This window comes from Brevibacillus fluminis (genome assembly GCF_003710825.1).
GTDB lineage: Bacteria > Bacillota > Bacilli > Brevibacillales > Brevibacillaceae > Brevibacillus_D > Brevibacillus_D fluminis.
The window spans coordinates 1-57671 of sequence record NZ_RHHQ01000028.1 but is presented as its reverse complement, the minus strand read 5'-3'; the positions used below and the strand labels follow the sequence as shown (position 1 = coordinate 57671).

Sequence of the window (57671 nt, the reverse complement as noted above, 5' to 3'; positions counted from 1 at the left end):
CTGGTAGAGGACTATTTGCAAAAAAGCAGCTACGATCTCTACATTCTAGATTGGATGATGCCGAAGAAAAGCGGGCTGGAAATCTGCGAAGAGCTTCGCAAACGGAAAGACACCACGCCCGTTCTGATGCTGACAGCGCGAGACTCTGTATCCGATCGGGTGAAGGGCTTAAACACGGGGGCTGACGATTATTTGGTCAAGCCCTTTGCGTTTGAAGAGCTGTTCGCCCGCGTTAACGCGTTAGGCCGCCGAACCAATCTCGCTGTTTTTCAGGATGAAATTTACACCTTCGGCGATTTGACGGTCAACACGCAAACACATGAAGTGAGGCGCGGCGATGTGCCCCTCTCCCTCACCAAGAAGGAATTCCAGCTCATCCTGCTTTTTATCCGTCACGCCGAGCAGACCCTCTCCCGCGACCAAATCCTCGATCAAGTGTGGGGAGTCGATTCCGCCATCACACCGAATGCGATCGATGCCGCCATCAAGCTGCTCCGTAAAAAAGTGGACCATGGGTTCGAGCATAAACTGATCCACAGCATCCGTGGGATTGGCTATCGTCTGTCCAACAGCCAGGAAAACAGCCATGTTTGAAAAGACGCGAAGGAAGCTGACGCTATTTTACGGGGGAATCGCAGCTCTACTGCTCCTCGTCATGGTCTTTTTCTTTTACTTTTCCCTCTCATTCGTCATCACGGCAAACGTGAAAGCCAGCTTGCAATCCTTGACGGCCAAAATCGGGCATGAATCGCGGGAGCATCACTTCTTTGACTGGGAGCCGGACAAACCGCCTCCGCCTCCGGACAAAGGAAAAGGCCGTAAAGGGCGGGTGGACTGGGACTTTTTGCAACCGACTCAGTTCGCTTTCGTACGGGGACCCGCGGGAGGACCACCCATTACTTCATTGGGAGAGTCCCAGGTTCAGTTGGCGCAAAAAGTCAATGATTTCGTCAGCCAGCAACCACTTGAGCCAGGCGAAATGGAACAAATCCAGATTACAGTAGACAGCACGACCAAGACGTACGCCATTTTCCGAGCGCAGATTGACGGGATGGACCCCTCCGACGCGATCGTTTATTTCGGTGCTGATATCACCTCTATGGATCAGCTGCTCGACCAAATGCAGTTGCTGCTCACCATCACGGCCGTTCTTCTGCTCGGATTGGGAACAGCCGCCGGTTATTTTTTTGCCGGCCGCGCCATGGTTCCCATCACCCAAGCCTACAAGCGCCAGAAGGAATTTACGGCGGACGCTTCACATGAGCTGCGGACCCCACTGAGCGTCATGCTCTCCTCTACGGAAATTTTGGCGGAGAAAAAGGAGAGCTTGCCACCCTTTCACCAAACGGTATTAACCGGCATGATGGACGAAATCACCCGCATGATCCGCATGGTAGAAAATTTACTTTCCTTAGCGCGTAGCGAAACCGATGCAGCAGAGCTTCCCCATGACGAGCAGGAGCACTTTGACGTGGGCCAAATGGCGTGGGAAGTCTGTACGCAAATGCACGGCAGCGCCGCCCAAAAAGGCGTGCAGCTCACGCTCGCGGATGAGAAGACGACGCTTGTCCCTTTGCCTTTTCACGGAAACAAGGACCAGATCCGCCAGCTGCTCTATATCCTAATCGATAACGCAATCAAGTACACCGATTCAGGCGGATTCATCACCGTTTCAGTCACCGCGGTGAAATACAAAAAAATCAAAATCGTGGTCAAAGATACCGGCTGTGGCATCCCGGAAGAAGATCTCCCTTTTATTTTCGAACGGTTTTATCGAATCGACAAAGGACGGTCGCGCGCAACCGGCGGAACCGGTCTCGGCTTGTCCATCGCGGCGCAAATCGTCGCGAAGCATAAAGGAAAAATTTCCGTGGAAAGCAAGCTCCAAAAAGGGACGACCTTTACCGTCTTATTGAAAGATCATTGAAACCCATATAAAAGGAGAAGGCAGCGTAATCCACACGCTTCCCGCTCCTTTTATACTGCATGCCACGTCATGACTCCACCATCGTCCCCCCATTTACATGCAAAACCTGTCCGGTTACATAGCTCGAATCATCCGAGGCCAAATACACGTACGTCGGCGCCAGCTCAAACGGCTGTCCGGCTCGTTTCATCGGCGTGTCAGTTCCGAATGTGCTGACGCGTTCCGCCGAAAAGCTGGATACGATCAGTGGCGTCCAGATCGGACCGGGCGCGACGGCGTTTACCCTGATCCCCTGCTCGACCAGGTTAAGTGACAACGAGCGCGTAAACGAGACGATCGCGCCTTTCGTCGAAGAATAGTCGATCAGCGTTTTTTCTCCAGCATAGGCGGTGACTGACGCCGTATTGATGATGGAACTGCCTTGGCATAAATGCGGGAGCGCCGCTTTGGTCATATAGAAGAACGAAAAAATATTGGTCCGGTACGTATCTTCCAGCTGCTGCGCCGAGATGTCGAGAATGCTTTGCTGCGGAAATTGTACGCCAATGTTATTGACCAGCACATCCAGCTTCCCAAACGTCCCGATCGTCTGGCTGACGACATCGGCCGATGTCCGCTCGATGCGCAGATCGCATTTGATCGGCAGACACTCGCGCCCCAGCTGCTGCACGCGCTGCCTTGTCTCCTCCGCATCCTCCGTCTCGTACAAATAAGGGATGACGACATTCGCCCCTTCCTTTGCGAATGCGATTGCCACCGCACGCCCGATGCCGCTGTCCCCCCCGGTGATGATCGCCACTTTATCCTTCAGCTTTTGTGAGCCGAGATATGACGGATTTTCCGAAATCGGCCTCGGGACCATCAAATATTCAAGCCCCGGTTGCCGATCCTGATGCTGCGGCGGGAAGGAGATAGGGACCACGTCACACTCGGTTTTATAGGAATAGTAAGGGTACCCAGGAATCATGTGAACCTCCTACAAATGGATTCTTGCCTACCTGCCCAATTTATGCCGCTGTTCTCTGTCCGGTTACTGCGACACCATCACTCCCATGCCTTTTCTGCTATAATGTTTCGATAGAAGTCCCCCTATCACAGCAAAGGGAAAAGGTGAACGAAAAATGCACGCATTTTCCAGATTGATCAAATGCAAACCCCCGATTCCGTAATTAGCATGTTCCGCTGATTGAGATTTTCCATTGATAGGGGGACTTGCTGTGAACCAAAAAATCTCAACACCATCCTTGTTCTTACTCATGATCCTCGTTGGTTTCCCGCAAATCAGCGAAACGATTTATACACCGTCCTTACCGGATATTGCCGGGCATCTGCATGCCAGCAATCGTGCGCTACAATTGACGCTTAGCATCTACTTCCTTGGTTTCGCCGCAGGCGTTTTTTGCTGGGGACGGCTATCCGACTCGATCGGGCGGCGCCCTGCCATGCTTTGGGGAATTTTCACGTACGGGATCGGATGCCTTGGCTGCTTCCTCTCCCCTTCGGTGGAATGGCTTTTCGTGAGCCGATTCATCCAAGCCTTCGGCGCCAGCACCGGTTCTGTCGTGACGCAAACCATCTTGCGGGAAAGCCTTGAGCCTGCCAAGCGCCACGGCGTGTTTGCACAAATTTCAGCCGCTCTGGCCTTCACTCCCGCAATCGGCCCCTTGCTCGGGGGCTGGGTCGATCAATGGTTTGGCTACAGAGCTGTTTTCTTCACGCTCGTTGTGATGAGCGTGGCTATTTTCATCGGCACCTATGCTTCCTTGCCTGAAACGCGCGTATCCGCAGATGCAAGGATTAGCACCCTCCCTGTCGCGAGACGTATGATAGCGGACAGGCGGATCTGGGCGTTCGCTCTTTTAATCGGGACAACAAACGGCATGTTGTTCAGCTACTATGCCGAAGCCCCGTTCATTTTCATTGAATTTTTCCAGATGACACCGGGGCTGTTTGGTTTTACGGGCATTTTCGTCGCACTGTCTACTGTGTGCGGGGCCATGCTTTCGAAAAAGCTCGTCAACAAGTTCAACGCAGAAAAAATCATCCTGATCGGCTCGTTGGTAACCACATTCGGAGCGGCATTCCTGACGGTTGTTTCGCTGTTTGGCAAAAGCCCATCCATCCTCTGCCTGTCGTTCTTGATTGTTGCGATTTTCTCGCTTCTGTTGGGAATTGGCATTGCGCTCCCCCACTGCCTGAGTCTGGCACTCGCAAGCTACAGCGATGTGCTCGGAACGGCAGGCGCGATTTTCGGATTGGGCTACTACGTTATCATCAGCCTGATCACTAGCGGCATGAGCTACCTTCATAATGGTTCACTTGTCACAATGCCCGCCTATTTCCTTGTTTTGGCGATCCTTCTGTCATGGATCAGCCAAACCATGGTCGCGGGACGCAGCGTTAACAAAGCTTCTTCTCAATAACGTATCACCTACAAAAAAACAGGCAGTCCCACATGCAGGGGCTGCCTGTTTTCCTATTGTGCTGCTACGGGAGCTCGACTTCTGCTTCCTGTTCAAAGCCAGAGTACAAGACGACCCGCACGGTTACGGTTTGCTCTTTGATATTTTTCAGTGAGATCACAAATTGCTGATCATCCACCTTGCCGGCAAACTGCTCGCCATCCTTGGTGACGGCCTCCACTTTTGCCACAAGCGACGGGTCGAGCAAATCACCTGAGATGGTGTACTCGCCCTTTCGCTTTTCCGTCACCTCGATCGATTCCGGATCAAACGTCTTCAGCGGAATTGTGACGATCTGTGTTTTGCCCCCCGCCTTTCTCGACTTGATGACGACGTCAATCTGATCAGGGATCTCGCCCTTCCAAGTCATCGCGCGATCCAGACTAAAGCTGCGGTCTTTCCCGATCGTCGCGCTGTATGTTTTGGTGCCCAGCTTCACCTGAACGGTGACGCTCTCCTTGGTCAAAAGCGTTCCTGCCGCCGTCAGCCTGTAACGCGTGCTTCCTTTGGCAGGTGGCGTGAATGCAGCCTTCACTGCCGCTTCATCCACGAACTTGACCGGAATCACCTTGACCAAAATGTTAACTTTCTTGCCTTTGTAGGACGCAGTGACAATTGTGTTGCCTTCTGCTTCCGCTTTGATTTCGCCATCTGTTACGGTGGCGATTTCTTCATCATCACTGGACCAGACGATTCCATCCTTGATTTCTTTCACCGTCTCGTAGCCATAGAACGCCTTGATAGCGACGCTCTCTGACTCTCCTTCACCTAGTACAAGCATTTGCGGCTCTGCGAGCAATTCTTGAATCTTGCCAGCTTTTACCGTCACTCTGCTGGTCGCACTGATTTTGCCGTCAGGCGTGGAGACGGTGATGGTGGTCGTTCCAACGGACAGCGGCACGATTGTGCCAGTGTCGTCAACCGTAGCGACCTCTTGTTTGGAGGACGTCCAGACAAGACCTTTCGTTGAAGCATGGGCTGGCTCGACGCTCACATTCAGCTGAACTGGACGATCTCCTTCTTTCAGGGAGATGCTACGCTTATCGAGCTGGATGTCCGTAATCGGCGCATCGCCTTGACTGATGCTGATCGAATACGTTTTTGTCGTGCCGTCTTGTGCGGTTACGACGATCTGCACGTCTGCACCGCCATCTTTAATCGCTATCGTCGCGCTCGTTCCGCTTGCCACCGATTTGCCATTCACCGTAATCGCTGCTGCCCAATGAGAGGCGATCGGTGTTACGATAATTCGATTCACATCGCTGTCCACCTCGACACTGTACGATGTTTGGTCTGCGTGGAAATCAGGTTTGAGCGTGCCGCCCGAGATGGACAAGCCGCGCAAATCGGCATCGTTGCTGCCCGGCGGGATTACAATGACCGGTGCGATTTTCAGGGTCAGGGTAGCCGCATCGTTCGAATAGCCGCTGTCGTCGCTTCCCTTCCATGTAAAGCTGGTCGTTCCACTCGTCCTAGGCGTGAAGGTCAGCTTGCGCAAGTCGGTCGCATCGATCTCGTCGTGAACGCTTACTGCCGTTCCATCCAGCTTCAGCGTTCCGCCTGTCGGCAGCGAGTCGATTTGGACTTTTTGCAAAGCGTCTCCGTCCACATCTTTGAAATGGGTCGTGAAGTCATTAGCCGCAAACGTCATGACATTGCCTTCCGAGCCGTTTTTGCTGCTATCGCTCACCGTCGGCAGGTCGTTGACAGTGGCAATTTCAATAGACATCTCTGCCGCTTTCGTGGCGTAATCGGCGCCGTCATACCCTTTCCACGTGAAGCCGGTCGTTCCATTCCAGTCCGCATCTGGAGCGAACGTCAACTCATCCAGCTCATTCACATCGATTTGCTGGTCCACAGTGACAGGCGCATGGTTCAACATCAATGTGCCGTGGTTTGGCAGAGAAACGATTTTTACCTTTTGCAGGCTGTCATTTTCCGCGTCATGATAAACGCCGGTAAAATCAGCTTGCGCAAAAGCAACCGCTGTGTCTTCTACACCATGTTTGCTGCTGTCATCCATTGTTGGCGGATCGTTGACCGCAGCAATGTTCACGAACACATTTGCCGTCGATACGGAGTAGTCATTGCCGTCGTGCGCTTTCCACGCAAAGCTCGTGCTGCCGCTCCATTCGGCACCTGGCACAAAGTGCAGCTTGCTGATCTCCGCCGCCGCAATGTCCTGATTCTCACTCACAGCCACTCCGTCGAGTGTCAATGTGCCGTGTGCAGGCAGCGTGACGATCTGGATTTTGCTCAGATGATCGCCGTCATCGTCTGTAAAGTGAGCGGTGAAGTCGTTTGGCGCAAACGCCATTTCCTCATCTTCATTGCCATTCATAGTAACGTCACTCACTGCCGGAGGATCGTTTTCCGGCGCAATGGTTAAGTCCATCGTCGCTGCATCGGTCGAATACCCTTTGCCGTCCGAGGCCTTCCATGTGAAGCTGTCCGCTCCGTTCCAATTGGCCTGCGGCGTATAGCCGAGTGCCCCCAGGTCGATTGCCGCGATAACCTGCCCTGCTGAAACCGGGTTGCCGTTCAGGTTCAGAACACCATAGGCCGGCAAGCTTTCAATTTTCACTTGGCTCAAACCATCGCCATCGACATCTGTGAAATTGTCACTGAAATCGGTAGCAGCAAACGCTAAAACATGATCTTCCTGTCCAGCTACACTGCTGTTTTTCACAGTCGGCATATCCTCAACCGGCGCGAAGACAAACGTGAATGTCGCCAGCGCAGAATACGAGTTGCCGTCGTAGCCTTTCCACGTAAAGCTGGTGCTGCCGTTCCAGTCGGCGTCTGGCACAAAGCTGAGCTTATCCAAGTCGGCCACTGTCAGTTCATCGTTCGCATTGATTGCATGTCCATCGACTTTCAACGCACCATGCACTGGCAAGCTTACGATCTGCACTTTCGCCAACGGTTCGTTCTCGACATCATGATACTGTAGCGTAAAGTCGGAAGACCCTAACGCCAGTGCCGTATCTTCCGTGCCATTTTTGCTGCTGTCCGTCACGGTCGGTGCATCGTTGACATCGGAAATGGTCAGCTTGAGCACAGCCTCATTGAGAGAATACCCTGTGCCGTCATGGCCTTTCCACGTAAAGATTGTGCTTCCGCTCCAGTTGGCATCGGGCACAAAGACTAGCGTGTCCAGATCCGCTGCGGCAATCTCTTGTCCGGCTGTCACCGGAGTCGCTCCGAGCTGCAAGCGGCCGTTTGACGGCAACGTGACAATCTGGATTTTGCTCAAGCTGTCTTGATCGATGTCGCTGAAGTGCCCGCTGAAATCGGTCAGGGCAAAGGTGACATTCGTATCCTCATCGCCTGTCTTGCTGCTGTTGGTCACAGTCGGCAAGTCGTTCGCAGGCGAGAGCACGATGGTAAGCTTCGCTGCTGTAGCTGACTCTCCTTTTCCATCGTTCGCTTTCCAAGTGAAGCTGGTCTCACCGTTCCAGTCTTTATCCGGTACAAAGTACAGATTCACGAGATCGGAGTCTGCCAGCACCTGATCCACGGCGACATCCGTTCCATTCAGCTGCAGCGTTCCGTGATCCGGTAAGCTAATGACCTGGATGGCCTGCAGGCTGTCTCCGTCCGCATCGGCAAAATGAGGAGCAAGCACGGAGTGTGACAATGCCAACGGTTGGTCTTCCACACCATTGACGATGCCATTTGTCACCGTAGGCAAATCCTCCACCGCACCGATCGTCAGTGTAAACGTCGCTGCCGCTGCCGAATACGCCTGGCCGTCATAGCCTTTCCATGTGAAGCCGGTGCTGCCATTCCAGTCCGCATCCGGGACAAAGGCGAGCTGCCCCAGCTGATTGGCCGCGATGCTCTGGTTGGCGCTAACCACTACCCCATTCAAATTCAGCGTGCCATGTGCTGGCAAACTGACGATTTGAATGCTAGCCAGCGCTTCCTTCTCCACATCAAGGTACTGTTGTTCAAAATCGTCTTTTGTAAATGGCAATTCCGTATCTTCCGTGCCGTTTTTCGCGCTGTTGCTTACCGTCGGCGGGTCATTGACCGCACCGATTTCCAGCTTGAGTGTTGCGGCAGCTTGTGAATAGTCGGTGCCATCAAAGCCTTTCCACGTAAAGCTTGCCGTTCCAAACCAATTCGCAACAGGGACAAATTGCAGCTTGTCCAGTGCGTTTGCCGCAATATCCTGGTTTGCTGAAACCGCTGAGCCATTCAGCATCAATGTGCCCGCCTCAACATCAGGCAAACTCACGATTTTGATGCCTGCCAACGCATTCCCGTCGACATCCGCAAACTGCGGCGCAAAGTCTGTCACATCAAACGCCACAGCGGTATCTTCCGTACCGTTCTTCGTGCTGTCCGTCACGGTTGGAAGATCATTGACGGCGACAATCGTCAGTGTAAACGTCGCTGCATTGGCGGAGTAAAACGTCCCGTCGTTCCCTTTCCACGTAAAGGTCGCTGTCCCGTTCCAGTTAGCCACAGGCTCGAAAACGAGTTGGCCCAAGTCCGCTGCATCGATTTCCTGATTGGCCGCAACTGCCGTACCGTTCAGCTTCAACACGCCTGCTGACGCATTGGGCAAGCTCGTCACCTGCACCTTTTTCAGGCTGTCGTTTTCTGGATCAGCATAGGCGGCAGTGAAATCAGCTGCCCCGATTGACAACGGATTGTCCTCTGAGCCACTTTTGCTGCTGTTGCTGACCGTAGGCGCTTCCGCTACATTTGTCACCTGAATGGTGAAAATCTTGTCATAGCTTGCTCCGCCGGAATCGGTCACGCGAATTTGAATGCTGTAGCTGTTCTTTGTTTCATAATCAAAAACGGCATTCGATTTCAGCTGATTTCCTGCGATCGTAAAGCTTGCATTGTCGCCAAAACCGCTCACCAGCGAATACGTGAATACCGTAGAATCCGCATCTGTCGCTGAAAGCGTTCCGATCAAAGTGCCGACGCCCGCATTTTCGGGGAGGCTGGTCTTGTCGAGCCCGATATCCGTCGGAGGCGCATTCGGAATGGCTCTCGTCACGGTCAGCGTATAGTCTGTTTGCTTAGAACCGTCCTGTGACGTCACCCTTATCTGGATGTTGTTTGCTCCAGGATTCAGGGGCACATTGCTGCTCGCCGTTCCACCCGTCACAGCCGCATTGTTGCCGTTGACTGTGATCGTAGCATCCGAATCGGCTGGCGTCAGCGTCACCGTGATTTGATCAACCGCTGTATCGACGCTTGCCGTATAGGTTTTCGTCGCCTGAGCGAATGCAGGTGTCAATGTTCCGGCGCTAAGCGTCAAATTGGACAAGTCGCTCATGCTCGACTGCGTTCGGATCACGCCGCCGTCGCCGACGACGACAAAGCGGCTTTGCTCCGGCGCGTATCGCACTGCGTACAGGTCTTGAGCGGTGTTGGATTGCTCGGTCGGTGCCCATGATACACCATCTGCCGAGGTGATCAGGGTGCCCCCTGCGCCGACCGCAGCGAATTTGTTGTTGCCATAATCGACTGAATACAGCATTGAGCTATTCGTCGTCGTTGATGACCACGCGTTGCCATCCATCGATGTGTACGCTTTTCCATCTCCTACGGCGACGAACTTTCCATTGCCGAAGGTCACGCTATTGATAGTAGAGCTGCCGGAATATGCCTTGGACCACGACTGCCCATCCGTCGACGTGTAAATGCAGCCGGACGAGCTGACCGTCACGAATTTTCCATTTGCATAAACCACTGCCGTAAAGAAATTGCCGATTTCCCCGCTTAATTGCTGAGTGCTCCATGAAAATTTATTGCTTGAGGTGAGGATTGTGCCTTTATCCCCGACAGCGACGTATTTACCGCCCCCGTACGCGATCCCCCACAGGTAATTGTCAAAATCGGTTTTCAATGCGGTCCAGCCGGTGTCAGACGCTGCTGTTCCTGCTGGGGATTGGTAAATTTTGCCGCTTCCGACCAGAATCCAGTTTCCCCCGTCGTAGACGGCATCGGCCCATTCATTAAAGCCACCAGTATGGTAGAGGGTCCAATGCTTTCCGTCCCCGGAAGAGGCGATTGTATCGGAAACACCGAGCGCAAGCCATTCGCCTGCTCCGTAGCGGACGCCTTGCAGCATATTGCTCGTAGTGGAGGACGGACTCAACCATGTCGGAGCAGCAGACGCCGCTTGAGCCTTTTGGCCCACGAAGCCCGGTTGAAAAAGAAATGTAATCAAAGAAAAAATCAAAAAATAGCGATACAACAGGGGAAGGTTACTCGACCTTCGCAAATGAAATCCCTCCATTTTGTTAACAGCCTTCATCGATATCGGTGTAAATCAAACATCGGTAAAATCGCTACCCTCTCGACGGAAAAATCCCCTGTGTGGCAATGATGAAGGAAAGGCCCAAATACGGCTGCATGTTGTTGTGCGGTTGGCTTCCTCCTACGGTCGGCAGCGCCGAATAATTCATCTGCGCATTGCTGGAAGAAGCGTACAACGGCGTTTGCGTCTTGTTGAATTTCCCCTGTACCGGCGGTTGTGCCCACACCGCCCCCTGCGGATTGTTGGTGTTCCCGATCTGTCCAGATCCATTCGCGATATGGGTATGCGCAGGCATCTGTGTGCTTGTCAGCGTAACCGTTCTCGTCCCGCCTTGTTCCCCTTGCGTATAGTCACTCAATCCCGGGCCTTGCCCATGATGAATCGGAGCTCGTCCTATCAAGTTCGGCAAAGCGAATGTCGTTCTCCCATCGCCACCATACATGGTCCCGAGAAGGGAAAATAGCGCGGTATTTTGTGCAATGGACATCAGTTGTCCATTGCAGAACGCCCAGCCAGTCGGAGCAAAGCTTCCTCCAAAGATGCGAATTTCACCGATAAATGGATCCATTAGACTGACTCCTCCTTAAGGACGACTTGGAAAAGCGCCTTGCAAGGCGATGATAAAATTGATCGTCAAAAACGGCTGCATGTTGAGATGGGCTTGACTCCCCCCAACGGTCGAAACGGCAGCTGAATGCATTTGTGCAAGTGGATACGGCAACGGATTCGTAGCGGGGCTGTAGCAATTTTCCTGAGCGGCCCAGACATTGTTCGAAGGCGTTATTCCATTCGCGGAAGCAGATGATGCCTTCACTTGGTGAGTATGAACCGGCATTTCTTGCGTGGTAAGCGTGTGAGCTACCTCTCCCCCCGCTTCGCCCAAGATGATCTGCCCAGCGCTTCCCGATCCCCAATGCATGGGTACCCGTCCGCGTAGATCCGGTAAGGCAAACGTGGTCATCCCATTTCCTCCATAAGTGGTGCCTAAGAGAGAAAACAGCGCCTGATTCTGGTTGATTGACAGTAGCTGGCCGTTGCACAAAGCCCAGCCTTTTTGCACAACATTTGAAGAAAACATGCGAATCTCGCCTATAAAAGGTTCTCCCATTTGATTCACTCCTTTCTGTTAGTCATCGAACCAATTGCTCGATCAGGTACTACTCGGGTACACCCCGTAAAGCGAGATAATGAAATTAACCGAAAGATACGGCATCATATTCTCATGTGGCTGGCTGCCCCCCACCGGATCGATCGCTGACGTGTTCATTGGTTGCAGATTCGTTGTATCCGTTTGGTAGGCAGAGAGCGGCAGTGTCGCCCATAAGCTGCCGGCTGGCGTATTTTGCCCGGCTTTCGTCGAGGCGATCGGCATATGCGTGTGCGCCGGAATCTGGTTTACCGTCAGCGTAACGGTTTCTACTCCTCCAGTTTCCCCGAGCGTATAGTTGCCGCCGGCGCCATTACCACTATGAATCGGCACTCTCCCCCGCAAGTCAGGCAGGGCGAACGTGCTTTGCCCATCCCCACCATACGTGGTTCCAATCAGGCTGTATAACGTCTGGTACTGCGAAATCGGCAGAAGCTGCCCTTCGCACATCATCCAATCAACAGGAGCAAAATTCCCCCCAAACATGCGAATTTCACCAACATACGGTTGACTCATCTTTTTTCCCCTCCGTTTGCTAGAATGTCAACATCATGTCTCGAAATCTACTTTCATTCGCTGCTAGAAATCCGCTTACCCCCTACCACACCATCCAGGCATAGACCTCATCCCCGCCCGTGACGACAAAGCCAAGCCTTTCATAGAGCCGTTTGGCCGGATTGATTTGCAGCACGCTCAAAAACAGGGGCTTGTCCTCCCGCATTGCCTCCTGTTGCAGCTCTTGCAGCAATCGCGTTCCAATCCCCCTTTTTTGAAAGGCCGGCAAAATGATGAGATCAACCAGCCGAATCTGTTGTTCGTTTCGATAAGTCGTAATTTTCCCAATTTTGTTATCGTCTTCCAAAACGATCTGATGATCGGCACCTGGGAATTGCTGCTCGTACGATTGCCGCTGCGCATTCCACTGCATGCGCAAAAACATGTCGCGAGTCGCTTCATCCATTCCCCACGCTGCCAATTCCTCGGCGCGTGACCCCTCATAAAGTTGGTACAGAAAGGCTTCATCCGCTTGGCTGACAGGTTTTGTATGTATCATTTCGATCCCTTCTCAATTGGACATGCAATACATGCGTACTGGTATGTATTGCTAGTTTAGAGAGTCTGCCGTAATACGTCAATCATCCAAATGGGGTATATCGTCACTTCAGAAAAATATGGTATAACATATTGTAGGTTTATTGAACGATCACTTGACGTTCCATTCGAAAGGAGTTTACAAAATGTTCCAAAAAGTTAGTAGACGCTCATTCCTGAAAACGAGTATGTTTGCTACGTTAACAGGTTTGCTCTGGGGAGATGTGACGGATACGCTCATCGGTACCGGTCACGCCCAAGCTGCCACCACCCCAACTCCTGTCAATCGGACGGATGTCATCGTGATCGGCGCTGGCATTGCCGGTTTGGCAGCGGCGCACGCGCTGCAGGCAGCAGGACATAAAGTCGTCGTCTTGGAGGCACGCGACCGAATCGGCGGCCGCATCTGGACAAACCATGATCTCGGTGTCCCTCTCGAACTGGGCGCATCATGGATACACGGAATCGATTACCGCAGTCCGATTCGCTTTTTGGCGCAAAAATATGAGATGCTGCATACAGACGGAGCAAGCACCCTCTCCGGTTTTGAACAAGTGTACGCGGACATCGCCAAAGGTTTGGACATCCACCTCAACCAGGTTGTCTATCAAATCCATTACAACGATAGAGGCGTCGCCATCGGTACACACAATGGCATTTATCAGGCACAACACGCTGTCGTCACGCTTCCTCTCGGTGTTCTGCAAAGCGGCCAAGTTGCCTTTCATCCCGAGTTGCCGGAGCGAAAGCAGCAAGCGATCAGCCGATTGGATGCAGGCAACCTCAATAAAGTCTACCTGCGCTTCCCGCATGTTTTTTGGGACCAATCGCAAAGCGCCATCTCCCTGGACAGCTCTGCTCAGCATCTCAGCGAGTTTCTGAGCTTGTACAAATATACGAAGCAGCCGGTTCTGCTTGGCTCTTACTCGTCCGCTCCAGGCGATGAGATCGAAGCATGGACCGATCAACAGATCGTTGACCACGCGATGCAGTCGCTCCGCAAGCAATACGGGGCACAAATCCCTCAACCCATAGACGCAAAAATCACTCGCTGGGCATCCGATCCTTATTCTCGCGGCTCCTACACGGCATACACCGGTGCCTCGACGCCGGATGACATGGATATCGTTGCGGAAACGGTGGCGAATCGCCTCTTCTTTGCGGGGGAAGCCACCAACCGAGCGGACTATGCGAGCGTCCACGGCGCCTATCTGTCAGGCGTGCGTGAAGCAGAAAAAATCATGAGTCTGGCATAACGAAAGCCCCTTTCGTCCCATTTGGGATGAGGGGCTTTTTGTTTTTCTCAGCAATCATGATTGACAAAGTGCAAGTGAGCCCATAATATTGAGATCGATAATTATTATCAATGATAATGATTATCAAAATCGTTAATGGGGGTAATTAAAAATCATGAAACTCAAAAAGACGATGGGGAAGCTTCACCTATGGCTGAGCCTCATTGCCGGCACATTCATTTGCTTGATCGCTTTGAGCGGCAGCGCACTTGTGTTTAAAGACGAGATTAACCGGATGCTGAACGCCGATTTGTACAAGGCGACGCCAGGCCCTGCCGTTTCCTATCAGGCTGCCTTGCAAAGCGTGCTTGCTGCCTATCCGAAGGCGGAAATCTCGCGCATCTACAGTCCAAACGAAATGAGCTCGGAAGGCATCTACACGTTTTCCATCAAAGCTGACAAGAAATCGCTGATGGTCTACGTCGATCCTGGCACAAGCAACATCCTCGGGACTCAATCGTCCGCTGATACGCTGACCGGTTGGCTGTCTGATTTCCATGAAAACCTACTGCTGAAAGATTACAACGGGAGAACGATTGTCGGGATTATCGCCATTTTCTTCTTTCTTATTTTACTGACCGGCATGTTCATCTGGTTCCCGGGCCTCAAAAACTGGGTGCGCGGCTTCGTCATCCGCCGTACGACCAATCAATACGTGCGTCATTTTGACTTGCACCGCGTCTTCGGTATCTCTTGGGTACCGTTTCTGCTGGTTGTCTCGCTGACTGGCTTCCTATTCCCGTTTGGCAAAGACATTTTGGGCGCCTTCAATCTGAAGACGAGTACATCGCCGTCTGACAAGGTTCTCGTCGCCAAACCACTCCCTGCCGGCTACATACCGCTCGACGACATGATTGCGTCGATCAAAAAAGAAATGCCTGACGCGACGATCACCCAAATCCGGATGCCGAAAAAGGCCGAAGAAGGCAAAAAAGAAGGCGTCATCGAGTTCCGCCTTTCTCATCAGTACGATCCTTCCGCTTCCAGTATCGGTAACGCACGGGCATGGGTCGAACCGTATAGCGGAAAGGTGCTCGCTATCACCGACTCCGTGAAAGATACGAGCTTTGCTTCCATCTACCAAACATGGCTCTTCCCACTGCACACCGGACGAATTGGAGGACTTGTAACGCAAATTCTATACGCTATCGGCGGACTCGTTCCGACTTTGCTGATGGTTACCGGCCTGGTCATGATGCGTCTTAAGCAGGCCAAGAAAAAGAAAAGCGCAGCTTCACCTGCCGCTCGCAAAACAGCGCAGCCTGAAAGTCTGCCGCAAGCTCAATAACACGCGCAAAGCCCCCCTCTGTCACCGAAACGCTCGTGACATGACGGAGGCTTTTTTCATTGCGGAACAGGCTCGTCTACCGATCGCTGTACAACCTGCAACGGCAAAAACCAATTTCCGCTGATCACCAGACGAATCGTTTGAGCGACACTGCTCGGCCGCAGCGACGTGACGACCACCCCTCGCATTTTCACCGAGAGCCTGCGGTAGCTGAGCGCAAGAAACGGTGAGAGGACAATGATTTTCGCCTGCTGCCACCGCTGCATCACCGCTTCTAGCACATTCGTATCCTCACAACCTGCGCCGTCGAACAAAACGACACTGGGCTCGTTCTCTTCCAGATCCAGACTTCGTTGCAACAGCTGCTCATAGGAAGCTTGTTTCATGATGATGTCTGTCTCTCTTTGCAACAAGGCGCGCATTCCATCGATGAAAAGTTTTTGATCGCTTACGACCAGCACTATGACCGTTTCCAGACAAGCAATCTCCTTGTAGCGCACCGCGGAAACAAGATAAGAGCGTGCGCGAGATACCGAACGTTCCATGGACACCATCATCTCCCTTGCTTCCTATTGACCCGGTTGCCCCTCCTTCACCAATGCGGACAAATTCACCATCAGCCGCTCCAGCACGCGGAATTGCGTCACAATCTCGTCGATTTGCTTCTGCTGCTCCTCGGCGCTGGCGACGACCTCTTCCACCGATGCCGCAGCCTCTTCCGTAATACCCGCCACAGAAGTGATGTCTTTTAGAATCGCGTGGGAGTTGCCTTGAATGGTTTTTACCAGCTCTTCTACTTCCACGCTTTGCTTCCGGACGCTTTCCGTTGTCTCCGAGATCAGCCCGAAAATCGATTCCGTCTTCGTCGCAACCTGCAGTCCTTCGCGGATTTCCGATTGCCCGTCGATGATTTTGTCTGAGACGATGTTGGTTTTGACCTGGATTTCTTCCAATATGTTTGTGATTTCCTTCGTCGACTTCCGCGAATGATCCGCCAGACTGCGGATTTCTTCCGCGACGACGGCAAAGCTTTTGCCATGCACACCTGCGCGCGCTGATTCAATTGCGGCGTTTAAAGCCAGCAGATTGGTTTGCTGGCTGATGGTGGTGATCGTTTGCAAAATATCATTGATCGAGCGGTTTTTCTCGCGTAGCTCATTCATGAGCAAAACGGTTTCATGTACCAGCACATCCACCTTAGTCATTTGTTGGGACAGAGTCGCGACATGCTGGCTCCCTTCCACCGTCATGTTCGCGGTGCTTTGCGAGAGCCGTTTGGTATTTTCGGAAGCCTGGGAGACGACCTGGATCCCTTCATCGATCGCTTCAATCGAATCGCGCACCTCATTGACATTGTTCGATTGCGCCTCAATCCCGGCGGCGATTTCCTGGAACGCTTGGAAAAGCTCCTTGGAAATGTGTCCCGTCGTCGTGACATTTTGCTTCAAGGCACCGCGGAACTGGTCAAGCTCAGCCGCCGTAAGATTCACATTTTGCAGAACACTCTCGGTCTGTCGCTTGGCCGCTTGGGCATTGTCCGCCGATTGCTCCGACTCTTTCCGAAGCCTTTCGCCGATCTTGTTTTGCACGAGCAAAAGCACGATGACGAGCACCAGCATTTCATTGTAAATGAACAGCTCTTTCGGATCATGCGGCTGGAACATTCCCGGAAGCGTCACATAGTCGACGTTCACCAAACCGAGATTGATCAAGCCTGACACGATGATAAGACGTGAATCCAGATAAAGGGACAATAAGGCCAAACTGTAATAAATCATGGTGTGGGCAGAAGGCTCCGGGTGCGTGATGCCCACCAAATAAGTCAGCGCGCCCAGCGCGAGCGCGAAAATGTATTTGGTCTGGGAAACAAGCCACCTTTTGAACACCAGCAGGGCCAAAAGCAGGATCGTGCCGCCACCGATCGAGGCAACCAGCAGATTGAGCGACGCTTCCAAACCTGAGAAATAATTGCCGACGATCCCTGACAAAACGGTGGCAGCATACAGCGTCAACAAAAGCTTGTTTCTTTCATACAACGTATGCTTCATGTGCATCTCCTCTCGGATGGTGGGTATCGAATCAATTTCTATTGTATTTCGCGCGGTTTACAGCATCCTTACACTTTCAGACCATTTTCTTACACGCTATAATGACACTACAATCCTTCTTCATGATGCGTGGTGACCCTCAAGCGATGAACATCCTGGAATCCAAACTGAACATCCCTGAATTACCGCCTGTCCTGAATCGGGACAGCCTGTTCGCGCAGCTCGATCGTTCGTTGGGGCGCTCGCTGATCTGTATCACTGGCGGTAGCGGATACGGCAAAACAACGCTGCTCGCCAGCTATGTCCGCACAAAAGAATTGCCCACCTTGTGGTATCAGCTCACATCTGAAGACAATGAGTCCGGGCCTTTTCTCCAATACGTTTTGGCAGGATTGCAGAAGGTTGCAGCTCATGCCGAGATTGCAACTCAGCCGACGAATGACCGTCCGGACGCGATGCTCGATGATCTACTAAAGGCGCTTGCGTCGTGGGCTTCTCCCCTGGCGATCGTGCTCGATGACTACCATTTCATCGATTCGTGCGACGAAATCAAAGATATCATCATGAAGCTGATTCGCTTCTCCTCTCCACACGTCACAATCATGATCAGCAGCAGAGTCCGGCCCTCTCTTCCCCTTTTGAAATTGAAAGTGCAAAACCGGCTGCTGGAAATCTCGATGGATCAACTTGCGTTTTCCCGCGAAGAGGTCGGTGCCTATTTCACAACGGTGTGCGGCATGAGCCTAATGGAGCACGAGCTCGATCTGCTTCTGCAAAAAACAAGCGGGTGGGCTGTCTTGCTGCCGTTGATCCATGAAGTGATTCGCGAAAAAAGCTACGAGGAACGCAAACAGCTTTGGCGCGGAATCTCTCCGCCCGAAGAAGTGTTTGAATATGTCGGTGGAGAAGTCATCCGTTCACTCCCGAATGCCACGCAGGAATTTTTGCTCAAGGCAAGTCTGCTGCAGGAGCTTGACCCCGAGGTGCTGCTCCACTACATCGAGAGCGCCAATACCGGCCCGATCATCGGCACGCTTTTGAAAGACCATCTGTTCGTCTATAAAACACCGGCGGGAACCTACCAGTTCTATCCCATCGTCCGTGCCTATCTCTATGAGAGGCTGCTCAAGCAATACGGGAAAAAGGCCGTCTGCGACCTTCACGCTCAAGTGGCGCAAGTGTATGAGAAGAAGAATCAGTATTTTCATGCATTTTCCCACTATATCTCCGGCCGATGTTTCGCGCTCGCGGCACAGCTTTTACGGAAAATGACCGAGCTGTATACCCCGGAGCGATTTTTACTGCTCCTTAACGGCTCGATCGATACGCTCTGCCCGACATTTCCAACCGTCACGTTCAATCTCTTTTTTTGCCGCTGCATCCCGATCCCCATCTTGCGTACGTTCATCGGGCCACTCGAGGATAGCATCACGGCGCTTTCACAAGGCAGCCTGTCCGCCCCGCTGACCTATTTGCAAAACCGTCTTGGACTGATCTTGTTTTACAGCGGAGAGATGGAGAAAGCAAAGCGGCATTTTCGCGATTCGCTGGATGGCAGCGAGAAGCTGCATGACCAGGACCTGGTGTCTCTCAATTACTCCTGTTTGGCACAGTGCTGCCGGTTCACCGGCGATTTCGCCCATGGCCTGAAGTATGCGCGACTGGCGCTGACCAACTCGGAAGAATACGGGGCCTTCAACAATTTGACGCACACGTTTTGGGTGATGGCCGAGCTGTTTTTGGAACAACAGGAATTTGACAAAGCCGAACGCCTCTTGGAAGAAATGGTGCGGTTTTCGGAGGAATACGAGGATGTAGGCGCACGGGTCTACCCGTTGATCTCCATCGGCAAATTATACCGGCTGCAAGGAAACTACGAGCACGCCCGTGCATGGATGATGCAAGGCTTGGAGCAGGCGCAGAAATCAAGCCTCGACACTGATTTGGGCTGGGCGCTAATGGAGCTCGGCCTCACCCATCTGGCGGAAGCCGATTACCCCGAAGCGGAAGCTTGCATGCAAAAAGCAGCTGCACATTTCCGCAATTACGGCCACTTTCAGCAAATCACGGCCGACCATCTGGCAGAGATCACCGCGCTTAGGCGAAAAGCCGAACGACCTGCTGAGCCATTTCTGCCGGGAGCGGGAGTGATAGCGAGCGACGCCCTTACCGTGCACGTCCTTGGCAGCTTCCAGATGAAGCTCGGAGACAAACCAATTTCGTTACAGCGGAAAGCAAGCTTGCGGCTGTTTCAATATTTGCTCATCCATTACGGCAAAAAGGTTCCCCAGGATCTCCTGCTGGAGGAGCTGTTCACGGACGGTGATTACCAATCGAAAAAAAACCGCTTTTTCGTGTCGCTCTCGACACTGCGAAAAGCGCTGGAGCCGAACTCGCAATCGGGCAGAGAATCACGGTATATCCTGCAGGCCAAGGACTCCTATTATTTGAATATGGAGGAGATCGACCTTGACCTGGCTCGCTTTTCCCAGCTGATCACACAGCACGGGGCGACCGGTGAAGAGCGTCTACAAAAGCTGCAGCAGGCAGCGGCCTTGTACCACGGCGATCTGCTCGCCGAATTTCCATACGAATCGTTTATCGAACCCGCGCGCGAACGGCTCAAGCACAGCTACCTGCAAGTCCTGCTGGAACTAGCCGAGCACCACTGGAAGCAGATGCAGTTTACCGCGGGTATCGATTATTTTGAGCGAATGCTGGCGTGCGATCCGTATGCGGAGCAGATTCACTATCGCTATATCTCCCTGCTGCTGCACGCAGGGTTCGTCAAAAATGCGCGGAGCGCTGCACGTAAGCTGGAAAAAAACCTTGGCGAAGATTGGTCACTCGCGGCCAAAGCTAAGGTAGAAGCGATCTTTCGGGAGCATAGCGGATGAAAGAAAAAATAATGGCAGGCAACACGCTAGAACGATGACCTAGCTTGTTGCCTGCCGTTTTTGATTGAATGATGAAGACTACCTGCAGACCGCGCCGAACGGATACGACTTCAGCTCTTCCATTAAGGCGAGGCGGGATGTGTGCGTTATGGGGTTTGGAAAAGCAAGTACTTATAATAGGCAAAAAACTCGCGGAACAGTGAGTACAAGTCTCTCCATTCGAAATAGTCGGCATGCGCGGAATAAACCGGATCGATTCCTGCCTGATGAAAGGCAAGCTTCGTACGACTGATATGATAGAACTGGGTAATCACCGTGGCAGATTGGAGATGCAAGTCTTTCATGATGGCGTGCGTGTTCTGTGCCGTCATGAACGTATTCAATCCCTGGCTGTCCACAATGATGGCCTCCTCCGGCAAGCCTTTCTGCACCAAATACTGCTTCATGACCTTCGCCTCATCAAACCCCTCCACCCCGACTCCTCCACTAACAATCACGCGCGCGAAGTATCCTTCCTTGTACAGCTCTACTGCTTTTTCCAAGCGGGATCGCAATCGATCCGACGGTCTGCCGTCCGTCTCCACTTTGTTTCCTAAAACGACGCCCACGTCAGCTACCTGCTTCTTATCAAGCAAGCCGTCGATCGTGATGATGACCAGATGGAGAGAAAACCACAGCAGCAATCCCAATATAATTCGTTTCATCAAACGTTTCATTGCACTCTCCTACCAGTGGCGTTTATTACGTATTCTACTATTTTTTTACTCTATTGGAGCAATGCGATACTTACGTTCAATATACTCTCAACGTTTTTAATAAAAATACATTTGCCGATAACTAAACTTTTTTACACACAGTTAAAAATTGTTTGTTAATTTTCTTTTTCATTCGCGCTATAATGGCAAACGTATCACTATGAGAGACATCATTGGGGGTTGTCAAAAAATATGAGTTTTTTCAGAAAAAAGTCTATTGAGACGATGTTGGCGCAGGCTACCAACCACGATACCTCCTTACGTAAAAGCATGGGTGCATTTGATTTGACCATGCTGGGGATCGGGGCGATCGTGGGAACCGGGATCTTTGTTCTCACCGGTGTTGCGGCTGCTGAGCATGCCGGACCTGCATTGGTCATTTCCTTCATCCTCGCTGCTCTTGCATGCGTTTTCGCAGCGCTTTGCTACGCCGAGTTCGCTTCTACCGTTCCGGTGTCGGGTAGCGCATATACGTACAGCTATGCTGCTTTTGGCGAAATCTTTGCGTGGATTCTAGGCTGGGATTTGATTCTAGAGTATGGGCTTGCCTCCGCAGCGGTTGCGAGCGGGTGGTCCGGTTACGCGCAAGGGCTTTTGGCCGGATTCGGCATCCACTTGCCCGTCGCTTTGACTGGCGCCTACGATGCGGCAAAAGGAACGTTCGTCGACTTGCCTGCTGTGCTGATCGTTTTCGTTATGACGATCTTGCTGTCCAAAGGGATTCGTGAGTCAACGCGCTTCAATAATATAATGGTTATCATCAAAATTATTGTCGTTCTGCTTTTCCTGGCTGTCGGCGTTTGGTACGTCAAGCCGTCCAACTGGACTCCGTTCATGCCATTCGGCTTCTCCGGTGTCGTTACCGGCGCTGCCACCGTCTTTTTCGCTTTCATCGGTTTCGATGCCGTGTCTACTGCTGCAGAGGAAGTGAAGAATCCGCAGCGCGACATGCCGATCGGAATCATTTCTTCTCTGGCGATTTGCACCATCCTGTATATTGCGGTTTCTCTGGTCTTGACCGGAATTGTCCCTTACACGCATTTGAGCGTATCGAATCCGGTCGCTTTTGCCCTCTCCTTTGTTCATCAAGACTGGGCAGCCGGTTTGATTTCACTTGGCGCGATCTGCGGGATTACCACCGTACTGCTCGTCATGATGTTTGGTCAAACTCGTTTGTTCTTTGCGATCAGCCGTGACGGTTTGCTGCCTTCACGCTTTGCACGCGTCAACAGCAAAACAAAGACACCGATGCACAGCACGATTACGGTCGGGATTTTCGTTGCCCTGTTCAGTGGCTTTGTTCCGCTAGACAAGCTGGCGAACCTGACTAACATCGGTACACTGTTCGCCTTTATCGTCGTTTCGATCGGCGTGGTGGTGCTGCGCAAAACAAATCCGGACTTGCCGCGCTCCTTCCGCGTACCACTGGTGCCGCTGCTGCCGATTTTGTCCGTGCTGTTCTGCGGTTATCTGATTTTGAATCTCCCGGCATTCACGTGGGTTGGCTTTTTTGTCTGGCTGGTGATCGGCATCGTGATCTACTTTGCGTACAGCTCCCGCCACAGCCATCTGCGGGCGAATCAAAACGTCAAGCTTGACCAATAATCGTTGTAAAGAAGGACCGTCAGCATCTCGCTGTCGGTCCTTCTTTTTTCATCTTACACGCTGAATCTACCAATTGCGATTTGGAGAATTTTCGCTTGTGCGCCAACGATAGGTTGCGCCGTATTGTTCGTGTACGCCTTCCTGATTGGCCCCGACTACCTCCAACTCAAAAATACCTTCCCCTTGCGCCGCGATGATATCTGCCACCAACCCACTGCCAGTCGGACTACAAAACAAGAGGTTTCCCCCCGGCAGGTGCACAGTCTGGCAAACCGCCTGCATGCTCTCGTCGATGAACGGTTCGCCACAAGTCAAGCCAAACCAACCGCTCCACTGCTGTACATGGGAAGCGAGTTCAGCTACGGCGATTTTGACCGCGCCAAGCGCAAGCGGTCCCAGCTCGTGCGGGGCAATTGCCCCACGCTCCGTCAGATCAGCACGCCGCTCCTCGTCCCCTTCCCCCCACTGGATGAAAAAAGGCAGGCGCAACGACGATTCGTGGTGACTGACAAACAGCATCGACCACGACAGCCGCTTGCCATCCGGGCGCACGCGGCTACCAGGAAAAGGGCCTGATACGTTGAGGCCGCGCTTTTGCAGCATGTCGGCTGTCTGGACGATATCGTCCGTCCGGATTGCCACGCGGACGAATCCTTCCTGCTGAGGCAGACGCAGGGCGCAATCATGGACAAGCAGATTTTCGCGTTCCGCCTCGGTCAGCGTCCGGTCATACACGCCCAAAAACTCAATGTAACTTAGATCGAAATAGCAAAGCGAATTGTACGTCCCCCAATGGGTATGACGCCCGCCTTCAATTGCGTGAAACCCTTTCTCCCGCAAATCTGCCGCCGCTTGCAGCGGGTCGTTGACAAGATGAACGATATGATCAAAGGTGAATCCCATTCAGCCACCTCCATCAGTGATGGGCAGCAAAGCCGCCGGTTTCCTACTAGTTTCCTTTTTACTAGCCAAAACCCTCTATCGATTTGCAGCTTCGCTGGTTGCTTTGGTTTCATAGGACCGGGGCAGCTCTTCTTTACGACGGTCGGCGATCGTGCAGCCAGTCGATCCCTTCAACTTTTCCTACCGAAGCCATCTGAACCGAGAGATGCTCACTGCCATCGATTCCGAGATACTCGTTCATCTCTTTATCAAACCAATGACCGATCGAGCAGACGCCAAGTCCCAAGCCGTTTGCCGCGACATGGAGATTTTGCGCGACATAGCCTGCCTCCCACAAAATATAGCGATACGCGCGTTCCTTGTATTTTTGTCTCGTCCGTTCGACGACTGCTGTCCAGACAAAATTGACGGCAGCCCGACGAGCCATTTCCTGTTTTTCCGTAAACAAATACGCGATTTCGGACACATCCTCCAGCTTCAGCCCCTCCAGGCACCATTCCTCAACATCAAGATGGTACAGCCCTTTTTCCACGCCCTCCACATTGTTGATGAACAGATACGTTTCGATCGGATACAAGGCTCCGGCCGAAGAAGTCGTGCGAAGCTGGTAGTCGCCCATGTCAGCCGTGATGCCCTGGGTGCCCCACAGCAAAATGTTCAGCTCATTTAACGTGAGCGGTTGATTGAGAAAGTTGCGTCGCACCCGGCGGTTTTGTACTAGCTCCCACATATCAGGTGATGCTGGAAAGTCAGGTTTGCCAAGTGGAATGCGCAGCTTGGCCTCCGGGTACCGCAAATAAGTCGGAACGCGCTTGGAAAAGTCAAACTTGGCTGCCCAGCCCTCCTCCAAATCGCCGATCGCATAGGATGTTGCCTGCAGATAATCGTTGCAAATTTTTTGCCAATCCGGATGCATGTTCTCTCTCCTCCTGTTTTCACGGTTTGAAGCCGTTGACAGAACCAAGTATACGAACTGTGATATAATCAGTAAAACGACGTTTCGTGATACTATTGATTAGTTTTTACTAATGCAAGGAGGGGAAGGATGACACACACCCAGCTGCATGTGTTTATTACGGTGGCGGAAACGCGGAATTTCACGAGGGCCGCGGAAGCTTTGGGATTCACCCAATCGGCCGTTTCCCAGATGATTCGCTCGCTGGAGGATGAGCTTGGTATTACACTGTTCAGTCGGAGTCGGAGCGGCATTGCCATCACCAGCATCGGCGAGCGGATGCTGCAGCATGCGCGGGAAATTTTGCGCATCACCAGCTGCATGAAGGAAGAAGCCGACGCTTATCAAGGTATCGAAACAGGCACCTTGCGCATCGGCTCCATTCATAGCGTATCGAATCGGATCTTGCCCGGATTGATCGGCTCTTTCCGCAAACGGTACCCGCAGGTGGAGATCGTCCTGTTTGAGGGCGAGCATGCCGAGGTGAACCATTGGCTCGCCGGTTCGGTCGTGGATGTCGGCTTTACGATCCATCCGGAAAAAGACGTGCACGTCTTTCCACTCGTCCGCGATGAAATGTTGGTTGTCGTTCCCGACGATCATCCGCTTCGCACGGAAGCTGCCCTTTCTTTCGAGCAGATTGCCGACAAATGCTTCATCATGCTGAAAGATGATTGCATGAAAAAGCTGCTCCATGAGAACGGGATCGTCCCTGTCAGCACCTTTGAAGTACGCGATGCGGGCACCATCCTCGCCATGGTGCAGGAATGGGTGGGCGTGACGATTTTGCCGGAGCTGTACATGCCGGATCGTTTGCCAAAAGTCGCCCCGATTCCGCTCCGCCCCGCAATCTCCCGAGAGCTGGTCATGGCCGTCCGCGATTTGCAGACCGTCTCCCCCATGACCGCCGAATTTATTTTGCATGCGCAAAGCGTATTTGCCGCCAAAGAGAAAAGTAACCACGCGACTGTCGCCCGATCGACCGCAGACTGATCGGGCGATTTTTCATGTGCGCAGCATGACGATCAAAGCCAAGCTGGCCATCGTGAAGCACAGCGGGACGTAGATCATTGAATCGTATTTGGCAAAAAGCGAGGTCTTGTATCGTTTTGAAATGCCGATAAAGCGAAAGTCGCCGATTACCCGGATATAGAGCGCAACCACCATCGCCCAGCAAATCCAGGTTGGAATCCAAGCTGGAAGGGCCACCTCGAGCACATGAGCCTGGACAAGCAGCAAAAACGCGCCAACCCATGCCAAAAGCGCAACGATCGCCGTGCCGATTTTACCCGGCTTGAACAGCGGTTGGCCGTTCTTGGTCGGGATCACCTGCTTTGTCCCGGTCTTGCCGCCAAAACACCAATACACATGCATGATTCCAATCACCGTCAACAGACCGCTGACGATCCACGCGAAAAACAGCGTCATCCGGTTCATCCCCTCTCCGCGTTTAGAAGCTGCGCATAAATCAGCTCCACTTGCTGCATCGTCTCCAACTCCGTCACCTCCGTGTATTTGTTGCGTTCCAGCCAGCCCAAATAGCAGTGGTAGATGAGCTCCGCCTTCTCGCGGGAAGTGCGTTCGCAGTATCCTTTCGCCTGCAGCAAGGCCGCCATGTAATCCATCCGCTTCTGCTCGATCGCTTGCAGAACACGTCCATAAGCCGCTTCCCGCTGACCCAATCGCCTGATGTAAAACATGAAGTCGTTTCCCGACTTATCGGCGAACATGGCCGCAAGCAGCGCGCGGATTTTTTGCTCGGCGTTCGCGTTGTTCTCCACGCTTTCAATCACGAGCTCTGTCGCCTGCCGCTGCCAGTAGCCGATGATCTTCCCAATGAAGCTCTCCCGATTTTTGAAATACCAGTAAAAGCTGCTCTTGCTGCAGGCAAGCTGCTTGGCCATTTTTTCGATCACGAGCGCTTCTTCCCCGCCTGTCGAGAAGTACGCAACGCCAAGCCGGACCCATTCTTCTTCAGTTGCAATAATTTTGGGCATGCTTGTTCCTTTCCCCTTACTTAATTCTTTTGTACGCTTACGTACAGAAAATAACACAGGTATCCATATTTTGTAAAGAAAAAGCCAGCCATCTCCATCAAGAAGATTGACTGGCTTTTTCGATTCCCTTCCACCTTGCTGCCCACTTTTCCATTTCGCGCAATGCTGTCTGAAAATCCATGCCTTTGTCCGTCAAGGAATACTCCACCGTCACCGGCACGGTCGGAAACACTTCGCGGCGGACGATGCCTGTTTTCTCCAAATGGCGCAATGTATCCGTCAGCGATTGCGTCTTGACGATCGCGACATTACGGAGAAGCTGCTTGAATCGCTGCGGCCCTTTTGACAGCTCAGCGATGACCATGAAGCTCCACTTAGCCCCAAGTATTTGCAGCACCTCGCAAATGTTCGAGTGGTTCTCGCCGTCTTTTTCCCATTCCACTTCATTTTCCATCCTCTTCACTCCTTTACTTACTTTTTGTTAGTTAGTCAAAATAAACGGATAATATCAAAATGAATTGTCTTCTTACTTAAATATAGCAGCTTTATTATAATCCAAATTACAGCAGGTGTCCTCTCGGTTCGCCACCGTGGGAGGCCGCCACTCCACTCGAAAGGGATGACCATTGTGAATCGTCTTTTCATTTACCTCCTGACCACTGGCGTTTTTTTAACGGCAACCTCGGAGCTGATCATCGCCGGGATCCTCACCGCTATTGCGGATGACTTGCACATTTCACTCGGCGCTGCTGGCCAGCTGATCACTTCTTACTCGCTCGCGTTCGCCATCGGCACTCCGATCGTCGTCACGCTTACTTCCCGCATCGGGCAAAAACGCGTTCTCACGGGGGCACTGATCGTGTTCATCGCAGGAAGCCTCGTCGCCTTTGCAAGTGCGCACTATTGGCTTTTGCTGCTTTCGCGTCTCATTCTCGGCGTGAGCTCAGGAGTGTTCCTCGTCGTTACCTTTAGCTCTGTGGCCAAACTGGTCCCCACAGAAAAAACCGGAAGCGCCATCGGGACCGTTATCCTTGGATTCAGCAGCGCCATGATTGTCGGCGTGCCGATCGGCATCGCGATTACGGCATCTTTCTCCTGGCAGACGATCTTTCTGCTCCTCGCGCTGTTTAGCCTGTTGATTTTGTTCACCTTGATTCGCTATTTGCCTGACATTGAAGGGGATGCTCCCGTTTCATTCCGCCAGCAAATCCGGCTGCTTGGCAATCCCATCATCATCGGCGGCCTCTTTCTCACCTTTTTCCGTGAGACCGGTACCTCGATCATGTATACGTATCTGACTCCATTTTTGCAGACGATTCTGCATTTGAAAACAGCGGAAATCGGAATGACGATTCTTGCGCTCGGTGTCTTTGGAGTCATCGGTTCCCGGTTGGGCGGATCGCTGGTCGATAAATGGGGGGCAAGCCGCTTGATTTTTGCCGGTTTGGCTGTTCATGCCGCCTCGGTCTCGCTGCTCCCCGCCTTTACCGCTTCTGTCGCCATTGATCTCGCATTGATCGCCGTTATGGTGTTTGCCATGTTTGCGACCGCACCTGCGATTCAGACGTTTTACATTCAGCTGGCCCCGCAGTCAGCCAATCTCCTCCTCGGCATCAACACCTCCGTCGTGCATGTAGGATTGGCGGTTGGCGCGGGGATGGGCGGACTCTTGGCGAATGAGACCTCGACCGTGCTGTATAATCCGTGGCTGGCCGGAATGTTAGTGGCACTTGGCTTTGCAGCGGCTGTCGGGACGGTATCCATCCGTAAAAAAGCGGCATTGGCCTCACAAGCAAGGAGTTGATCGGGGAAAACATCGGCACACAGCAAAAAAAGCCACCGTTGCGTGGCTTTTCTCATCTATCAACCATTCGAATACCGCTGAAACCAAATCTTATAGAAATCCAACCATCCGAACGCGTTCAAGGTAACCCCGCGAACCGATTTATGGAAACATGTATTGCTCTTTTTATGGAGCAAAATCAGAATCGAGTTCGACTCCTTGATCTGCTCCTCCAGCATGTCGAACTTGCGCTGGCGTTCGCTCGCATCCGGTTCCCGCCTGATCGCTTGCACCGTCTCCTTGACGAAAGCGGCAAAATACTCATCAAATGCCGCCAGCAAATAATTCGGCTGTACGTACAGCTCCAGCTCCGTGATTTCATCATGGTTGAAAATGTAGCCGAACAGCCGACAGTCAAACTGCATTTCCACGGATTGGTCGTTCACGCCGGGAATGATATTTTCAATGACGACCTCCAGATTCACTCCGTACGAAGCGCATCGGTCCTTGATCCACGCGGCTTCCGCTTCATGAAATGAATTGGAGGTCATGTGCACGATTTCTCCGCCGTACCCACTCTCCTCAAGCAGTGCTTTGATCTCCTCTGGACTCGCCTTTGCCTGATCCACCTGATTCGGCAATTGAGAATGGAAGCCACTCGCGGGAATGCGCATGTCTGACCGCAAATCTGCAACCAGTTGCTGCCGATCCAGCATCAGATTGAGCGCCTGCCGGAACTTAGGATGGTTTTGCGGGCCGGTTTTCCACTGGTTGAAAACCAGCAAACTGCAGCAAGAGTACAGCGTCTCGATGTCACACCAATCCGTTTCCGCGCTTATATCAGGCTCCTGCTGCTGACCGGTTGTATCGCCGTCTGATGCCATGACGGATGTCCAATCCGGCTCTTTTAAGCAGCCTTCCTCCATGTCGGGGAAAATGAGGATTTCCACACGGTCGAGATGCGGCCTCCCCCGAAAGTGAAGCGGAAAAGCTTCGAGAATGCAGACCCCCTCGTTGAATCGCACCAGCCGAAACGGTCCTGTCCCCACCGGATTACTGGCAAACTCATCAGCCTGCTGCCGAACAACCTCCTCGGGGAGAATGCTGGCATACACCGTGCTCAACGCATGGAGAAACAAATAATCGGACTCACGCAGCCGAATGCGCACCGTCACATGGTCGATCGCCTCAAGCTCTTCGATCCCTTGAAACAGCCACCCGGATTGCGACAAAGCAGGATTTTGCCGAAACCGATCGAGCGAAAAGACAACATCGCGGGCCGTGAGCTCCCTGCCGTGGTGAAACATGATGCCTTTGCGCAAATGAAAGATCCACTCCCTGGCCTGTTGCTGACTCTCCCAGGCATGGGCGAGGCACGGGGTGATTGTCCGCGTCGCTTTGTCATATTCGACCAAGGTATTAAAAATTTGTGCGGCGATATGGGAATCAAACGAGTAATAAAGCTGTGCGGGGTCGAGGGTCAAAATCGTGCGGTACACCGGGAGCCGCAACGTATCTTGCAGTCGATCCGAGACCGTTTTGGTGGTAAAGCCCATCCCTTCCGATAGCCAGCTCATCACATGTTCCTTGACGCTCGCCCCTCCGAAACGGCTCATCAGCTCCATCGCATCTTTGACATCGCCCCGCTCCATCCGTTCCTTCACCTCGTCCTGAAGGATGCCGTCGGAGTCGATGCATAGCGTCAGTACCGAATGATTGCCGCGGCCCACTCCTGCCTGCCATTCGATCCAGCCCAGCTCGCACAGCTTGCGAATCATCGCTTTCACATAGCGGGGCGTACAGTGCCAGACTCCGGCAAGCTTCTCAACCGTTATCTTGATGGGCGTGTTGATCTCATGATGCCTCAAACAGTGATGCAGCTCCAAAAAATGCAAAACCGTCTGCACAGCGACTCCCCCTTCCTTCCCGTAAAAGGTGAACAATTGTAATCGAATCATACACTTTTTGTCCCTTTTTGGATAGCTATAATGAAACCATAGTTCCCTTGAGGGAGGTTGATCGTTGATGAGCATAAATCTTGCACGTTTACGCGAATTTTTTCAATTTCATCCGGTCGCGTGGGGTGTTATTCTCGGCACGTTTTTGTCGCGCACTGGCTTTTTCATGACGATTCCTTTTCTGGGTATTTATTTGGGAAAGGTGAAAGGAATTGATCCCGCCACAATCGGCGCGATACTGGCTGTCAGCTTCTTCGTCGGGACGTTGAGCAGCTTCTTTGGCGGCCTGTCCGATCGACTGGGGCGATATCCGGTCATGATCGGCTCAATGGCGGTTTGGAGCCTTGCCTTCGCCGGATTCGCACTCGCAGACGAAACCTGGCTGTTTTTTGTGCTAAGTGCAATAAACGGGTTGTGCCGCAGCATATTCGAGCCGGCAGCGCGAGCGCTGCTCACGGATGTCACACCGCCGGAACGACGCGCGAACGCCTTCCATGCACGCTATTTCGCGATTAATATCGGCGGTGCGATCGGCCCGCTTTTAGGCTTGAAGCTAGGTGCCGGAGGGTCCGCCTCATTTTTGCCGTTTTTGGTCAGCAGCGCGATCTCTGTCGTCTACGTGGCGGTCATCGTTTGTTTCATGCTGACGTATCGCCAGCAGCTCCGGGAAAAAACGACCACCATTCCGATCCGGCAGATGGTCAAAACCGTCTTCACCGATAAAGTCTTTCGCTATTTCCTGCTTGGCAATGTGTTTGTCGCAGGTGCCTACTCGCATCTGGATACGACGCTGTCGCAATACATCGGCAACGATCGCGTCGAGGCTTACTCATTTCTGTTTATCGTCAACACCTTGTCCGTGCTGGTGTTTCAATTCCCCCTGGCTAAACTGATGAAACGCTTCTCCTCGTTAACTTCGCTGAAAGCGGGCTGTCTCTTGTTCGGCATCGGCTTGTTTGGATTCGGGATGTTTGACAACATGGTTTTGCTCGCTTTTTCGATGGTGTTGTTTACGATCGGCGAAATCCTCTGCTTTGTCATCGGCGATGTGCTGATCGGCGAAATCGCCCCTGAGCACTTGCGCGGCGCGTATTATGGCGCGAGTGGCTTCGCCTTTATCGGCCAGAGCGCTGGGGCGTGGCTCGGCGGCATTTTGCTCAACGCGTTCGGGTTCGGGCAAGGACCGGTCATATTCGGGGTGCTGATGCTGCTTGCCTTTCTCGCCTTTCCGTTCTTTCACCGCGGACAGCACTTATGGGAAAAGCGCCAAGGGAAAGAATCATGTCCGGCGCAGCCCATTGCTGCGGAATAAATGCCAAAAAGCCACCCGAAAAGGTGGCTTTTTGCTGATGAGCATGGAATCCGCGCCATTAGTAGTGGCAGGTAAACGCTTCGATCCGGTTGAGATCGATCCCAAAATACATCCACGAATGGCCCCGCCAACGGAATCCGGAAACGGAGGTGCGACCCACAAACGTTGGATAAAACCAGAAATGGCTCCCGTTATCGAGCCAAACATACGTGTAACGGTGCAAGCAGCCGGCAATGGCTCCGGGATCGACGCGATACAGCTGATTCTGCGGACGTTGTGGCGTTCGATGAGGAGGCGGACCTGCTGGCCCTCCGTGCTGATGCTGCCCGCCCTGCGATGACGGCGGGAACATCTGGCTGCCTCCCGGCGGGTACATTTGGCTACCTCCTGGGGGGTACATTTGACTTCCTCCTGGGGGGTACATCTGACTTCCTCCCGGTGGAAACATTTGACTTCCTCCCGGCGGAAACATCTGGCTCCCGCCTCCCCCACCACCAGGTGGAAACGGTGGTCGATTATATGTCATAGCAATCCACTCCTTCGTCTATGGTCATGATAAGTGTATGACGGGACAAATGCTGTGGATTGGACGAATACCGGGGGTACACAAAAACAGTTCGAGCCCGCTTTTCCCTTGACAACCTAGACATATTTGCTACCATAAATATGTAAAATTGAATATGCGGGAGCTTGGGGAACCAGGCTGAGAGGACAGCTATGCGCTGCTGTCGACCGTTTGACCTGATCTGGATAATGCCGGCGGAGGGAATAATATGGAGTCACTCTTGTGTGATGTTCATCTGTATAGTAAAACCGTTGCTTGCACAGCGGTTTTTTTGCTGTCTAAACGCACGATGGACGCTTGCTACCGTACGCACTCATTTTTGTTTTCCCACCGCTTCCGCCGTCAGTCCGATGCTGAAAGGGGGAAGTATGTTTTCGTTGTCAGTTGTTTTTGTAAATCGATGAATTCATAAAACGGAGGGAACAAAATGAACACGAAACGCCTCACCATTATGACGGAAATTGCCATCATGGCTGCTCTTGCCTATATTCTCGGAATGATCAAGCTGTTTCAAATGCCACAGGGCGGCTCCATCTCGCTCATCATGCTGCCGATCGCCATCATCGCCCTACGCCGAGGCGTGGTGCCGGGACTGATCACCGGCTTTCTCGTCGGCGAGCTCGATCACCTGATCGGCGGCTATGTTGTGCATCCAGTCCAGCTGCTGCTCGATTATCCGATCGCCTACACTGCCATCGGACTCGTCGGATTCGCACGTCCTGCTACGGGCGTGCCGCAATTAGGAAAAGTCTGGTCGTTTCTGTTTGCCGGAATCGCCATCCGCTTCCTCTGCCACTTCACTTCAGGGATTGTCTGGTTCGGCTCCTACGCACCGGAAGGAATGCCGGTCGCCACGTATTCCGCGCTGTACAATTTGTCGTACCTGGTTCCAGAGTTCATCATTACCGGAATCGTGCTTACACTGCTTGCCAAAAAAGCACCGCAGCAAATTTTGTTGGCCCGCTCCTACACCTCATAAGCGTAAAGCCACCAGTGAAAAAAGCTGGTGGTTTTTTCTATTCGCAAAAACCGGATGAAGAACATGTGTCGAAAAAATGGATGGATCAGGAAAAAGAGACGCACGCTAGTAATGCATCACGCATGATGCGTCATGACAACCAACACGAACAAAAAGTGAGGTAATCGCCCGTTGAGAAACCGCCCATTCGCAGTGATCGCGCTGTTCGCCGCATTTCTGCTGCTCATCCCCTCTCCGCTGCTCGCGGCACATGCTCCTCATGCCAGGGTTCCAGCCCGCCCGGACCCTTCCGACGAACTGATGAACCAATCGGTCATGGCCTACACCTGGTTCCAAACTTCCGCTGAAGCACGCGCGCTTTACTACCAGGCATTCGCCCTTGCAGACATGATGCTGGAGAAAGACTTGGCCGACCGATCCGTCACGAAAAAGCGGGCAGTGATCGTCGATATCGATGAAACGCTGCTGGATAACAGCCCGTATAACGTCGCACAGCTTGAAAACGGCAGCGGCACAGAGGCGCTCTCTTGGGACGAGTGGGTCAAGCTTGCCCAAGCAAGAGCGCTTCCCGGCGCCGTCGATTTTTTAACCAAAGCGCACAAGCGCGGTGTGGACATCTACTACGTATCCAATCGATCGGTCGATCAGACCGACAGCACCATCCGCAATCTGCAAGCTGCCGGCTTCCCGCAGGCGAGGGCATCCCACCTGCTCCTCTCCAATGGGGAGAGCTCCAAAGAATTACGACGCCAGCAGATCGAGCGCGATCATCACATCGTGCTCTTGATGGGCGACAATCTAAGCGATTTCGCGCAAATCTTCGATAGGCGCAGCATGGCAGACCGCAGCAAGGCCGTAGACATGTTGAAAGAAAAATTCGGCCACTCCTTCATCGTGCTGCCCAATCCGATGTACGGCGACTGGGAGTACGCCTTGTACAATTACCGGCAGCTGTCCCCGGAGCAGAAGCTGGAAGCGCGAAAAAAGGCGCTCTCCCCTTCGCCTTCACCCGTGCGGCAGCTAGCTCAGTAAGAAAAACCCTGCTCGCTTCAGCAGGGTTTGCCTATTCCTTGACCGCGCCCGATGTCAGCCCTGAGATGATGCGCCGCTGGAAAATCAGCACCATGATCACAAGCGGAATCGTGACGATGATGGACGCAGCTGAAATTTCGCCCCATGGGATCGTGTAAAGTCCCTGAAACATGACGATACCGACTGGAACCGTCTTCATCGCTTCCTGCGTATTGATCGTCAGCGCAAACAAAAATTCGTTCCATGCCGCGATGAATACCAGAATCGTGGTTGTGAAAACGCCTGGCATGGCGAGCGGAAAAAACACCTTAGTCATCGTTTGCCAAATTGTCGCGCCATCGACCTTTGCCGCTTCCCCCAAGTCGCTCGGGATTTTGCGGAAAAAAATCGTCAAATTCCAGATCGCAAGCGGCAGCGCGAATGTCGTATACGGCAGGATCAAACCGAGATAGCTGTTTGTGAGGCCCATCGACTGCATGAACATGAAGATCGGCGAGATGGTCGCGATTTGCGGGAACATAGAGACGGCCAGGACGATCCCCAAAATGATCGTTTTCCCACGAAAGTTGAGCCAGGCGATCGCATAAGCGGCAGCGGACGCGATGACGATGGAGTACAGCGTGGTAAGTGTCGCCACCACCGTGGAGTTCCACAAATAACGGGCAAACGGACGCTCCGTAAAGACACGGACAAAATTGTCAAAGGAAGGAGATTGCACGAGGCGGAAGGCATGGTCCCCAAACAGCTCGCTCGGTGGCTTGAGAGCCGCCTGGAGAATCCAAACAAACGGAAACATGACAATGAAAATGAACAGTGCCAAAAAGACATAGAACAGCGGTCCGGCTTTTTTCTGCATGCTCTCCCCCCTATCTTCCGCCTTCACCGAGCAGGTCGGCGCCCAGGATTTTGATATATCCGATCGAAATCAAGGCTACGCACAAAAAGACGATGACGGCGAGCGCAGACCCTTCGCCGAAGCTCATTTGCGCAAACATGGTCTTGTACGCGTAAATCGAAATCGTCTCAGTCGAGTTCGCCGGTCCGCCTCCCGTCAGCGCATAGATCAAGTCGAACACGCGAAATGCATCCAGTGTGCGGAACAAGAGGGAGACCAGGAGTGTCGACTTCAGCATCGGCAGCGTGATCCGGAAAAACTGCTGCACCTTGCCTGCCCCATCGACTTCAGCCGCTTCGTACAGGCTGTGCGGTATCGTCTGCAATCCGGCGAACAGCAGCAGGGCCATGAACGGCGTCGTTTTCCACACGTCCGCCAGAATCACGGAGAACATCGCTCCCGCTTTTGTTGTCAGCAGCATTCCCATATCTGCAACCAAGCCAGTCTGTTCAAACAGATACGCCACAATGCCATTCTGTCCGTCATACAAAAATTTCCACATCATGGCGGAAATGACGGTCGGGATTGCCCAAGGAATGAGAACGGTCGCACGTACCAAACCGCGCCCGTAAAACTGCTTGTTGATCAAAAGCGCGATCCAAAGGCCCAGCACCAGCTCGATGGCGACGGATACGACCGTGAAAAAAAGCGTGTTGTACAATGCCGCCCACATACGGCTGTCCGCTAGAAACTGTTGATAGTAAGCAAAACCAACATAGTTGGGCGAAATGACCGAAGCTGCGATCCCTTTGACGACCGCGATGACTCCCTCCGGCTTTTCCAGCTGCTTCTGCTTGCCCATCTCCGTAAGCTTCGTTTCCATGTCTTGCAGTGTCGCACGGAGCGCCTGCGTCTGGGCATCGGACAGCGCGACATACTTGAGCTCATTGGGCACCGGCTTGAAATCGAGCAACAGCTTGTCAATCTCTTGGTAACGCTGGGCGATTTCGCCCGATTGCGCAAGCAACGCCTTCATTTGCTCGGCCTGTTGTTTAAGTCCCAGCAGCTCTTCTTTGACGCTGCCATCGGCGGCATTCGCTTCCTTGTTCAGATTGCGCAGCAAAATCGGCAGCGAATTCACGTACCGCTCCATGTCCAGACCGTAAGCATTGTGCACCTCGGTTTTGGTCGGATCGTTGAGCCTGATGTCATGTAGACTGATCCAAAATGAACGTACGACAGGCCAAATCGCGATGATGAGAATGATCAGCAAGGCCGGGGCAATCAGAAGATAGCCCATCTGCTTCTCCGACAGTGATCCTTTTTTCACACGGGTCATCCATCACCAGCTTCCTTTCCTGCATTCGAAAAGTGAGCAGCCCCCAAGGATGTTAGCGTCGCTTTCCTTGAGGGCTTTTTTTGGCTACACCTTTCTGCCCTGCCTTATTTTTTCATCAGCTCGTTCATTTTGGTTTCCATGTTTTTCGCCGCTTGCTCGGCCGTTTGCTGGCCAGCTAGCGCTTTGGACACCTCGATTTGGATCACCTCGGAAATTTTCGGGTAAATCGGGCTGGTCGGGCGGGAAACTGCAGCGCTGACGCCATTGACGAAATCTTGGTTGGCAAACAGCGGGCTCGCTTTCTGCACATCCGTATCACTGTACACAGGCAGCAGTGTCGGTGCCAGACCGCCAGACACCGCGGAGATTTTTTGCCCTTCGGCACCTGTCATGAATTTGAGGAATTCCCATGCCTCTTTCGGATGCTTGGTGTATTTGTTGATGCCACCCATCCAGCCGCCGAGCGCCGCCGCTGAGCGTACATCGCCTGAAGGCAACGGAGCGATCGCGACCTTGTCGACGATTTTGGATTGGGTTTGATCCTGCGCCAATGCGAACTGGTACGGCCAGTTTCGGATGAATGGCGATTGTCCCTCAATAAAAGCAGTATGGGATTCGGTCTCTGTAAATGTCGTAATATTTTTCGGCACGATATCGGACTTCACGATCTCCATCATTTTTTTCAAGCCTTTGATCGTGCCAGGGTTGTTCACCGCCACATTGCCTTGCTCATCCAAAATTTTGCCGCCGTAGGCAGCGGCGAACTCGACAAAGTTGCAGACAAGCCCTTCGTATTGCTTAGCTTGCATCAAATAGCCGAACTTGGTGCCGTCTTTACCTTTTGTCGCCTTGGCTTGAGCGATGAGGTCATCCCACGTTTTCGGCGCTTCCTTGACCAAATCTTTGCGATAAAACAGCAGCCCGGCATCGATGAATTTGGGCATGGTCCACTGCTGGCCACCGAAATTGCCCGCATCCAAAGCGCCTTTGATGTACTTGCCGGTGTCGATCCCGTCCTGTTCGATCAGGCGGTCGAGCGGGAGCAAATATCCCGCTTGGGCAAACTCCGCGGGCCAGATAACATCGAGGTCGAACACATCGATTTCGGATGATTGCGCGCTGAACATGGTGACGTACTGGTCGTGGCTTTGGCCGGTGTCGGAAGGCGTTTCGCGGATTTCGACTTCAATGTCGGGATGGGCATTCTGGAAAGCTTCGACAAGCTTTTTCGTTGATTCGGTGACGTCTTTGCCACGGGCATAGACGAGCTTCACTTTTTCCGCCGCAGGCTGCGGCTGTGCGGGTTCTGGTTTCGGTGCCTCTGTTGTGGGAGCTGCCGGCTGCTGCGGAGTGGATGCGGGTGCGGATTGCTGTGGAGTGGATGAACATGCTGCCAAGGAGATTGCCATCGACAAGCTGAGCCCGACCGATGTAAGCCCTTTCAATACTTTCATTCCATTTCCCCCTTATGTTTTCTTTCCCTGAAACCATACTCACAATCGGACCGCTTCTCCCGTCTGCGCCGAAAGGTAGATCGCCTCGATCAGCCGATTGATGTACAACGCCTGCTCCGGTGTGCACAGCGGCGTCGCCGTCCCTTCCACGGAATCGATGAAATTGCGGAACAGCTGCACCCGCTCCTTCACTGGATTGGGCAGGATCTCAGTGGTGGCGGTAGCGCCGTTTAACTCGTGGTGGTACGCGAATTGCTGATCCATCAGCCGAAGCGAGGTACCGCCCTCTTTTCCGTACAGGTCAAGGAAAACGTTTTCCTCTTTGATGTGAGAAGCCCAGCTTGCGTCCAGCGTAAGTGTGAAGCCATTTTCAAACGTGATCATGGCCACCGCCATATCTTCTACATCAAAATAGCCGCTCTCATCCTTTCGGCCCCACTCCGACAAGCCGCGCTTGTGAGGCCCGAATTGGGCATAGGTCTGGCCGAGCACTGAAACCGGCTTCGGATGTCCGACGAGCCACAAGGCGACATCGAGCATATGCACGCCGATATCGATCAAAGGACCTCCACCCGCCAAGTCCTTGCGCGTAAACCAGCTGCCCCAGCCGGGAATCCCATTGCGCCTGACCCAGCCCGCCTTGGCATGGTATACATCGCCCAGCTTGCCTTCTTCAAGCATTTGCTTCACGTATTGGGTATCGCTGCGGAACCGGTTGTTTTGTGCCACCATGAGGATTTTGTCCGCCTGCTTGGCAGCCGCAATCATTTCCTCGGCTTGCGCGACGTTCATCGCCATCGGCTTTTCGCACAGCACATGCTTGCCGGCCGCAAGCGCGCTTTTGGTCGCTTCAATATGCAGGTAGTTGGGGACGCAGACGATGACCGCATCGATGTCCGCAAGCTTGAGCATATCCCCGTAATCGGTGAACACCTGCGGAATCCGATACTGCTCCGCTCGACTTGCCCCTTGCTCCTCCGAGATGTCGGCGATCGCCATCACTTCTGCCCGCGGTTCTCCTTTCATCGCCTCCAAATGTGCTTCGGAAATACTTCCCGCACCGATGATGCCGATTTTCCATTTCCGCTTCTCGGTCATGCTCTCCCTCCTACACCCACCACAGATTTTTGATTGGCTCGCGCAAAATCACCTGCTGTAGGTTGGCCACCGCGCGCGTGAATCCTTCCTCAATCGACATGAGCGCATCTTCATGCTCGATGCTGATCGCCCCGTCATAGCCGTACATGCGCAGCGCGCTCATCATGTCAGCCCAGTCTTTCGCATCGTGCCCGTATCCGACCGTACGGAAGTACCAGGCGCGCTCCTGCAGATTCGCATACGAATTCATGTCGGTCAGTCCGTACATGTTCACCTTTTCCTGGTCGATATACGTGTCTTTGGCATGGAAATGGAACAGCGCCTTCTCCTTACCCAAAATCTTGATCGCTGCCACCGGGTCGATCCCCTGCCACCACATGTGGCTCGGATCAAAGTTGGCCCCGATGTTTTCGCCTACTGCCTCGCGCAGCTTGAGCAGCGTGCCCGGGGTGTGAACCAGGAACCCACCATGCATCTCCAGCGCCACCTTGACCTGATGGGACGCCGCGTAATCCACCCATTCTTTCCAATACGGGATCAGCTTGTTCTCCCACTGCCAGGTCAGCACATCGCGATATTCGTTGGGCCAGGGCGCCACCGGCCAGCTAGGGTATTTGGCACCATCGTGGTCGCCCGCCGTGCCGGAGAAGCAGTTGATCACGGAAACCTCCAGCCGCTGTGCCAATTGAACCGTTTTGACAAAGGTCTCATGGGAACACTGGGCAAACTCTTTGTCCGGTGTGAGTGGATTGCCGTGGCAGCTGAGCGCACTGATCGTCAGACCACGGTCCTCCACCGCCTTTTTGAACGAGCGCAGCTTTTCGGGATGATCCAATAGCTCGTCGGGCTTGCAATGCGCATCGCCAGGATAGCCTCCCGTGCCGATTTCTACCGCTTCCAGCTCGGCCGCCTTTACATAGTCAAGCATCTCCTCGAACGGCTTTTCCGCAAACAGGACGGTGAATACGCCAAGTTTCAAAACGCTTCCCCCTCTCACATTCGATCTGCTTTTATGAAAATGGATGCTTACTTCCCGATCACACACACGCTTTGCCGAATCACAAGATCATGCGGGACAATACTCATCCTTTCCACCGGTTCGTTGCGCAGCTGCTTTAAAATCTGCTCCGCCGCCGCCCGCCCGTACATGTACGGATCATTGTGCACAGTGGACAGCATCGGACGCGTCAGCGATGCCATTTCCAAATCGTCAAAGCCCATGACCGAGACATCTTCTGGCACCCTGACTCCTTGATCATGGAGAAAATTGAGGACGCCGACAGCCATAAGGTCGGTCGCCACGAAGACCGCTGTCGGCCGGATGCTCTCCTCCCAAATTTTCCGCATCGCTTCATAGCCGCTTTTGGCCGTGAACTCGCCTTCCTGCATGAAGCCGTCATGAATGTCGAGGCCGTGTGCCCGCATCGCCTTGCGATACCCACCCAAGCGATCGAGGCCGCACGGCGGGTCCCACAACGGGCCGGAAATGCAGGCGATCTTTTGATGCCCCTGCGCAATCAGATAGGCGGTGGCATCGTAGGAAGCCTGGACATTGTTGATGTTGACTGTAGGAATGTTGTAGCCAGGTAGATCATGGCCCGTCACGACCAGCGGCACCTGAATTTCCTGTAGCTGCTGAAAATGCCCTTCAAGAAAATGAATGCTCGCCATGATCACGCCATCCAGCTGCTTTTCCTTGAACAGCCGCAAAAATTTCAGCTCTTTTTCCACCACTTCATCCGAGATGGCCAAAAATAAGCTGTAATCATACTCACTGATGACGCTGTCGATCCCATAGATCAGGTTGGAGTAAAAGTTGTTGGAAATGTCGGGGATCATCACCCCGATGATCCGGGTTTCCTTATTGACCAAACTTCTGGCGACAGCATTAGGCTGAAAGCCCGTCTCTTCCACAACCTTCATGACTCGCTCCCGCAATTCCGGACGAACGGGTTTGGAATTGTTCAAGACTCGGGAGACTGTTGCGATGGATACGTTGGCTAGTTGTGCGATGTCCTTAATAGTTACTGTAATGGTCGGTCACTTCTTTCCGTTTTATGGGAAAACGTTTTCCTGTTACAAAAAATACCATTTACTGGGCGTAATTGTCAATTAGTATTCTGAAAATTTAAAACAATATTATTTCCGCGACTTTTGACTTAGGGCTTAAGCAATGAACGAAAAACGACGATATGAATAATGAAATGAAAAATTTGGCAAGCTTTCCGTTGTGTCTATGACTTTGGAAACACGCTGGCTCCGCCATCTCAGCAAGACTGACTTCTGGAGGAACACAAGATGTTGCACACACAGCGATTTATTATCATCTTTTCGCTTATTTCTGCACTCTTTTTCTTAACCGGCTTCTCATCTGTGCCAAAGGAACCAAAAGCTACCTGGCTGTGGCAATCCCAGCTCATCTCCTCTGAGCCGGAGCAAATAATAGCGTTCGCCAAGGAACACGGCGTCACGCTGCTTTATGTTAACTTCTCGCCTACGCGCAAAGCCGTCGAGTACCAGGCTTTCATCAAAAAAGCGACCGCGTCCGGAATCGCCGTCCACGCTTTGGGTGGAGAGCGCAGCTGGGGCTTGGAGCAAAACCGCCCCCAACTGCTGGCATGGGTCGACCTGGTACTCGCCTACAATGCCGGCGTGAGCAAAGAGGAGCGCTTCACAGGCATCCACCTCGACATTGAGCCTTACCTTTTGCCCGAATGGAAGACCAAGCAGTCCGCCGTCATCGGGCAATGGATGGGAAACATCAAGGCGTATACAGCCAAAGTTCGCAAGACACCGGCGCTCGAAATTGGCTGCGACATTCCTTTTTGGCTGGACAGCATCGCACTGCCCAATGATGCTGCAGCATCATTGGGCAAATGGCTGATCGCGCAGCATGATCATACAGCTGTAATGGCTTATCGCGATCGGGCTGTAGGGTCCAACAGCATTTCCGCACTCTCGGTGCAAGAGTTGGCCTTCGCTGATGAGCTAGGCAAGCGCATCTTCGTTGCGGTGGAAGCGAAGAAGAGCGGCGAAGGGAACTTCGTAAGCTTTGCGGAAGAAGGAAAAACGTACATGAATGCACAGCTAGCCAAGCTGTCTCTCCTGCTATCAGAACACCCTTCCTTTGCCGGGAATGCGGTTCATTCGTATGAATATTGGAAGACGATGAAGGAATAAACGAAGAAGAAACAGGCCCCTGCACAACGCAGGAGCCTGTTTTTTTGCCGTACCTATTTATTTTTTCTGCAAAAACCGTCCGAGCGAAAACGGCGCGATGTCGAAATCCGTTTTGCCTGCAAGCGTCAGATGCATCGCCATTTCGCCGATCGCGCTGGCGAATTTGAAGCCGTGCGCCGAGCAAGCGGAGATGATCAGCACATGCTTGTGCACCGGGTGGTGGTCAATGATGAAATCATGATCAGGTGTCCAGGTGATCATGCATACCTGGCCATTTTTGAGCTGGCCCGTCACACCGGGGAAGAAGCGCTGGCTCACCGCCGCCAAACTGCCTTCATCGCTTTCCAAATCGCCGAACGTCCGATTCACACGGTCCGGATCAACCGGAGTACCCGCATCATGGCTGCCGATCTTCAAGCCTGAGCCTTGCATGCTCGGGAAGCCGTAAAAACGCTCCTCCGGCAAATCGATGAAATAGGAAGGAAACCGGCCGGCACCATAAAGCGATTCGTCCGCTTCATACCAGACTACGGTCTTGCGAATCGGCTGCAATGGAATAGACAATTCGGCGAGCAACGATCCAGTCCATGCGCCTGCCGTCACGATCAGCTTGTCGGCATGGTAATCGCCTCGCTCGGTCCGCACTGTCACGCCATCCGCGTGGTACTCGATCGCCTGCGCCCGGGTATTCATGAGCAGTTTCGCACCATGCGTTACTGCCTGTTCACGGTAAGCACGAATGCACTCCTCGCTGTACAAGAGACCGGAAGCCGGTTCGAAAGCGCCGATGAACGATTCCGGCACCCGGATGCCCGGCCACCTTTTCTCAATCTCATCGGCCTGCAAAACCTCCAGAGGCAAGGAAAATTCTCGGGCGCTCCGGATTTCCTCCTCCAAAAACTGCGAGTCCGATGCGCCGAGTCCCAGCACGCCGGTCTTTTCAAACAGACGCTTCCCCGTTTCTCGCTCCAGCTCGCCCCACAGCTCCTGTGCCCGCAGCACCAGCGGAACGTATTTGCTGCCTTCCCCGTACGCATGGCGAATCATGCGGGTATCTCCGTGATGGCTTCCATTGGCATGGGGTGGATCGAACGCGTCGATCAGCAGCACCTTGACACCCTGCTTGGCCAAAAAAGCGCCCGCTGCCATCCCCATCGAACCTGCACCCAGTATGATTACCTCATGTGTGCCTGTCATCTGTCTGTCACCTGATTTCTGTCAGCTTCGTTAGATCGATAGCACAGCTTTTAGCGTCTGCGCAGTCGCTTGGCAATCAGCTCGCCCAGCGATTGGATCACTTGCACGATCACGATCAGGAAAATTACGCACGTTAGCATGACAGCCGGGTCCCAACGCTGGTAACCGAAACGAATTGCCACGTCACCCAAACCGCCCGCTCCAACAACACCCGCCATTGCGGTAGCCCCGATCAAGCCGATCGCCCCGATCGTCAAGCTGAGGATAAGGCCCGGTCTCGCTTCCTTCAGCAAGACGCGCGTAATGATCTGCTGACGGGTCGCTCCCATCGCCTGAAACGCTTCAATGACGCCTTTATCCACTTCCAGCAGCGCCGACTCCATCAAGCGCGCAATGTACGGCGCCGTGTACACAATCAATGGCACGATCGCACCTTTCACCCCGATTGTCGTTCCGACGACCAATTTGGTGAACGGGATGATGGCCACCATCAAAATGATGAACGGCAGCGACCGCAAGATGTTGATGATTACATTGAGAATTTGAAAGACAACCTTGTTTTCATAAATATGGTTCTTACGGGTCACGACCAGCACGACGCCGACAATCAGCCCGATAATCGTGGAGATGACCAATGCATAGCCGACCATAATCGCCGTTTCTTCAATCGACTGTGCGTACAGGTCGCTGTTTTCCAGAAAGCTTTGAAAAAAATTAGTCAGCATGTTCAATCACCTCAATCTGCAGCCGTTCCCCTGCCAAATAATCGATGCCTGCCTGAATCGCCTCGGCTTCACCCGTCACGCGGATGATCAGGCAGCCAAACGTCGTATCTTTGATTTGTGTAATGTTTCCGTACAAAATGTTGGGCCGCAGCGTAAATTTGGTCGCCAAATCAGCCAAAATCGGTTCTGCGGCATTGTCTCCGATGAAGGAGATGCGCAAAATTTTCCCCGGCACCTGCTCTTCCTGAATCTTGTTGACCAGATTCTGTGGCAGGTTGACGTCAAAAATGCTCTTGATGAAGTTTTTCGTAATCGGCTTTTGCGGATTGGAGAAGACATCCAGCACTTTCCCCTGCTCGACAACCTCGCCGTTCTCCATCACCGCCACACGGTCGCAAATTTTCTTGATCACATGCATTTCGTGGGTGATCAGCGCGATGGTGATGTTATACTTCCGGTTGATTTCCAGCAACAGGTCGAGAATCGATTCCGTCGTTTGCGGGTCGAGCGCCGATGTCGCCTCGTCGCACAGCAAAATTTCAGGATCGCTTGCCAATGCGCGCGCGATCGCGACGCGCTGCTTTTGACCGCCGGACAATTGCGACGGATACATTGTCTCTTTCTCTTTCAAGCCGACCAGTTCCAACAGCTCACGAACCTTTTTCGTAAGCTCCTGTTTCGGTGCATTGACCAGGCGAAGCGGCGCAGCCACATTTTCAAAGACGGTAGCGGAGGATAACAAATTGAAGTTTTGAAAAATCATGCCGATTTTGCGACGAACACCGCGAAGCTGCCCTTCATTCAAGCTACCAAGATCGACGCCACCGATCAGCACTTTGCCCGATGTCGGCTTCTCCAAAAAATTAATGCAGCGAATCAGCGTGCTTTTTCCCGCACCGCTGAAGCCGATAATTCCAAAAATCTCGCCTTTTTCGATGTGCAGCGTCGCTTCTTTGACCGCTGTGATCTGCCGCTTGTTTTGATAAAATACCTTCGAGATTGCTTCTAGCTGTATCAAGGTATCCACCTACCCCCATCATGAAAAATAGTACTGCTGCCGCAACTGGCCAAAAAAGCAAACCACAGGTCCCCTCATGTATCGAGGAGACCTGTGTACAAAAGTGATGAATCGTTTACCAAGCAGTAACCATGGAATCGCCGTATTTCTCGGTTACAAACTTTTTCACTTCTTCAGACTGGAATGCTTTCACCAATTTTTGGAAGACCGGTTTGTCTTTGTCTGCTTCACGAACCGCAATGATGTTCACCCATGGGGAATCTTTCGGCTCGCGGTAAATCGCGTCTTTGCTTGGGGACAAACCGTTTTCAATCGCATAGTTGGTGTTGATCACCGCTGCTGTCAAATCGCCCAGCGCTTTTGGAATGAACGCCGCATCCAGCTCTTTGAACTGCAGATGCTTAGGGTTGTCTACAATATCTTTAACCGTTGCAGTTGTGGTAACGCCGTCTTTCAATTTGATCAAACCTGCGCTTTGGAACAGAACCAGCGCGCGTCCGCCGTTTGTCGGATCGTTTGGCAGACCGAGCACGTCGCCGTCTTTCAGCTCGGACAGGTTTTTGATTTTTTGCGAGTAAACACCGATTGGATAGTTGATGGTGTCTGCCAGCTTCACGATATGCGTACCGTTGGTTTTGTTGAATTCATCGAGGTATGGCTGATGTTGGAACGCGTTGGCATCCAGTTGGCCGTCTTCGAGAACTTTGTTCGGTTGAACGTAATCGCTGAACGTTACCAGTTCGATGTCCAAGCCGTCTTTCTTAGCGACGTCTTTCGCCACTTTCCAGATCTCTTCTTCTGCACCGGCCATAACGCCCAGTTTCAATTTTTCTTCAGCGGCAGGTTTCGCAGCATTTGCATCGCCGCCAGCTTGTGGAGCAGCTTGTTGTCCAGCTCCGCAACCGGTCACTACCAGAGCTACAGCCATCGCCAGGAAAATGGATAAGTACGATTTTTTCATATTGCCCTCCTATTAACCGGATATCCGATTGGTTTACTATGGAATTGAATATACTAGCTATCGAATGATCCGTCAAGTTTTTTTACAAATATAAAAAATGATTGATTTCTTCCAACACTCCGATTCACCCAAAAACCGGTGAAAGAATCAAAAGAACACCGCGGTTTCGCGTTACCAAATCGAAGGACACTTGCTATTATCTCTATACTGGGCACAATGATCAAGAGAAAAATATAGGATGGCAGACAAGTGCCATCTTTTTGCCAAAATCTTTATTTTTCAAGTATTTTCACAATATTCCTAATATATCTCATCGTTTTTTCTACCGCTTCTTGCGGATCGGTATTCCTCCGTTTGTTCACGAGAGCCGTCATCATTCCTTCCCAAATGAGCACCGCCATTTCGTTGACTTCCTCAATCGCTTCGTCGGTGATCTCTCGCTCCCGCTTGGCCATATCGAGCAACGCCTTGCTTCGCGTTGTTAAGTCAGACTCAAAAAGCAGCGGACGGATCTCATCGGAAAACCCTACTAAATCGCTGGAATAAATGGAAAAATAATGGGCCAGCATTTCCTCCGGCTTTTCTCCCAAATCGGCGATATAGACCGCATGGTAAATTTGTGGATTGGCAAAGGAATGTTTGCAAAAGCATTCCCAGCTCAGCAAATATTTCTCCGTGTAGGTTTCTCCCCGTTCCAAATAGGAAGGCAGCTCCAGCAAGTAGTCTTTCACAAAGCGCATGGAGGCGAAATATAGCAGATGGGACAGCTCTCCGAAATAGTTGTAGATCGTCGAACTCGTATATCCAGCAATATCTGCGATTTTGCGCGCGCTAACATTTTCAATGCCTTCTTCTTTCATAATCTGTACGGTGGCATCGACAAAATATTGGAGCATGCGCTTTATTTTGATGTCTTTTCTGTTCATCATTCCACTCATTCCCCTACTTATCTTGGCTACAGGCACGTTGCCTTTCTTATTATACACAACTTGGCCCGCACGCCTTTAGAAAACCTGACTACGCCAAGCTTTTGGCTTAAGCCGCGGTTGCCCTTATAAAAACCCTCACCTCGCTACCACGAGCATAAAGCTGCATGATGCGCGGGAGGGTTTTGCCCAGGAATGACTAGAGTGCGCAGAAAAATTGCTTGCGGGTCACCTGCAAAGGCTCACGGTCCACATACAGGACGATCTCCCCTGCTTCTTCCTCTGCCTGATAGATTTTGAGCGAGACGCCGGGTGAAAACAGCGCCTTTCCTGTTTTCAAATTGAACTCCCATCCGTGCAGCGGACAGCGGATGATTTCATTGTGGTGTCCATAGACGTATTCTTGCGGCCGGGAAGGGACCATTGTGCCGACAACCGAACCGTAGATCATCGGCACGCCTTGGTGCGGACAGCTGTTACGAAAGGCGTGGCACTTTCCTTCCACGCGGATCAAGCCGATTTCGACGCCGTCGATGTCAAAAAGCTGACGCTGGCCCTCGGCCAATTCTGCAGAGGAACAGACTGCTACGCGATGCTTGCCGTTATTGCTCATGATCATGCTCCCCCTGCTTACAGCCTGAATGAATCCAGCGGATTTTGATAAAAGATTTTGTGCTTCAGCTCTTTGGGAAAGTGCAGGAATGCCCGTTCCACCTCATCGCCATCCCAATGCGGATAATCGCTGCAAAACAGGAGCATGTGCTCCGCATCGATCATTTGGATCAGCTCAACCAAATCCTTCGGGCGAGCAGGCTCTTCGATCGGCTGCGTGCCGAAGCGGATATTGCGGCGAATGTATTCACTCGGCAGCATTTTGACCCATGGCACCTCATGGCGGAGAGCCTTCCAGTTTTTATCCATTCGCCACATGGTCGGTGCGATCCAGGAAAATCCGTATTCGATGAAATTCACCGTCAAGTTCGGGAAACGCTCGAATACGCCTTCGCATACTAGGCTGATCACGTTCCGCTGGCCGATCAAGCCGAGGGATGTATGCCATTCCATATACGTGGACGCTGGCCCTACACCGAAGCCAGCCGCGTACTCGCCCGTCCCCTCGGTGTCAGGGTGCAGCACGATCGGCAGGTTGTACGCTTCCGCGATTTCATAGATCGGCCAGTAATGTCGCTTGCCGAGCGGGATATTGACGCAGTGCATGTTGATGCCGACGATTTCCGGGCGTTTGCCGATGCGCTCGATCTCTTTGACAGCCAGCGCAGGATCAAGCGGTGTGATTTCCATCGTCATTTTGTAACGCGGGTCGCTTTTCACCCATTTGTGGTACAGCCAGTCGTTGGCGGCTGACGTGTACTTGGCAGCAACCTCCACGTTGTGGAAAGCGGCCATCGTCCCGTGCCCGATATTCAAGATGCCGGTTGTCGTCCGGCAGCGGTCAAACAAGTCTTTGGCTAAAAAAGTAGGATCGCTCCCCGGAATATCCCCCGACGGCGGAAACGCATCGGCACGCAGCGGGACAGGCAGCGGATTGGCGTAAGCCGACGCAGGAAACTTAAACGACCCGCTGTTTTGCTTGGAGAGCGCCCCCTTGGCGAATTTGCCGATATTCATATACTGCTGAATCGATTCATCCAAATACGGGATCAATTCATTGAAATCGCTTAAAACCGGATGCACGTCACAGTCAATCAATCCATTGTGCTCAAATGTAGCTCCCATGCTAGATTCACCCCGTTAAACATACGTTGATAGAATCGCATTCAAAATATGAACGCGTTCATAAAATAACTTTAGCCTATTATCGCGCGGTAAAATCGTACGGTCAAGCGAAAGATCGGACCGTTACTTTCACTTCCACTTAAAAACATCATAATCATGTTTTGCGCGCCTCTTTTGTGGATACAGTTCCACTCACGTTTTTTACGCACGCAAAAACCCGCGCCCCTCTTTTCGGGACGCGGGTTCTCTACCGATCGCATATTACATCTCATCGATATTCTCTATCATTTTGCGCAGCATTTTGGTGATTGCTTTCTGTTCCTCCATACTCAAGCCTTTGACGACTTGGGATTCGCCTTGGTTAAACTTAGGGTACAGCTCTTCAATGATCTGTCTTCCCTTTTCCGTGATCCGCAAGCGAACCATCCTGCGGTCATTCGGATCGATTTCCCGCCTGCACAGCTCTTTGCGCTCAAGCGTATTGGCGATGCTGCTGATCGTCGCAACCGTCACGCCTTCCGATACAGCCAGCTTCCGCGTCTCCATCGATTCCCAGATCCACAGGTCGTACAGGATGGAAAATGCGGTCCAGGACAAATTGTACTCAGACAGCACTTTTTGCTCTATTTTGTTGCGCATGCGCTGTGTCGCCCAATACAGGTGTGTGCACACTTTCATGGCGCTATAGTCGGTTTTGTAGTCGGTCAGGCGATTCAAAACATCCAATTCATTAGGCAATAATTCCTCGTCAATCGGGGGCATGATTTCCTCCTAAAGCACTGCTCGTTTGATTTGCCGAAATATTGAGTACCGTTAGATATGATATGATTATAGCATTAAGTTGGGGACAAACCAATGATTTGGCTATGGTGGAAGAACGGGGATTTTCGGAAAAAAGTTACGCAACGCTGTTACGATGCCTGCTGGGGGTCGGGGAGAACGGCTCCGCGAATCAAAGGGAAACTGCGCCCCAAAGCCACACGCTGCGCGGCGGAAGTATCTCAGGGACGTAGATGTGGCGCAAAGCGTTTCCCTTTGATTCGCTCCGCCTGGATGGCATCGTAAAGGCGTCGCTCCACTTTTTTCCGAAAATCCCTTTGCTGCTGTGAAATAGAAAAGACTGTTTTCTCAAGGATTGTTGCTAAAGGCAATGATTAGTCCCCCTAATCAGTGTCAGTTATACAAATTAACCACAGTCTTTTCATTGTGGTATCAAAGATTAACCATGTATTATCCCATGCAACATCACAAAACCAAGGACTCCACGGGAGATAAGATTTCTGCCCTTTCCTGCCCTTGTCCTGTATAAACCGTGCCTCACTACTTCACACGATCGCATTCCACGATATCCGGATACGTTTTGCAAAACTGGACGAACATTTATACGCTGCTCCGTATCAAACAACTGTCGCCCCTCCATGCCGCACCATTCCTTTTTTGCAGATAAAAAAACACCCGTACATGGGTGTTTTCGAGCAAAACATCTGAATTACGAATGACTATACAGGTGGCAAGACACGAAATGCTGCGGCGCTGCCTCCTGCTTCACCGGCGCCTCCTTCTTCCAACGGTCCATCACGAACGGGCATCTCGTATGGAAAATACACCCGGATGGCGGGTCCATCGGCGACGGTATCTCCCCCCGCAGCATGATCCGCTCCCGTTTTTGCAGCGGATTGGGCAACGGCACCGCAGACAGTAGCGCTTGCGTGTACGGGTGAAGCGGAGTTGCGAACAAGCTGTCCGTCGGCGCATGCTCCACCATTTGACCCAAATTCATCACACCGATGCGGTCGGAGATGTGGCGCACGACGCTGATGTCATGGGCGATGAACAGATAGGTCAGTTTATATTCATCTTGCGCCTCATAAATGTGTTTAAGCATCAGGCAATCTTTCTCGTTCATCCCAGTCCCCCGTCAACCGAATCGTGGCGATGTCTTGCTGTTTATGTTATTCGCCTCGGGCAGACCTACTCCTGTCGGTCACAGTTTCGGCAGGGTCAAAACAATCTTGCCAAATTGTGAGCGTGCTTTTTGCTTATACTCAATGGATCACAGCTTTTCCCGTAATCGCATCGATAGTGATGTTACGGTCGGCATACTTGCTGTCGCTCATTGGAACGTAGACCAGCTTTGGTGATGCCAGCCTCTCCCCCATCGCGCCTTTGACGGTGTATGCCAGTTGCAACGGCATGTACGCCAAATATTCGCGAACCGCCTGCTCGACGGGAACCGCCTTACTTTTATCTGGAAGGGCAACGGCTTCCTGCATGTGCGTCCGGTTCACAAACCCGTGCACCTTGCCTGTGGATGGATCGACCGAAATGATGTACGCCTCGCCAGGGTATTGCTCCAGCACCGGTACCCCTTCGTGGCTTTTGATGAATTCGAACTCCCAGCTACCCGACGATACGGGATTCGGTTCGCCCGGTTCGATCACCTGAGAGAGCTGCACTTCCGTCACACCGCGATCCACGAACTTTTCGAGGAATCCGATCGCTTCCTTGAATGCCACTTGCTCGGAAACAGTTATGTTGTGATCGACCCGCGGAATGGTGATATCGACGACACGCCCGGTCTGCGCATCGATCGTCACGTCGATTTGTCTTCCCTCTTTTGTCTCCCAAAAAAAGTGCTTCTTCTTGCCGGATGGGCTATCGTCATCTTTACCCTCACCGGACTTGAGCCCTTTTACATCCACTCCCATATCCTTAGCCAGCAAGCTTGCCGCCTCTTCTTTCGTTTTAACCATGACCGGCTGATTGTTTTTTCCAGCGTTAAGGGTAATCGGCTCATTCGTACCACGGCGGTCATAATCTATTCCGTTGTTGCCCGCTCCATACTGGATTTTGCCAGTGACGGCATCGATGTACCAATAGAGAGAACGGCTTATCCCCATTTGCAAGTCAGCAACTGCGGGCGTGTAGTCAAGCATCGGCCTTACTTCTGGCTTCCCGCCTGCTTGCGGATCGCGCTTGATGACCACTTGCTCAATATAGCGCAGCTTCATGTTTTTCGCCAAAACGCCTTCTGCGCTTTGTCTGGGAACCGCGCTGGACGGATCCGGCAGCGCAACGGGATCATACACCACGTCGCTGCGAGTGTATTGACGAATACGCCCGCTTTTATCTACGGCCACATACAGACTATCTTCCAGCACAGGGATGTCGTTGTAATAGCGCATGTACGTGGGATTATCATAATTTCCTGTTTCCCGATACTGTTTACGTTCTTCGCCAAGCATGCTTTGCAGGAATTGGTCCGCTTTTCCGACGGCTACCGTTTTTGGAGCCCATTCCACGGGTTCCTGCCGGTTGCCTACACTCTCCACCGCGTAATCGGTCAGCGCATCGCCTTGGCCCGTCATGCTGATCAATGCCTGATTCCCTTCCTTGTCTGCATTCATCAGGAGAAACGAATAGCCTGACGAATGAACCCCCTTGTTTGACAGCACTGCATCTGGATTCAACTCGGGCAGAGCCTCTCTCAGCCTGGTAAAAGTCGCTTGCTCGGCATCACTCACTTGGCCGTACGAAACGACTTTGCCGGCGCCATCCACCCAAACCACCACATCGGAGAACGGTACGGTCTTCCCGTTTTTCATCTTTTTGTACGTGACCGCAATCGCCGGCACATCCAAATCGAGATATCCGCTGCGCGGCCGGGCGATTTCACCTGCGGCAACCTGCTGGTACTGTGCGCTGATTTCGCCGAGCATCGCCTGCAGGAACTGCTCCGCCTTCTCCTTCGCCACCTGTGCCGACGGCTGCTTCTGGGCTCCGTTCCCTGTCGACCACTTGAACACCTCGAGCTTGCCCGTCTGTTTGTTGACGGCAATGTTAGCGTACACGCCGTCTTTTTCCCGCAAAAATGCCGTGATCATTCCGGCCGTGCTTCCCGTCATCTCCAACTTGTAGCCGCTTAGCTCGGGTATCGCCTTTTGCAGCGGCTGCAAGGCTGCTTGCATGATCGCCTTGCTCTTTTGATCCGACAGCGCCGCTGCCGATTGCTTGACTTGATTCTGGAGCTCGGACATATCGGGATTCCAGACCGCAAGCGCAGCCGCCAGGCAAGCGACCGCGGTTGCTGCCGTGTACAGCTTCCGGTAGCCGCTCCTTCTTCCTTCGCCAGCCCGATCGCGGATTTTTTGCGCCAATTCTGGCGTGAACCGCACATCTTGCGCCACAGGCTGGCTGATGTCCTGCACCGCTTGGCGAAATTCTTTGTCTATATCCATTCCAAGCCCTCCTTCTCAAGCAGTCGCTTGAATTGCTTACGCGCCCGGTGCAGCTTGGTCCGCACCAGCTCTTCTGTGATGTCCAGCACATGCGCAATTTCCTTGACGGTCAAATCCTCGTAGTAATGCAGCACAATGACCTGGCGGTACTGCGGCGACAGCGCCATTACCCGTTCCGCCATCTCGGCCTTGGTCATGTTTCCAATGACCGTTGCTTCCACATGCTCATGCTCGGGCTCCTCCGGCATGTCATCTTTTTTGAACGTCGAGAAGATTTGCCGAAATGACCACGAGCGCAAATATTTCTTCGATTCGTTGATGGCAATGCGATACAACCATGTTTTCATGCTGCTTTCCCCGCGAAATGCATGCAAATCGCGAAACGCCTTCAGAAACACTTCCTGTGTAATGTCCTCCGCCATCGTGCGGTCTTTCACGATCAGGTAGACCAACTGAATGATCTTGTCTCCGTACTCGCACATCAGCTGCTCCAGAACTGCTTCTTTGGTCAAATGCAGCGCCTTGTCTGCTCGCTTTATATCTTGATACACAATGAACAGTCTCCTCCCTGCCACGCTTTTACATGACGATTTGATCCAACTGACCGCAAAACATGACAGGATGTTATGGTGAAAATTCGGTTTGCCCGCACATGTCTATTTGCTCATGCCGTTTTCCGGCACAACCGAAACGCTATAGAAAACGCCCGCATTGTTCACAGACGCAATGACCGTCGGCTTGCCTTTTTTCGTAAATGTGTACGTATCATATTTACTGGCAACGACATACCCCGTCAAATCCAGATGAAAGATCTTTTTCATCACCGGATTGATGACGGCGATCGCTTTTTCCTTCGTATACATCGGTTTGGCGAACACCTTTGGGATATCCTCTTGTGCGACGTAATTTTTATTCTCCACCACGCTGTAGTTGGCCACACCAACAAGGGTGCCGGTATTCGCCCCAATCATGACGCTAAACTTCCCAGTCTTATCCTGAAAACTCCAGACGCGATCCAAGTTGCGCTGTGGATGCTTGAGCAGCGTTGCGGAAGGCTCCAATGCAGTCGTTTGGCTGCCGGAAAGCTGTATCAATGATTGTTTGGCTGTGGTGACAATTTTGGGGGCAATCTGCTCTTGCCGGTAATGGATGGATGCATAGTCCACCTGGCCCGATGCCGCTTCTATGACGACTTCTGCACGCTCACCCCTGAAATGCCAGACGTTCTCCTTGCTCGATTTGATGCGCTCGATTCGGTCAATCGGGTTTGCAAGTTTGGCATCCAAGCTTTTCAATGTGTTGTTAACCGCATTTTGCAGTGCCGTACTCACTTCCTTGAAGCCGAATTTGACATGAACGGAAACGACCGCTCCGCCTTGCTTTTGAACCAGAACCTCTCCTCTGCCGTTTTTCGCCGAAATAACCCAGCATTCCGAATTTTCCCCAATGATCTGATCCAGCTCGATCGGTGCCCCTTCCGCCAGCTTTTGCATTTCTTTCCGTGCCGCCTCCAGAGCTTTCTGATCCAGTTCGGCGAGCGTCGTTTTTTTCACAGTTTCCACTGGTGCAGACTGGGCAATGCCCGGGAATGGAGCTTGCGCCGACAGCAACAAGGCCATCAAGCTTGCGGATACGATAGCGTGTTTTTTCATCAGTCCGACTTCCTTTCGATTGGCTTTCACTCATTTGATCCAGCAAATCGATTTTCATGACACCGTTATGAAAAATCCCCCTCGCTCGATCCGACTCCCTCTTCTTGCAAAAGAGAGTGTCTGATCGGCTCGGGGGATTTTATGAATCCCGAGAATTCCGAATAACCTCTGATTACATCGCGATACCGCCGCCTGCCTGTTTCTGCTCTTTTTTCTCCAGCTTGGTGAACAATCCGGAAAAAAGCACGATCGCGATTACCCCGGACAGGAAAAACAGGCCGCTCATCACATAGGAGGATACAAAGGAACCGAGTGTGACGGATAGGGACGCCATGACCATCTTCAGCTTGAACGACGTGCCAAAAACCGCCATGTACGTGCTGCGCTTATCATCCGGTATCAGCTTAGGCGTTGTGCTCTGCATCACCGGCACCCAAATCAGTTCGCCGATGGTCGCCACTGCGGTGAACAGAATCAACAGCCACGGCTGGTTCGAGAATGAAACGATCGCATACCCAGCGGCATAGAGCAAGATTCCGGCCACCAGCGCGAAACGCTGCGAGATCTTCTTAATCACATGGACGGCGACTAGCCCCAGCAGAACGACGATGAACGTATTGGTAGCCGTGAGCAGCCCGTACATCCTCACCCCGTCCGCTTGTAGACTAAAGCCGCCGAATGAAAATAACTGCTGCGGCTGAAACTCCTGGATCAGTCGTACGCTCGTATACTGTCCGGCCATGTTCTCAATCGCTCCGTTTAAGAGACCTGCCAGCAAAAACAGCATAAACAGCTTGTCGGTAACCACCGACTTGTAAGCGGAAATGATGGATAAAAGCGGATTTTTTTCGAGCTGCTCCCGCTTTTCGGGAACGTACGTCTCCTGGATGAAAAAATAAATGAGGGCAATCGAGAGCAAAGACGCACAGGTAGCGCCCAAAAAGATTTCGAAACGATGGGTCTGGAAAAAGAACCCGCCAATCAAGCTGCCGACCAATACGGAAACGTTCCATGCCCAGTAGCCAAAGCCGTAAATCAGCGGACGGTTCGCTTCTGTGGAACAGTCGATCAGCATCGCCTCCTGCGCCGGTGATGATAGCCCCCAGAAGATGCTGAGCAGCATCGCCATCGCAAACGTGACCCATGTGGAATCAAACCACGGCGAATTGGCAAAGGCGGTGACACCGAATGCACCAAATCGCAAAAACTCCGAGAACAAAATTACCTTCCGCCGCCCGATCTTGTCAGCCAGCGTCCCCCCATAAAATTCAGCGACGACCCCGACAAGCACATTCACCATCAAAAGGATCCCGGTAAGCGCAGCCCCCATCCGTTGGGCAAAATAAATCGTCATGAACGGATAAATCATATTCCCGAGAATGTTGGCGACAAACATCTCCACAAACCGAATTTTTATATTCGGATGCAAATCCCTAAAGCGCATATATCTGCTCCTTCTCAGTAGTGATAAGAACCAATATATGACAAAAATAAAATGAATTCAATCAATAAATAAAATTTTAAAAAATTAGAATGTGCTGCTTTCCCCTTTCATAGAGTCATTGGTTTGAGCCTGTAATAATGTTCGATTGTTGACAGCGCTTTCTTCCCTCAATAACATAGAATGATAGGACCAAATCGTAACAGCTCACCCACTACCAACTGCCGGACTCTGCACAGAGATTGAGCAAAGGCAGCAAAGGAGAATGCACATGCTAGCCACAACCATCGGTTTTTCCAAAAAATCGCTGCGCACCTTTGCGTCAGCCCTGCAAGAGAATAACGTAGGACGACTGATCGACATACGTTTGCAAAACACCTCCCAATTGGCCGGCTTCTCCAAAAAGGACGACCTCGAATACATACTGGAACTGCTGAATATCGAATACCTCCACGAGCTGTCGTTAGCACCAACAGAAAGCCTGATGAAAGCCGTGAAGCAAAAAGAGATTGCGTGGGGTGAGTTTGAGAAGACATTCCTGGATTTGCTGCAGGAGCGAAAAGTCGAGACGCACATGTCCGAGTGGCTGGGTGATAAGGTTCCTTGCTTTTTATGCAGCGAAGAAAAACCGCACCATTGCCACCGCAAGCTGGTTGTGGAGTATTTGCGGGAGTTCGATCCGCGGATTGAGATTGTTCATTTATAGACGAGGGTTTGTTCATTACTAGACACGAGCAACTGCCACTTCCCGTGCAGTTGCTTTTTTGATTGTTTTGGACGTAACCTGTTGCTCTTCCATTCTAGTAGACAGCGACACCTTGTGCATCTGTACATTTTCTCTTATGCAGCCCGTTGTCCAACACCCCTCTGCGTTTTCTCGCATTACTAATAGAAGACAACCATGCAAAGGAGTGAGTAACGGATTGGATAAAGCGAAACAACACGTGACAGTCATCTATCATGACGGAAAAAAACAAACCGTGGTCAGTTCGCCAGCGCCGAAGAATGGCCGAATCGTCGTCATCATCAACAACCAGTATACGAATGCGCCAAACACCACACAGATCGCGAGCGGCGCCGGCAAAAGCAGCGCAGCTGGGAACAATGCAGCAATCGAAGCGTCAAATACCGTGCAACAACAGAGTGTCGGGGCACAAGGGAAAGCAAGAAACGTTGGGTTGAACGGGAAACAGTCGCAACCCCAGACAAAATCTACGCGATTGCCAAACAAAAACGACCTGGTGATCGTCATGAACAACCAGACTGTAAAACGCGCAAACCGGAGCACGGCCTCCTCCGCTACCCAAGTAGCCAGTGGCGCTGGTCGCCTGAGCGCAGGTGGCACCAATGCCGCGATCGACAGTGCGAATACGAAGCAGCAGCATGCTGTCGGGGGTAGCAAAGGCGCGAGTGCGATTAATCGCGGCGGGAATAATCGGCAGAAGGAAGAAAAGCTGCGGAGTATGGCTCGTGGGGGGACGAAAAAGCGGGCGACGTTGCGTCGCGGTGGGAAGAAGCATAAATAAGAGTTGGGCCCCAGAAGAGCTGGTGAATAACCAGTTCAGGCTGTCGATAAAGTCG

49 protein-coding genes, 1 pseudogene and 1 riboswitch (1 of these 51 running past the window's edge) are annotated in these 57671 nt (G+C 52.4%); of the genes and pseudogenes, 15 read left to right on the top strand and 35 right to left on the bottom strand.

Features of this window, described 5'->3' with window-relative positions:
• Both EDM56_RS28835 and EDM56_RS28830 read left to right on the top strand, forming a co-directional pair.
• On the top strand, nucleotides 1-594 hold the 3' portion of the coding sequence (locus EDM56_RS28835; protein ID WP_122921387.1) for a response regulator transcription factor. It extends 102 nt beyond the left edge of the window; only the last 594 of its 696 coding nucleotides appear in the window; its start codon lies off the left edge, out of view; its stop codon occupies nucleotides 592-594.
• Complete coding sequence (locus EDM56_RS28830) at nucleotides 587-1927, top strand: sensor histidine kinase (protein WP_122921386.1); 1341 nt, start codon at nucleotides 587-589, stop codon at nucleotides 1925-1927. The genes EDM56_RS28835 and EDM56_RS28830 overlap by 8 nt, the downstream gene beginning before the upstream one ends.
• Nucleotides 1928-1994: 67 nt before the next feature.
• On the opposite strand, the gene EDM56_RS28825 is transcribed toward EDM56_RS28830, so the two are convergent.
• Complete coding sequence (locus EDM56_RS28825) at nucleotides 1995-2894, bottom strand: SDR family oxidoreductase (protein WP_122921385.1); 900 nt, start codon at nucleotides 2892-2894, stop codon at nucleotides 1995-1997.
• A 250-nt stretch (nucleotides 2895-3144) separates the two neighbouring features.
• Here EDM56_RS28825 and EDM56_RS28820 point away from each other — a divergent pair, with 250 nt between their 5' ends.
• A complete protein-coding gene (locus tag EDM56_RS28820) occupies nucleotides 3145-4350 on the top strand; it encodes a multidrug effflux MFS transporter (RefSeq protein WP_122921384.1) in 1206 nt (401 codons plus the stop codon).
• A gap of 64 nt (nucleotides 4351-4414) precedes the next feature.
• Here the strand turns inward: EDM56_RS28820 and EDM56_RS28815 are convergent, their stop codons facing one another.
• The 5 genes from EDM56_RS28815 to EDM56_RS28795 form a co-directional block, all read right to left on the bottom strand.
• The gene (locus tag EDM56_RS28815) at nucleotides 4415-10558 is read right to left on the bottom strand and encodes a tandem-95 repeat protein (protein ID WP_221176014.1); all 6144 of its coding nucleotides are present in this window, start codon (nucleotides 10556-10558) and stop codon (nucleotides 4415-4417) included.
• Nucleotides 10559-10709: 151 nt separating this feature from the next.
• A complete protein-coding gene (locus EDM56_RS28810) occupies nucleotides 10710-11246 on the bottom strand; it encodes a phage tail protein (RefSeq protein WP_122921382.1) in 537 nt (178 codons plus the stop codon).
• 15 nt (nucleotides 11247-11261) lie between these two features.
• Nucleotides 11262-11786 carry a phage tail protein gene (locus tag EDM56_RS28805; RefSeq protein WP_122921381.1) on the bottom strand — a complete coding sequence of 175 codons (525 nt, stop codon included), beginning with the start codon at nucleotides 11784-11786 and terminating at the stop codon, nucleotides 11262-11264.
• 42 nt (nucleotides 11787-11828) lie between these two features.
• Nucleotides 11829-12341 carry a phage tail protein gene (locus tag EDM56_RS28800; RefSeq protein WP_122921380.1) on the bottom strand — a complete coding sequence of 171 codons (513 nt, stop codon included), beginning with the start codon at nucleotides 12339-12341 and terminating at the stop codon, nucleotides 11829-11831.
• Nucleotides 12342-12423: 82 nt separating this feature from the next.
• Nucleotides 12424-12879, bottom strand: coding sequence for a GNAT family N-acetyltransferase (locus tag EDM56_RS28795; protein ID WP_246009580.1), 456 nt, complete (start codon nucleotides 12877-12879; stop codon nucleotides 12424-12426).
• A gap of 184 nt (nucleotides 12880-13063) precedes the next feature.
• Here EDM56_RS28795 and EDM56_RS28790 point away from each other — a divergent pair, with 184 nt between their 5' ends.
• Together EDM56_RS28790 and EDM56_RS28785 are read left to right on the top strand one after the other, a co-directional pair.
• Nucleotides 13064-14173, top strand: coding sequence for a flavin monoamine oxidase family protein (locus EDM56_RS28790; protein ID WP_122921379.1), 1110 nt, complete (start codon nucleotides 13064-13066; stop codon nucleotides 14171-14173).
• Between the two features lie 154 nt (nucleotides 14174-14327).
• Nucleotides 14328-15500, top strand: a complete 1173-nt coding sequence (locus tag EDM56_RS28785; protein ID WP_122921378.1) for a PepSY-associated TM helix domain-containing protein — start codon at nucleotides 14328-14330, stop codon at nucleotides 15498-15500.
• 56 nt (nucleotides 15501-15556) lie between these two features.
• On the opposite strand, the gene EDM56_RS28780 is transcribed toward EDM56_RS28785, so the two are convergent.
• Both EDM56_RS28780 and EDM56_RS28775 read right to left on the bottom strand, forming a co-directional pair.
• Nucleotides 15557-16057: a response regulator gene (locus EDM56_RS28780; protein WP_122921377.1), complete on the bottom strand. Its 501-nt coding sequence runs from the start codon at nucleotides 16055-16057 to the stop codon at nucleotides 15557-15559.
• A gap of 12 nt (nucleotides 16058-16069) precedes the next feature.
• Nucleotides 16070-17548 (bottom strand): methyl-accepting chemotaxis protein, encoded by a 1479-nt coding sequence (locus tag EDM56_RS28775; protein ID WP_183192634.1) that lies wholly within the window; start codon nucleotides 17546-17548, stop codon nucleotides 16070-16072.
• Between the two features lie 146 nt (nucleotides 17549-17694).
• Between EDM56_RS28775 and EDM56_RS28770 the strand changes: the two genes are divergently transcribed.
• Entirely contained in the window at nucleotides 17695-20445 is a 2751-nt protein-coding gene (locus EDM56_RS28770) for an AfsR/SARP family transcriptional regulator (protein ID WP_183192633.1), read from the top strand.
• A 146-nt stretch (nucleotides 20446-20591) separates the two neighbouring features.
• Here EDM56_RS28770 and EDM56_RS28765 read toward each other — a convergent pair whose 3' ends face one another.
• On the bottom strand, nucleotides 20592-21161 hold the full coding sequence (locus tag EDM56_RS28765) for a YdcF family protein (RefSeq protein ID WP_122921374.1): 570 nt from the start codon (nucleotides 21159-21161) through the stop codon (nucleotides 20592-20594).
• A gap of 231 nt (nucleotides 21162-21392) precedes the next feature.
• On the opposite strand from EDM56_RS28765, the gene bcaP reads away from it, so the two are divergent.
• The gene (gene bcaP, locus EDM56_RS28760; RefSeq protein ID WP_122921373.1) at nucleotides 21393-22805 is read left to right on the top strand and encodes a branched-chain amino acid transporter BcaP; all 1413 of its coding nucleotides are present in this window, start codon (nucleotides 21393-21395) and stop codon (nucleotides 22803-22805) included.
• 66 nt (nucleotides 22806-22871) lie between these two features.
• On the opposite strand, the gene EDM56_RS28755 is transcribed toward bcaP, so the two are convergent.
• Nucleotides 22872-23708 carry a VOC family protein gene (locus tag EDM56_RS28755; RefSeq protein WP_122921372.1) on the bottom strand — a complete coding sequence of 279 codons (837 nt, stop codon included), beginning with the start codon at nucleotides 23706-23708 and terminating at the stop codon, nucleotides 22872-22874.
• A 133-nt stretch (nucleotides 23709-23841) separates the two neighbouring features.
• Nucleotides 23842-24624, bottom strand: a complete 783-nt coding sequence (locus EDM56_RS28750; RefSeq protein WP_122921371.1) for a SagB/ThcOx family dehydrogenase — start codon at nucleotides 24622-24624, stop codon at nucleotides 23842-23844.
• 129 nt (nucleotides 24625-24753) lie between these two features.
• On the opposite strand from EDM56_RS28750, the gene EDM56_RS28745 reads away from it, so the two are divergent.
• The gene (locus EDM56_RS28745) at nucleotides 24754-25656 is read left to right on the top strand and encodes a LysR family transcriptional regulator (protein WP_122921370.1); all 903 of its coding nucleotides are present in this window, start codon (nucleotides 24754-24756) and stop codon (nucleotides 25654-25656) included.
• A 12-nt stretch (nucleotides 25657-25668) separates the two neighbouring features.
• Here EDM56_RS28745 and EDM56_RS28740 read toward each other — a convergent pair whose 3' ends face one another.
• The 3 genes from EDM56_RS28740 to EDM56_RS28730 all read right to left on the bottom strand — a co-directional run bounded on the left by EDM56_RS28740 (nucleotide 25669) and on the right by EDM56_RS28730 (nucleotide 27114).
• Nucleotides 25669-26091 (bottom strand): DUF3995 domain-containing protein, encoded by a 423-nt coding sequence (locus EDM56_RS28740; protein ID WP_183192632.1) that lies wholly within the window; start codon nucleotides 26089-26091, stop codon nucleotides 25669-25671.
• A gap of 5 nt (nucleotides 26092-26096) precedes the next feature.
• Complete coding sequence (locus EDM56_RS28735) at nucleotides 26097-26660, bottom strand: TetR/AcrR family transcriptional regulator (protein ID WP_122921368.1); 564 nt, start codon at nucleotides 26658-26660, stop codon at nucleotides 26097-26099.
• 97 nt (nucleotides 26661-26757) lie between these two features.
• On the bottom strand, nucleotides 26758-27114 hold the full coding sequence (locus EDM56_RS28730; RefSeq protein WP_122921367.1) for a winged helix-turn-helix transcriptional regulator: 357 nt from the start codon (nucleotides 27112-27114) through the stop codon (nucleotides 26758-26760).
• A gap of 165 nt (nucleotides 27115-27279) precedes the next feature.
• On the opposite strand from EDM56_RS28730, the gene EDM56_RS28725 reads away from it, so the two are divergent.
• Nucleotides 27280-28464 carry an MFS transporter gene (locus EDM56_RS28725; RefSeq protein WP_342772418.1) on the top strand — a complete coding sequence of 395 codons (1185 nt, stop codon included), beginning with the start codon at nucleotides 27280-27282 and terminating at the stop codon, nucleotides 28462-28464.
• Nucleotides 28465-28523: 59 nt separating this feature from the next.
• On the opposite strand, the gene EDM56_RS28720 is transcribed toward EDM56_RS28725, so the two are convergent.
• The gene (locus EDM56_RS28720) at nucleotides 28524-30401 is read right to left on the bottom strand and encodes an ABC transporter substrate-binding protein (RefSeq protein ID WP_246009579.1); all 1878 of its coding nucleotides are present in this window, start codon (nucleotides 30399-30401) and stop codon (nucleotides 28524-28526) included.
• 67 nt (nucleotides 30402-30468) lie between these two features.
• Here EDM56_RS28720 and EDM56_RS28715 point away from each other — a divergent pair, with 67 nt between their 5' ends.
• Complete coding sequence (locus tag EDM56_RS28715) at nucleotides 30469-31713, top strand: MDR family MFS transporter (RefSeq protein WP_122921365.1); 1245 nt, start codon at nucleotides 30469-30471, stop codon at nucleotides 31711-31713.
• A 58-nt stretch (nucleotides 31714-31771) separates the two neighbouring features.
• On the opposite strand, the gene EDM56_RS28710 is transcribed toward EDM56_RS28715, so the two are convergent.
• A complete protein-coding gene (locus EDM56_RS28710) occupies nucleotides 31772-32089 on the bottom strand; it encodes a transporter (RefSeq protein WP_246009578.1) in 318 nt (105 codons plus the stop codon).
• Nucleotides 32090-32385: 296 nt separating this feature from the next.
• Nucleotides 32386-32498, top strand: a riboswitch (TPP riboswitch).
• A gap of 207 nt (nucleotides 32499-32705) precedes the next feature.
• Here EDM56_RS28710 and thiT point away from each other — a divergent pair.
• A complete protein-coding gene (gene thiT / locus EDM56_RS28705; RefSeq protein ID WP_122921363.1) occupies nucleotides 32706-33257 on the top strand; it encodes an energy-coupled thiamine transporter ThiT in 552 nt (183 codons plus the stop codon).
• A gap of 171 nt (nucleotides 33258-33428) precedes the next feature.
• A complete protein-coding gene (locus EDM56_RS28700; protein WP_122921362.1) occupies nucleotides 33429-34289 on the top strand; it encodes a 5'-nucleotidase, lipoprotein e(P4) family in 861 nt (286 codons plus the stop codon).
• A 31-nt stretch (nucleotides 34290-34320) separates the two neighbouring features.
• Here the strand turns inward: EDM56_RS28700 and EDM56_RS28695 are convergent, their stop codons facing one another.
• From EDM56_RS28695 to EDM56_RS28670, 6 genes are all read right to left on the bottom strand, one after another.
• A complete protein-coding gene (locus EDM56_RS28695; protein WP_122921361.1) occupies nucleotides 34321-35145 on the bottom strand; it encodes a carbohydrate ABC transporter permease in 825 nt (274 codons plus the stop codon).
• A 10-nt stretch (nucleotides 35146-35155) separates the two neighbouring features.
• Nucleotides 35156-36463 (bottom strand): carbohydrate ABC transporter permease, encoded by a 1308-nt coding sequence (locus tag EDM56_RS28690; protein WP_122921360.1) that lies wholly within the window; start codon nucleotides 36461-36463, stop codon nucleotides 35156-35158.
• 104 nt (nucleotides 36464-36567) lie between these two features.
• Entirely contained in the window at nucleotides 36568-37917 is a 1350-nt protein-coding gene (locus EDM56_RS28685; protein WP_122921359.1) for an ABC transporter substrate-binding protein, read from the bottom strand.
• A gap of 39 nt (nucleotides 37918-37956) precedes the next feature.
• Nucleotides 37957-39015, bottom strand: a complete 1059-nt coding sequence (locus tag EDM56_RS28680) for a Gfo/Idh/MocA family protein (RefSeq protein ID WP_122921358.1) — start codon at nucleotides 39013-39015, stop codon at nucleotides 37957-37959.
• 10 nt (nucleotides 39016-39025) lie between these two features.
• Nucleotides 39026-39994, bottom strand: a complete 969-nt coding sequence (locus EDM56_RS28675) for a sugar phosphate isomerase/epimerase family protein (protein ID WP_122921357.1) — start codon at nucleotides 39992-39994, stop codon at nucleotides 39026-39028.
• A gap of 47 nt (nucleotides 39995-40041) precedes the next feature.
• On the bottom strand, nucleotides 40042-41028 hold the full coding sequence (locus EDM56_RS28670) for a LacI family DNA-binding transcriptional regulator (RefSeq protein ID WP_281275002.1): 987 nt from the start codon (nucleotides 41026-41028) through the stop codon (nucleotides 40042-40044).
• 285 nt (nucleotides 41029-41313) lie between these two features.
• On the opposite strand from EDM56_RS28670, the gene EDM56_RS28665 reads away from it, so the two are divergent.
• On the top strand, nucleotides 41314-42195 hold the full coding sequence (locus EDM56_RS28665) for a hypothetical protein (RefSeq protein ID WP_122921355.1): 882 nt from the start codon (nucleotides 41314-41316) through the stop codon (nucleotides 42193-42195).
• 57 nt (nucleotides 42196-42252) lie between these two features.
• Here EDM56_RS28665 and solA read toward each other — a convergent pair whose 3' ends face one another.
• From solA to EDM56_RS28600, 13 genes and pseudogenes are all read right to left on the bottom strand, one after another.
• Complete coding sequence (gene solA / locus EDM56_RS28660; RefSeq protein ID WP_122921354.1) at nucleotides 42253-43392, bottom strand: N-methyl-L-tryptophan oxidase; 1140 nt, start codon at nucleotides 43390-43392, stop codon at nucleotides 42253-42255.
• A gap of 50 nt (nucleotides 43393-43442) precedes the next feature.
• Complete coding sequence (locus EDM56_RS28655) at nucleotides 43443-44117, bottom strand: methionine ABC transporter permease (protein WP_122921353.1); 675 nt, start codon at nucleotides 44115-44117, stop codon at nucleotides 43443-43445.
• Nucleotides 44107-45135 carry a methionine ABC transporter ATP-binding protein gene (locus EDM56_RS28650; RefSeq protein ID WP_122921352.1) on the bottom strand — a complete coding sequence of 343 codons (1029 nt, stop codon included), beginning with the start codon at nucleotides 45133-45135 and terminating at the stop codon, nucleotides 44107-44109. Before EDM56_RS28650 ends, EDM56_RS28655 begins: the two co-directional genes overlap by 11 nt.
• A 115-nt stretch (nucleotides 45136-45250) precedes the next feature.
• Nucleotides 45251-46096: a MetQ/NlpA family ABC transporter substrate-binding protein gene (locus EDM56_RS28645; RefSeq protein ID WP_122921351.1), complete on the bottom strand. Its 846-nt coding sequence runs from the start codon at nucleotides 46094-46096 to the stop codon at nucleotides 45251-45253.
• 272 nt (nucleotides 46097-46368) lie between these two features.
• On the bottom strand, nucleotides 46369-47025 hold the full coding sequence (locus tag EDM56_RS28640; RefSeq protein WP_246009577.1) for a TetR family transcriptional regulator: 657 nt from the start codon (nucleotides 47023-47025) through the stop codon (nucleotides 46369-46371).
• Between the two features lie 196 nt (nucleotides 47026-47221).
• The gene (locus EDM56_RS28635; RefSeq protein ID WP_183192631.1) at nucleotides 47222-47635 is read right to left on the bottom strand and encodes a Rieske (2Fe-2S) protein; all 414 of its coding nucleotides are present in this window, start codon (nucleotides 47633-47635) and stop codon (nucleotides 47222-47224) included.
• Between the two features lie 17 nt (nucleotides 47636-47652).
• Nucleotides 47653-48759, bottom strand: coding sequence for an amidohydrolase family protein (locus tag EDM56_RS28630; RefSeq protein WP_122921349.1), 1107 nt, complete (start codon nucleotides 48757-48759; stop codon nucleotides 47653-47655).
• A gap of 261 nt (nucleotides 48760-49020) precedes the next feature.
• Nucleotides 49021-49521 (bottom strand): MarR family transcriptional regulator, encoded by a 501-nt coding sequence (locus EDM56_RS28625; RefSeq protein WP_122921348.1) that lies wholly within the window; start codon nucleotides 49519-49521, stop codon nucleotides 49021-49023.
• Nucleotides 49522-50248: 727 nt separating this feature from the next.
• A pseudogene (locus EDM56_RS28620) lies at nucleotides 50249-50626 on the bottom strand (oligopeptide/dipeptide ABC transporter ATP-binding protein); the annotation flags it as partial.
• A gap of 178 nt (nucleotides 50627-50804) precedes the next feature.
• Nucleotides 50805-52997 carry a YcdB/YcdC domain-containing protein gene (locus tag EDM56_RS28615; RefSeq protein ID WP_122921347.1) on the bottom strand — a complete coding sequence of 731 codons (2193 nt, stop codon included), beginning with the start codon at nucleotides 52995-52997 and terminating at the stop codon, nucleotides 50805-50807.
• Nucleotides 52988-53548, bottom strand: coding sequence for a sigma-70 family RNA polymerase sigma factor (locus EDM56_RS28610; RefSeq protein WP_122921346.1), 561 nt, complete (start codon nucleotides 53546-53548; stop codon nucleotides 52988-52990). Before EDM56_RS28610 ends, EDM56_RS28615 begins: the two co-directional genes overlap by 10 nt.
• 105 nt (nucleotides 53549-53653) lie before the next feature.
• A complete protein-coding gene (locus tag EDM56_RS28605; protein WP_122921345.1) occupies nucleotides 53654-54649 on the bottom strand; it encodes a hypothetical protein in 996 nt (331 codons plus the stop codon).
• Between the two features lie 172 nt (nucleotides 54650-54821).
• Nucleotides 54822-56093, bottom strand: a complete 1272-nt coding sequence (locus tag EDM56_RS28600) for an MDR family MFS transporter (RefSeq protein WP_122921344.1) — start codon at nucleotides 56091-56093, stop codon at nucleotides 54822-54824.
• 268 nt (nucleotides 56094-56361) lie between these two features.
• Between EDM56_RS28600 and EDM56_RS28595 the strand changes: the two genes are divergently transcribed.
• Nucleotides 56362-56796, top strand: a complete 435-nt coding sequence (locus tag EDM56_RS28595; protein ID WP_122921343.1) for a DUF488 domain-containing protein — start codon at nucleotides 56362-56364, stop codon at nucleotides 56794-56796.
• Between the two features lie 217 nt (nucleotides 56797-57013).
• The gene (locus EDM56_RS28590) at nucleotides 57014-57616 is read left to right on the top strand and encodes a hypothetical protein (RefSeq protein ID WP_122921342.1); all 603 of its coding nucleotides are present in this window, start codon (nucleotides 57014-57016) and stop codon (nucleotides 57614-57616) included.
• Nucleotides 57617-57671: the final 55 nt, after the last annotated feature.

Coding starts and splice junctions, on each gene's coding strand:
- EDM56_RS28825 (WP_122921385.1), bottom strand. CDS start 2,894: ATGATTCCTGGGTACCCTTACTATTCCTATAAAACCGAGTGTGACGTG.
- EDM56_RS28810 (WP_122921382.1), bottom strand. CDS start 11,246: ATGGATCCATTTATCGGTGAAATTCGCATCTTTGGAGGAAGCTTTGCT.
- EDM56_RS28640 (WP_246009577.1), bottom strand. CDS start 47,025: ATGATGAACAGAAAAGACATCAAAATAAAGCGCATGCTCCAATATTTT.
- EDM56_RS28635 (WP_183192631.1), bottom strand. CDS start 47,635: ATGAGCAATAACGGCAAGCATCGCGTAGCAGTCTGTTCCTCTGCAGAA.
- EDM56_RS28740 (WP_183192632.1), bottom strand. CDS start 26,091: ATGACGCTGTTTTTCGCGTGGATCGTCAGCGGTCTGTTGACGGTGATT.
- EDM56_RS28690 (WP_122921360.1), bottom strand. CDS start 36,463: ATGACCCGTGTGAAAAAAGGATCACTGTCGGAGAAGCAGATGGGCTAT.
- EDM56_RS28685 (WP_122921359.1), bottom strand. CDS start 37,917: ATGAAAGTATTGAAAGGGCTTACATCGGTCGGGCTCAGCTTGTCGATG.
- EDM56_RS28795 (WP_246009580.1), bottom strand. CDS start 12,879: ATGATACATACAAAACCTGTCAGCCAAGCGGATGAAGCCTTTCTGTAC.
- EDM56_RS28595 (WP_122921343.1), top strand. CDS start 56,362: ATGCTAGCCACAACCATCGGTTTTTCCAAAAAATCGCTGCGCACCTTT.
- EDM56_RS28830 (WP_122921386.1), top strand. CDS start 587: ATGTTTGAAAAGACGCGAAGGAAGCTGACGCTATTTTACGGGGGAATC.
- EDM56_RS28605 (WP_122921345.1), bottom strand. CDS start 54,649: ATGAAAAAACACGCTATCGTATCCGCAAGCTTGATGGCCTTGTTGCTG.
- EDM56_RS28730 (WP_122921367.1), bottom strand. CDS start 27,114: ATGGAAAATGAAGTGGAATGGGAAAAAGACGGCGAGAACCACTCGAAC.
- EDM56_RS28615 (WP_122921347.1), bottom strand. CDS start 52,997: ATGGATATAGACAAAGAATTTCGCCAAGCGGTGCAGGACATCAGCCAG.
- thiT (WP_122921363.1), top strand. CDS start 32,706: ATGAACACGAAACGCCTCACCATTATGACGGAAATTGCCATCATGGCT.
- EDM56_RS28750 (WP_122921371.1), bottom strand. CDS start 24,624: ATGCATCCGGATTGGCAAAAAATTTGCAACGATTATCTGCAGGCAACA.
- EDM56_RS28655 (WP_122921353.1), bottom strand. CDS start 44,117: ATGCTGACTAATTTTTTTCAAAGCTTTCTGGAAAACAGCGACCTGTAC.
- bcaP (WP_122921373.1), top strand. CDS start 21,393: ATGAGTTTTTTCAGAAAAAAGTCTATTGAGACGATGTTGGCGCAGGCT.
- EDM56_RS28645 (WP_122921351.1), bottom strand. CDS start 46,096: ATGAAAAAATCGTACTTATCCATTTTCCTGGCGATGGCTGTAGCTCTG.
- EDM56_RS28715 (WP_122921365.1), top strand. CDS start 30,469: ATGAGCATAAATCTTGCACGTTTACGCGAATTTTTTCAATTTCATCCG.
- EDM56_RS28805 (WP_122921381.1), bottom strand. CDS start 11,786: ATGGGAGAACCTTTTATAGGCGAGATTCGCATGTTTTCTTCAAATGTT.
- solA (WP_122921354.1), bottom strand. CDS start 43,392: ATGACAGGCACACATGAGGTAATCATACTGGGTGCAGGTTCGATGGGG.
- EDM56_RS28765 (WP_122921374.1), bottom strand. CDS start 21,161: ATGAAACGTTTGATGAAACGAATTATATTGGGATTGCTGCTGTGGTTT.
- EDM56_RS28790 (WP_122921379.1), top strand. CDS start 13,064: ATGTTCCAAAAAGTTAGTAGACGCTCATTCCTGAAAACGAGTATGTTT.
- EDM56_RS28720 (WP_246009579.1), bottom strand. CDS start 30,401: ATGATTCGATTACAATTGTTCACCTTTTACGGGAAGGAAGGGGGAGTC.
- EDM56_RS28630 (WP_122921349.1), bottom strand. CDS start 48,759: ATGGGAGCTACATTTGAGCACAATGGATTGATTGACTGTGACGTGCAT.
- EDM56_RS28680 (WP_122921358.1), bottom strand. CDS start 39,015: ATGACCGAGAAGCGGAAATGGAAAATCGGCATCATCGGTGCGGGAAGT.
- EDM56_RS28800 (WP_122921380.1), bottom strand. CDS start 12,341: ATGAGTCAACCGTATGTTGGTGAAATTCGCATGTTTGGGGGGAATTTT.
- EDM56_RS28745 (WP_122921370.1), top strand. CDS start 24,754: ATGACACACACCCAGCTGCATGTGTTTATTACGGTGGCGGAAACGCGG.
- EDM56_RS28600 (WP_122921344.1), bottom strand. CDS start 56,093: ATGCGCTTTAGGGATTTGCATCCGAATATAAAAATTCGGTTTGTGGAG.
- EDM56_RS28785 (WP_122921378.1), top strand. CDS start 14,328: ATGAAACTCAAAAAGACGATGGGGAAGCTTCACCTATGGCTGAGCCTC.
- EDM56_RS28775 (WP_183192634.1), bottom strand. CDS start 17,548: ATGAAGCATACGTTGTATGAAAGAAACAAGCTTTTGTTGACGCTGTAT.
- EDM56_RS28665 (WP_122921355.1), top strand. CDS start 41,314: ATGTTGCACACACAGCGATTTATTATCATCTTTTCGCTTATTTCTGCA.
- EDM56_RS28725 (WP_342772418.1), top strand. CDS start 27,280: ATGACCATTGTGAATCGTCTTTTCATTTACCTCCTGACCACTGGCGTT.
- EDM56_RS28770 (WP_183192633.1), top strand. CDS start 17,695: ATGAACATCCTGGAATCCAAACTGAACATCCCTGAATTACCGCCTGTC.
- EDM56_RS28695 (WP_122921361.1), bottom strand. CDS start 35,145: ATGCAGAAAAAAGCCGGACCGCTGTTCTATGTCTTTTTGGCACTGTTC.
- EDM56_RS28780 (WP_122921377.1), bottom strand. CDS start 16,057: ATGATGGTGTCCATGGAACGTTCGGTATCTCGCGCACGCTCTTATCTT.
- EDM56_RS28755 (WP_122921372.1), bottom strand. CDS start 23,708: ATGGGATTCACCTTTGATCATATCGTTCATCTTGTCAACGACCCGCTG.
- EDM56_RS28735 (WP_122921368.1), bottom strand. CDS start 26,660: ATGCCCAAAATTATTGCAACTGAAGAAGAATGGGTCCGGCTTGGCGTT.
- EDM56_RS28625 (WP_122921348.1), bottom strand. CDS start 49,521: ATGCCCCCGATTGACGAGGAATTATTGCCTAATGAATTGGATGTTTTG.
- EDM56_RS28710 (WP_246009578.1), bottom strand. CDS start 32,089: ATGTACCCGCCGGGAGGCAGCCAGATGTTCCCGCCGTCATCGCAGGGC.